Annotated in this window: 44 protein-coding genes and 3 riboswitches (2 of these 47 only partly in view); of the genes, 10 read left to right on the top strand and 34 right to left on the bottom strand. The window is 43.6% G+C overall.

Annotated features, from left to right (window positions below; translation table 11 throughout):
• The 15 genes from AC0YOD_RS15860 to AC0YOD_RS15930 all read right to left on the bottom strand — a co-directional run.
• Positions 1 to 973, bottom strand: the 5' portion of a protein-coding gene (locus AC0YOD_RS15860; protein ID WP_475800296.1) for a nucleobase:cation symporter-2 family protein. It extends 308 nt beyond the left edge of the window; the window shows 973 of its 1281 coding nt (coding positions 1-973); its start codon is at positions 971 to 973; the stop codon falls past the left edge of the window.
• 15 nt (positions 974 to 988) lie between these two features.
• Entirely contained in the window at positions 989 to 1585 is a 597-nt protein-coding gene (locus tag AC0YOD_RS15865) for a xanthine phosphoribosyltransferase (RefSeq protein WP_475800297.1), read from the bottom strand.
• Positions 1586 to 1704: 119 nt separating this feature from the next.
• Positions 1705 to 1808, bottom strand: a riboswitch (purine riboswitch).
• A 224-nt stretch (positions 1809 to 2032) separates the two neighbouring features.
• Entirely contained in the window at positions 2033 to 3088 is a 1056-nt protein-coding gene (rlmN, locus tag AC0YOD_RS15870; RefSeq protein WP_475800298.1) for a dual-specificity RNA methyltransferase RlmN, read from the bottom strand.
• 287 nt (positions 3089 to 3375) lie between these two features.
• Positions 3376 to 4935, bottom strand: coding sequence for a glycine betaine ABC transporter substrate-binding protein (locus AC0YOD_RS15875; RefSeq protein ID WP_475800299.1), 1560 nt, complete (start codon positions 4933 to 4935; stop codon positions 3376 to 3378).
• A gap of 14 nt (positions 4936 to 4949) precedes the next feature.
• Entirely contained in the window at positions 4950 to 6059 is a 1110-nt protein-coding gene (locus AC0YOD_RS15880; RefSeq protein ID WP_475800300.1) for an ABC transporter ATP-binding protein, read from the bottom strand.
• 188 nt (positions 6060 to 6247) lie between these two features.
• Positions 6248 to 7000, bottom strand: coding sequence for an SDR family NAD(P)-dependent oxidoreductase (locus AC0YOD_RS15885; protein ID WP_475800301.1), 753 nt, complete (start codon positions 6998 to 7000; stop codon positions 6248 to 6250).
• A 115-nt stretch (positions 7001 to 7115) separates the two neighbouring features.
• Positions 7116 to 7925 carry an SDR family NAD(P)-dependent oxidoreductase gene (locus AC0YOD_RS15890; RefSeq protein WP_475800302.1) on the bottom strand — a complete coding sequence of 270 codons (810 nt, stop codon included), beginning with the start codon at positions 7923 to 7925 and terminating at the stop codon, positions 7116 to 7118.
• A gap of 440 nt (positions 7926 to 8365) precedes the next feature.
• Positions 8366 to 9226, bottom strand: a complete 861-nt coding sequence (locus AC0YOD_RS15895) for a MurR/RpiR family transcriptional regulator (protein ID WP_475800303.1) — start codon at positions 9224 to 9226, stop codon at positions 8366 to 8368.
• 190 nt (positions 9227 to 9416) lie between these two features.
• Positions 9417 to 9773, bottom strand: coding sequence for a nucleotide excision repair endonuclease (locus AC0YOD_RS15900; RefSeq protein WP_475800545.1), 357 nt, complete (start codon positions 9771 to 9773; stop codon positions 9417 to 9419).
• A 73-nt stretch (positions 9774 to 9846) separates the two neighbouring features.
• Positions 9847 to 12183: a histidine kinase gene (locus AC0YOD_RS15905; RefSeq protein WP_475800304.1), complete on the bottom strand. Its 2337-nt coding sequence runs from the start codon at positions 12181 to 12183 to the stop codon at positions 9847 to 9849.
• 87 nt (positions 12184 to 12270) lie between these two features.
• On the bottom strand, positions 12271 to 12879 hold the full coding sequence (gene kdpC / locus AC0YOD_RS15910) for a potassium-transporting ATPase subunit KdpC (RefSeq protein WP_475800305.1): 609 nt from the start codon (positions 12877 to 12879) through the stop codon (positions 12271 to 12273).
• A gap of 59 nt (positions 12880 to 12938) precedes the next feature.
• Complete coding sequence (kdpB, locus tag AC0YOD_RS15915; protein ID WP_475800306.1) at positions 12939 to 14969, bottom strand: potassium-transporting ATPase subunit KdpB; 2031 nt, start codon at positions 14967 to 14969, stop codon at positions 12939 to 12941.
• 13 nt (positions 14970 to 14982) lie between these two features.
• The gene (gene kdpA, locus AC0YOD_RS15920; protein WP_475800307.1) at positions 14983 to 16665 is read right to left on the bottom strand and encodes a potassium-transporting ATPase subunit KdpA; all 1683 of its coding nucleotides are present in this window, start codon (positions 16663 to 16665) and stop codon (positions 14983 to 14985) included.
• A 73-nt stretch (positions 16666 to 16738) separates the two neighbouring features.
• Positions 16739 to 16816, bottom strand: coding sequence for a K(+)-transporting ATPase subunit F (gene kdpF, locus AC0YOD_RS15925; RefSeq protein WP_475800546.1), 78 nt, complete (start codon positions 16814 to 16816; stop codon positions 16739 to 16741).
• Between the two features lie 141 nt (positions 16817 to 16957).
• Positions 16958 to 17365 carry a hypothetical protein gene (locus AC0YOD_RS15930; protein ID WP_475800308.1) on the bottom strand — a complete coding sequence of 136 codons (408 nt, stop codon included), beginning with the start codon at positions 17363 to 17365 and terminating at the stop codon, positions 16958 to 16960.
• A gap of 112 nt (positions 17366 to 17477) precedes the next feature.
• Positions 17478 to 17646: riboswitch (cyclic di-AMP (ydaO/yuaA leader) on the bottom strand.
• A 99-nt stretch (positions 17647 to 17745) separates the two neighbouring features.
• Positions 17746 to 17937, bottom strand: a riboswitch (cyclic di-AMP (ydaO/yuaA leader).
• A 389-nt stretch (positions 17938 to 18326) separates the two neighbouring features.
• Here AC0YOD_RS15930 and AC0YOD_RS15935 point away from each other — a divergent pair.
• The 3 genes from AC0YOD_RS15935 to AC0YOD_RS15945 all read left to right on the top strand — a co-directional run bounded on the left by AC0YOD_RS15935 (position 18327) and on the right by AC0YOD_RS15945 (position 20568).
• Positions 18327 to 18767, top strand: coding sequence for a hypothetical protein (locus tag AC0YOD_RS15935; RefSeq protein ID WP_475800309.1), 441 nt, complete (start codon positions 18327 to 18329; stop codon positions 18765 to 18767).
• A gap of 90 nt (positions 18768 to 18857) precedes the next feature.
• Positions 18858 to 20252: a stalk domain-containing protein gene (locus AC0YOD_RS15940; RefSeq protein ID WP_475800310.1), complete on the top strand. Its 1395-nt coding sequence runs from the start codon at positions 18858 to 18860 to the stop codon at positions 20250 to 20252.
• Between the two features lie 145 nt (positions 20253 to 20397).
• Positions 20398 to 20568 carry a hypothetical protein gene (locus AC0YOD_RS15945; protein WP_475800311.1) on the top strand — a complete coding sequence of 57 codons (171 nt, stop codon included), beginning with the start codon at positions 20398 to 20400 and terminating at the stop codon, positions 20566 to 20568.
• 85 nt (positions 20569 to 20653) lie between these two features.
• On the opposite strand, the gene AC0YOD_RS15950 is transcribed toward AC0YOD_RS15945, so the two are convergent.
• From AC0YOD_RS15950 to AC0YOD_RS15960, 3 genes are all read right to left on the bottom strand, one after another.
• Entirely contained in the window at positions 20654 to 22159 is a 1506-nt protein-coding gene (locus tag AC0YOD_RS15950; RefSeq protein WP_475800312.1) for an ABC transporter substrate-binding protein, read from the bottom strand.
• Between the two features lie 107 nt (positions 22160 to 22266).
• On the bottom strand, positions 22267 to 23226 hold the full coding sequence (locus AC0YOD_RS15955; protein WP_475800313.1) for a carbohydrate ABC transporter permease: 960 nt from the start codon (positions 23224 to 23226) through the stop codon (positions 22267 to 22269).
• 19 nt (positions 23227 to 23245) lie between these two features.
• Entirely contained in the window at positions 23246 to 24184 is a 939-nt protein-coding gene (locus AC0YOD_RS15960) for an ABC transporter permease (RefSeq protein ID WP_475800314.1), read from the bottom strand.
• Between the two features lie 222 nt (positions 24185 to 24406).
• Here AC0YOD_RS15960 and AC0YOD_RS15965 point away from each other — a divergent pair, with 222 nt between their 5' ends.
• Together AC0YOD_RS15965 and AC0YOD_RS15970 are read left to right on the top strand one after the other, a co-directional pair.
• Positions 24407 to 26170: a sensor histidine kinase gene (locus tag AC0YOD_RS15965; protein WP_475800315.1), complete on the top strand. Its 1764-nt coding sequence runs from the start codon at positions 24407 to 24409 to the stop codon at positions 26168 to 26170.
• The gene (locus tag AC0YOD_RS15970; protein ID WP_475800316.1) at positions 26163 to 27749 is read left to right on the top strand and encodes a response regulator transcription factor; all 1587 of its coding nucleotides are present in this window, start codon (positions 26163 to 26165) and stop codon (positions 27747 to 27749) included. Before AC0YOD_RS15965 ends, AC0YOD_RS15970 begins: the two co-directional genes overlap by 8 nt.
• 45 nt (positions 27750 to 27794) lie before the next feature.
• Here the strand turns inward: AC0YOD_RS15970 and AC0YOD_RS15975 are convergent, their stop codons facing one another.
• The 3 genes from AC0YOD_RS15975 to AC0YOD_RS15985 form a co-directional block, all read right to left on the bottom strand.
• A complete protein-coding gene (locus AC0YOD_RS15975) occupies positions 27795 to 30470 on the bottom strand; it encodes a YhgE/Pip family protein (RefSeq protein WP_475800317.1) in 2676 nt (891 codons plus the stop codon).
• A gap of 223 nt (positions 30471 to 30693) precedes the next feature.
• Positions 30694 to 33876, bottom strand: a complete 3183-nt coding sequence (locus AC0YOD_RS15980) for a bifunctional cytochrome P450/NADPH--P450 reductase (protein WP_475800318.1) — start codon at positions 33874 to 33876, stop codon at positions 30694 to 30696.
• Between the two features lie 164 nt (positions 33877 to 34040).
• Positions 34041 to 35060: an AraC family transcriptional regulator gene (locus tag AC0YOD_RS15985; RefSeq protein WP_475800319.1), complete on the bottom strand. Its 1020-nt coding sequence runs from the start codon at positions 35058 to 35060 to the stop codon at positions 34041 to 34043.
• Between the two features lie 172 nt (positions 35061 to 35232).
• Between AC0YOD_RS15985 and AC0YOD_RS15990 the strand changes: the two genes are divergently transcribed.
• A complete protein-coding gene (locus AC0YOD_RS15990) occupies positions 35233 to 35814 on the top strand; it encodes an NAD(P)H-dependent oxidoreductase (protein ID WP_475800320.1) in 582 nt (193 codons plus the stop codon).
• 225 nt (positions 35815 to 36039) lie between these two features.
• Positions 36040 to 37239 carry an MFS transporter gene (locus tag AC0YOD_RS15995; protein ID WP_475800321.1) on the top strand — a complete coding sequence of 400 codons (1200 nt, stop codon included), beginning with the start codon at positions 36040 to 36042 and terminating at the stop codon, positions 37237 to 37239.
• A gap of 81 nt (positions 37240 to 37320) precedes the next feature.
• Here the strand turns inward: AC0YOD_RS15995 and AC0YOD_RS16000 are convergent, their stop codons facing one another.
• From AC0YOD_RS16000 to AC0YOD_RS16020, 5 genes are all read right to left on the bottom strand, one after another.
• On the bottom strand, positions 37321 to 38157 hold the full coding sequence (locus AC0YOD_RS16000; RefSeq protein WP_475800322.1) for an SDR family NAD(P)-dependent oxidoreductase: 837 nt from the start codon (positions 38155 to 38157) through the stop codon (positions 37321 to 37323).
• A 21-nt stretch (positions 38158 to 38178) separates the two neighbouring features.
• Positions 38179 to 39090: an N-acetylneuraminate lyase gene (locus tag AC0YOD_RS16005; RefSeq protein ID WP_475800323.1), complete on the bottom strand. Its 912-nt coding sequence runs from the start codon at positions 39088 to 39090 to the stop codon at positions 38179 to 38181.
• Positions 39091 to 39124: 34 nt separating this feature from the next.
• Positions 39125 to 39964, bottom strand: a complete 840-nt coding sequence (locus AC0YOD_RS16010; RefSeq protein WP_475800324.1) for a carbohydrate ABC transporter permease — start codon at positions 39962 to 39964, stop codon at positions 39125 to 39127.
• A 12-nt stretch (positions 39965 to 39976) separates the two neighbouring features.
• The gene (locus AC0YOD_RS16015; RefSeq protein ID WP_475800325.1) at positions 39977 to 40864 is read right to left on the bottom strand and encodes a carbohydrate ABC transporter permease; all 888 of its coding nucleotides are present in this window, start codon (positions 40862 to 40864) and stop codon (positions 39977 to 39979) included.
• A gap of 100 nt (positions 40865 to 40964) precedes the next feature.
• On the bottom strand, positions 40965 to 42338 hold the full coding sequence (locus AC0YOD_RS16020) for an ABC transporter substrate-binding protein (RefSeq protein ID WP_475800326.1): 1374 nt from the start codon (positions 42336 to 42338) through the stop codon (positions 40965 to 40967).
• A gap of 213 nt (positions 42339 to 42551) precedes the next feature.
• Here AC0YOD_RS16020 and AC0YOD_RS16025 point away from each other — a divergent pair, with 213 nt between their 5' ends.
• Together AC0YOD_RS16025 and AC0YOD_RS16030 are read left to right on the top strand one after the other, a co-directional pair.
• A complete protein-coding gene (locus AC0YOD_RS16025) occupies positions 42552 to 44354 on the top strand; it encodes a sensor histidine kinase (RefSeq protein WP_475800327.1) in 1803 nt (600 codons plus the stop codon).
• The gene (locus AC0YOD_RS16030) at positions 44332 to 45924 is read left to right on the top strand and encodes a response regulator (RefSeq protein WP_475800328.1); all 1593 of its coding nucleotides are present in this window, start codon (positions 44332 to 44334) and stop codon (positions 45922 to 45924) included. The genes AC0YOD_RS16025 and AC0YOD_RS16030 overlap by 23 nt, the downstream gene beginning before the upstream one ends.
• A 105-nt stretch (positions 45925 to 46029) precedes the next feature.
• On the opposite strand, the gene AC0YOD_RS16035 is transcribed toward AC0YOD_RS16030, so the two are convergent.
• Complete coding sequence (locus AC0YOD_RS16035) at positions 46030 to 46935, bottom strand: LysR family transcriptional regulator (protein WP_475800329.1); 906 nt, start codon at positions 46933 to 46935, stop codon at positions 46030 to 46032.
• A gap of 139 nt (positions 46936 to 47074) precedes the next feature.
• Here AC0YOD_RS16035 and AC0YOD_RS16040 point away from each other — a divergent pair, with 139 nt between their 5' ends.
• Positions 47075 to 47824: an SDR family NAD(P)-dependent oxidoreductase gene (locus AC0YOD_RS16040; RefSeq protein ID WP_475800330.1), complete on the top strand. Its 750-nt coding sequence runs from the start codon at positions 47075 to 47077 to the stop codon at positions 47822 to 47824.
• 168 nt (positions 47825 to 47992) lie between these two features.
• Here AC0YOD_RS16040 and AC0YOD_RS16045 read toward each other — a convergent pair whose 3' ends face one another.
• The 7 genes from AC0YOD_RS16045 to AC0YOD_RS16075 all read right to left on the bottom strand — a co-directional run.
• Positions 47993 to 49066, bottom strand: coding sequence for a protein-glutamate methylesterase/protein-glutamine glutaminase (locus AC0YOD_RS16045; protein ID WP_475800331.1), 1074 nt, complete (start codon positions 49064 to 49066; stop codon positions 47993 to 47995).
• A gap of 13 nt (positions 49067 to 49079) precedes the next feature.
• The gene (locus AC0YOD_RS16050; RefSeq protein WP_475800332.1) at positions 49080 to 51098 is read right to left on the bottom strand and encodes a chemotaxis protein CheA; all 2019 of its coding nucleotides are present in this window, start codon (positions 51096 to 51098) and stop codon (positions 49080 to 49082) included.
• A gap of 8 nt (positions 51099 to 51106) precedes the next feature.
• Entirely contained in the window at positions 51107 to 51541 is a 435-nt protein-coding gene (locus AC0YOD_RS16055; RefSeq protein WP_475800333.1) for a chemotaxis protein CheW, read from the bottom strand.
• 18 nt (positions 51542 to 51559) lie between these two features.
• Complete coding sequence (locus tag AC0YOD_RS16060; RefSeq protein ID WP_475800334.1) at positions 51560 to 53413, bottom strand: methyl-accepting chemotaxis protein; 1854 nt, start codon at positions 53411 to 53413, stop codon at positions 51560 to 51562.
• 20 nt (positions 53414 to 53433) lie between these two features.
• Positions 53434 to 54987: a methyl-accepting chemotaxis protein gene (locus tag AC0YOD_RS16065; protein WP_475800335.1), complete on the bottom strand. Its 1554-nt coding sequence runs from the start codon at positions 54985 to 54987 to the stop codon at positions 53434 to 53436.
• A gap of 306 nt (positions 54988 to 55293) precedes the next feature.
• Positions 55294 to 55953, bottom strand: a complete 660-nt coding sequence (locus AC0YOD_RS16070) for a response regulator transcription factor (protein WP_475800336.1) — start codon at positions 55951 to 55953, stop codon at positions 55294 to 55296.
• Positions 55954 to 55988: 35 nt separating this feature from the next.
• Positions 55989 to 57671, bottom strand: the 3' portion of a protein-coding gene (locus AC0YOD_RS16075) for a PAS domain S-box protein (RefSeq protein WP_475800337.1). It continues 1611 nt past the right edge of the window; only the last 1683 of its 3294 coding nucleotides appear in the window; its start codon lies beyond the right edge, outside the window — the gene reads right to left on this strand; its stop codon occupies positions 55989 to 55991.

The following is a 57671-nucleotide window of genomic DNA, read 5'->3' on the forward strand; positions in this document are numbered from 1 at the left end:
CTAGTTTAGGCAGCAAGCCCAGCACAATCATAATGCCTCCCGCGGCAAAAATAACATTTCGCGCTTTCACTCGCGTGATCGCTATGAGTCCAACATTTTGAGAGAATGCTGTGTAAGGGAATGCATTAAAAATACCACCAAGCATGATAGCAACACCCTCAGACCGCAGCCCATTCACAATTTGCTTCTGTTCAACCTTCTGGTCAATCGCTTTGCCAACTGCTAAATAAACGCCTGTCGACTCCACCATACTCACGATATTCACGATAATCATCGTAGCGATGGCTGTGATGCTTATTTGAGGCGTACCAAAGTAAAAGGGCTGAGCGATACTCACTACGGAAGCATCGGACACAGGTGCGAAATCAACGATCCCCATAAAATATGCCGTTATTGTACCGACAAGAAGTCCGATGAGGACTGAGATAGAACGTAAGAAGCCCGTTGCAAAGCGGTTCACCAATAGAATAACAATTAAGGTTATAAGCGCAAGCAGCAGGTTCCTCGGCTCGCCGAAATCCGCATTTTTCTGTCCGCCACCCACATTATCCATAGCAACCGGAATGAGCGACAAACCGATAATGGTGACAACCGAGCCAGTTACAATCGTGGGGAAAAACTTGAGCATTTTACCATACAACGGCGCTGCTAATACGACGAACAAACCCGATATAATGATAGCCCCGTACGCCGTAGCTAAATTAGAGGTGGAAGCAATAGCGATAATGGGACCTACCGCTGTAAACGTACATCCCAATATAACAGGCAGTCTGCTACCAAAATATTTGGTGCCCATAACCTGCAAAATCGTCGCTAAGCCGCAAGTAAATAAATCTGCTGCAATGAGATATGCCATCTGCGTAGTGGTCAGATCCAATGCAGCTCCAACAATAAGAGGTACAATAACAGCTCCTGCATACATGGCTAATACGTGCTGGAAGCCCAGCATGACGACCTTTTGTTTACTGAACATGATGAGAAAACTCCCTTAGGCCTGTTGAATTAATTGCTCTTCTTCTATGAAGTGAACCTCTCCTGGTGACATCGAAGCAATTCTAGCTAAGGAATGAACACGAACACCTTTATTTTCAAGCAGCCCGCGACCTTCTTGAAAGCTCTTTTCAATCACACAGCCAACGCCAAGTAGCTCAGCGCCCGCTTCCTTAACTATATCGACAAGACCAACCAGTGCTGCGCCAGTAGCCAAAAAGTCATCTACGATAAGCACTTTGTCATTTGCATTCAGGTATTTCTGTGAGACGCTAACTTGATACGTTTCTTGACGAGTAAAGGAATGTACAGGCGCGCTATAAACCTGCTCAGCCAGCGTTACAGCCTTCTTCTTCTTCGCATAGATAAACGGAACCCCAAGAGCAATTGCCGTTGCCATAGCGAACTGAATGCCGCTAGCCTCGATTGTAAGCACCTTTGTAATTGGCTGACCTCCGAATAGACGTCCAAATTCTTTACCAATCTCCAGTGCAAGTGCAGTGTCTACTTGATGGTTAAGAAAGGAATCGACCTTTAATACGGTATCGGAGAGGATAGCCCCCTCTTGGCGTATGCGTTCTTCTAGTATTTTCATCTGGCTTATCGCTCCCTTTATAAGTATGAAGATAAAAAAAGGACAGGCTCCATGAGTCATTTCTCAAGTGAAGCCTGCCCTATTGGTCATCTCTAATTGTACAACAAAAAAAAGAAAGACCTATATGCGCTGTCACTCATAGTCGGTCGATTAAAGTGGTCGTCCGGTAGAAACGATTGGGCCATATCCCCAATGATATACGAGTTGTATGAAGTTTTTACTTTGTTTATACTACACGCTCTAACGTGCCGTTTCAAGAGGTAAATTTAGAGGCTGAAAGGTATTCCAAATTAAGGAATCGACGCATAAACGAGTGTCGCTATCCTTTGGGTTCAAAAGTTCGATTCACGGTAAATGACAAGAAAGCAGATAAGCCAAAAAAAGCGTACCCACCGAGATGGATACGCTTCTCTCATTCGCTCTATGTCTTCAAGCTCAAGCTGGAATCTAAGCCTTAAGCTGCTTGCTTCTTAATTGACCGCATGCGGCATCTATATCCGTACCGTGCTCTAGGCGGACACTGCAGCTGATGCCCTGCTTTTTGAGCGTATCATAAAATGCCCGCACCGTTTCGCGGTCCGTTCTCTGATATTGACTATGCTCATCCACTGGATTGTACGGGATTAAATTAACGTTAGCCAAATGTCGTCTGTCTTTAATTAGCTCAGCAAGCTCAAGCGCATGCTCCTTTTGGTCGTTAACATCCTTCAGCAGTATATATTCAATCGTAATTCTACGATTCGTTTTCTCCAAATAATAATCAATTGCCTGCATTAATTTTTCAATGGGAATGCCGCGGTTAATTTTCATAATACGTGTGCGAAGCTCGTTATTAGGCGCATGCAAGGAAACCGCTAGGTTTACCTTCAGATCGCTGTCTGCGAACTCATATATTTTGTTGGCAAGGCCGCTGGTGGATACGGTAATATGTCTTGCCGCAAGGTCCAGACCCTTTTGATCCTTAACAACAAGAATGAAGTCTACCATGTTCTTGTAGTTATCGAATGGCTCGCCAATTCCCATTACAACAACGTGGCTGACCTTCTCATCCTGCTGCGCACGATCAAGATGATGCTGCACCTTCATAATTTGCTCAACGATTTCACCGCTGGAGAGATCACGGCTTTTGGCTAGTAGACCGCTCGCGCAGAAGCTGCAGCCAATATTACAGCCCACTTGTGTGGTTACACAAACGGACAAGCCAAATTTATGTCTCATTAGTACCGTTTCAATTAAATTGCCATCCTTCAATGTGAACAGAAACTTAATGGTTCCATCCTCGGATTCCTGTCTGAGGTGCTCGTGCATCGTTTCTATAACAAAATGCTCTTCAATTACTGCGATACAATCTTTATTAACATCAATCATTTCTGAGAAATGTAATACCCGTTTCTTATAGAGCCAATCCCAGACCTGCGCTGCGCGAAACTTTCTATGTCCGCGTTCCAGCAGCCAAGCTGTCAGTTGATCAAATGTCAATCCATAAATGGATTCCTTATTCATTCGTTACCCTCTTTTCAAAGCACAATAAGGTGCCTTCCTATTCCGTTTATGCAGCCGTATTTAGCTATATGATTATGATTGTCCCAAATTTTTTTTATTAAAGCAAGGCGAGATTTCATAATGTTATAAAATGAATGGCTATACTAGCTCAGCCGCGTATCCTATGTACAGACAACCTATACAGCAAAAAACAGCCCATACGCCCGTCTATACTGTATTCCCAGCATAAACGGACGCCAGCCGTTTCATGGTCTTTCTATTTTCTATTCACAATGCTTAGCCAATAATTACTTCATCAAGCCTTGCTCCTTCAGCCATCCCTCAGCTACTTCACGTGCTTGTTTGCCTTCCAAATCGACTTGCGCATTCAACGTAGACATCATTTTATCATCGATTTTTCCGGCTAATAGGTTAAGAACTTCCTTAAGCTCTGGATGCTCGTTTAGCGTATCGTTTCGAATGATGGGAGCCGCATAATAAGGAGGGAAGAAATGCTTATCATCCTCTATAACTTGCAGATCAAATGCTTGAATGCGTCCATCCGTCGAAAAGGCATCATTAGCATCCGTTGTTCCTTCTTTGACAGCACTATAGGTTAGACCGGCATCCAGCCCCTTCGCTTCCTTAAAGTTCATGCCATAGGCTTCTTTGAGACCTAAATATCCATCTTGTCGCTCCAAAAACTCATGTGTCGCACCCAGTACCAGTGACTTGGACTTCTGAGCCAAGTCTGAGAAGGTCTTGATGCCCAATTTTTCTGCTGCATCTCTTCTCATTGCAAGGGTATACGTATTATTAAACCCAAGCGGATCCAGCCACGTAACTTGAAATTTCTCATCATACGCTGCCTTCACCTTGTTATAGGTTTCCGACGGATCGCCAGAGATCGGTTCTTGCTTAAGCACTGAAGTCCAGCCTGTTCCGGTATACTCTGGATAAATATCAATATCTCCGCTAAGCAGCGCATTGTGGGTTACCTGCGAGCCGCCCAAAAATGGCTTGCGCACCACTTTTAAATCTGTTTTCTCTTCGATTAGCGAAGCCAGCATGTTGACCAAAATATCCTGCTCAGTATAATTTTTGCCCCCAACGACAATAGAACCGGCACCACCTGAGCCTGTTCTCATCGTAATGCCGACGATAAGCCCAATAATCAACAGAGCGATTATGCCAAGCTCCACTCTTTTGAATAGCTTGGAACGACCTTTACCCTTTTGCTTAATCCCTCTTGGCGTTACGGCCTTCTCCAGCCTCTCCAAAATGTAATCGAATAATAGGGCAAGCAGCGCGGCAGGTATCGTACCAGCCAAGATCAACTCTGTATTAACGGTTGAAATACCTCTAAAAATTAAATCACCGAGACCGCCTGCTCCAACAAGTGAAGCCAAGGTCGCCACACCAATGATCATAACGGTTGCTGTGCGAATACCGGCCATAATGACGTTCAACGCAAGCGGCAGCTCAATTTTGGTCATAACCTGCCAGCTCGTCATCCCCATGCCAACGCCGGCTTCCTTAATCGACTTCTCTACATTCATTATTCCCGTATACGTATTCCTCATAATGGGAAGCAAAGCATAGACGGTCAGCGCTACAATCGCTGGCACCATCCCAATCCCTACGAGAGGAATCATAAATCCTAAAAGCGCTAAGCTTGGGATTGTCTGAAACAAGGATGCAACTCCAATAATAGGAGCAGCCAATCTAGGGTAGCGCGTAAGGATCAGCCCTACCGGGATTGAAATGACTATCGCTATGATTAAAGCGATAAACGAAATTTGAATATGCTCGATCGTTGCTTGAATGATGTCTTCTTGTCTATTTTTAATAACATCCCAAAAATTCATATCTTACCCCCGAATCACATCTGTTTAAGTAATGCGTCAATTAAGCTTGAATTGGTAACAAGTCCCGCCAGTTTTCCGTCCCCATTAACAACCGGCACACCGTTCAAATGATGCTGCTTCATGAAATCAACCGCTTCGGTTACACTCGTTCCTATATGCACGACAGGAATATCCGATTTCATGATATCTTGAAGCGTTAGATCCTCAAATTTATATTGATCCTCAAGCATTTCTTTGGTAACAATCCCTTTCAATACGCGGTCCTTATCGGTAACAAGCAAAGTATTTACGCGATATTGCTTCATCAGCTTCGCACCATGCGCCAAGCCTCTCGTCAAGAATACCGTTACCGGATTAGCAACCATAACATCCTCAACCATTAGGTTTTCCGATTCATTCAATCGGCTCTCACCAATAAAATTACGAACAAAATCATTTTTAGGCCGTCTTAGGATGCGGTCCGGTGTATCAAACTGTACAATCTCACCGCCTTGCATAATCACGATGCGATCCGCTATTTTTAACGCTTCATCCATATCATGAGAGACAAATACGATCGTCTTCTTCACCTCAACCTGCAGACGAACCAATTCATCCTGAAGCTGATCACGGCTGATGGGATCAAGCGCGCTGAATGGCTCGTCCATCAATATAATGGACGGCTCCGCTGCCATTGCACGAATAACACCGATTCTCTGCTGCTGTCCTCCACTTAATTCCGCAGGGTAACGCTCCCCGTATATCTCTGGATCTAATCCCACCATCTCCATTAATTCATTAATCCTATTCTCATAAAGCGATTTATCCATTTTCTTCAGCTTAGGCACAATAGCAATATTATTTTTAATATTCATATGTGGAAATAAGCCGATTTGCTGTATGACATATCCGATATTCCTTCTGAGCTCTACGGGATCAATTTTGGAAATGTCTTTGCCATCAACAAAAATTTGTCCTGATGTAGGTTCAACTAAACGATTGATCATCTTCATTGTCGTCGTTTTACCACAGCCGCTTGGCCCGATAAGCGTGACCAATTCACCAGGCTTGATATCTAGATCAATGCCTTTCAATACCAAGTTTCCGTTCTTATATTTTTTCGTTACATTTTTAAACTGTATCAATCCAACACCTCATTTTTTTCCATTGAGTTCGCTACAGAGCCTAGCTCGTTATATTCTACCCAATTCATGCATTCCTACACTATTACCCAACATGAATCACATTCAAACAACCATTTAAATAAAAAGAGGTCTACCCCCTGCTCCTGCAAGGGGTAGACCTCTTCGATTTATGATGCTGAATCGTTAAATTATTTAGCTACTACGCCGCCATCAACAGGCAATTCTACGCCTGTAATGTAAGAAGATGCATCGGAAGCTAGGAAAAGAACGGCTGCCGCAACTTCTGCTGCTTTACCAACACGCGGAAGCGCTGTTTGTGACAAGAACCATTTTAGCATACGCTCGTTGTTAACCATATCTTGACTCATTGGTGTTTCAATAAAGCCTGGGTGAACAGAGTTTACACGGATATTATCTTTACCGAAATCTACTGCAGCTGCTTTGGAAAGCATACGTACTGCGCCTTTAGAGGCTGTGTATGCACCTGCGCCGCTGCTGCCTTTAAGGCCGGCAATAGAAGAGATATTGATAATCGAACCGCTTTGGCTCTTTTGCATATGAGGAATAACATGCTTCATACCAAGGAATACACTTGCTACGTTAATGTTCATGACTCTGTTCCATTGGTCAACTGTTGTTTCCAGCAAACCAACTGCCAACGAAATACCGGCATTATTGACAAGAATGTCAATTTTACCGTATTTATTAACCGTTTCATCAACTACTTTGATCCAATCTTCTTCAGAAGCTACGTTATGCGAAATAGCTGTTGCTTCGCCGCCTGCAGACACAATTTCCTGTGCAACTGCTTGTACAGCCGCTTCGTTAATGTCAGTCAGAACAACTTGTGCGCCCTCTTTTGCAAGCAAAATTGCTTCTTCACGACCCATACCGCTTCCTGCACCAGTAACAATTGCTACTCTTTGGTCTAACATTGCCATTATAAAATCCCCCTCAAATGCTTATTCATTGTTTAATAACTGTATCAAATAAAAAGATTATTTACAACTCAACAATTTACCATTAAACATTTAGACACAAAACAGTTTTTGAGAACTATTTTGATTGTGCTTGTGCCATCAATTGATTAAAGTCAGGGACAGTCGGGTTGGCAAGATAGTGTCCGCCTTCGACTTGAATCGTTTGTCCTGTGATGAATTTGGATTCATCGGATGCTAGGAAAAGAACGGTATAACCAATATCGTCTGCTTCACCGTGATACGGAAGCGCATTGTATTTAGCGAAAATATCTAGAACAGGTTCCGGCAGATTGTTTTTCGCAGCAGGAGTAAGGATAAGACCAGGAGCAACTCCGTTACAACGAATATTATCTTTGCCGTATTGTGTAGCGATATAACGAGTCAAATGCACAACGCCTGCTTTGGAAGCACCGTATGCAGAACGAACGGAATCACTTGCGAAACCTGCCATGGATGCCGTATTAATAATGGAACCGCCGCCTGCTTTGGTCATATGAGGAATGGCAAAACGCGCGCCCAATAGAACACTCTTCAGATTCAAATTCATCAAGCGGTCCCACTCATCTAGATCCATGTTTACAACGTCAAGGTCTTTTTTCAGGTTAGTCATACCAACATTGTTGAATAGAACATTGATCGTACCATATTGCTCAACCGTAAATTCAACCGCTGCTTTGATGGATTCCTCAACCGATGCATCCAAAAATACACCTACAGCTTCTCCACCTGAGGTTTTGATTGATTCTGCTGCTTCTTTGGCTGCTTCAACATTGTAATCTGCGATTACCACCTTAGCGCCTTCTTTTGCCATCAAAATGGCTGTGGACAAGCCAATACCTGATGCTCCACCTGTAATTAATGCTACTTTCCCGCTAACTCGTCCCATAGTAAGACCTCCAAAGAAATTTTTTAGAACTCTATTATGCCCCTTTCTTTCGCAATATTCAAAGTCCCTCTTTGACACTACATTTTATTTTGGCATATTTAGTGAAAAACGCTGCTGACAAGTAGTGTCAGCAGCGTTCGTCTTGAAATTACAGCCTATTTTATCCAATCCATTGATTCTTATTTTTTCAAAAAATTCACTGGGTTTAGAGAGAAAATTAAACAATGATAGGTTAACAGCATAGCTGCCATCAATAGTAATTATAATTATAATTGTTTTGGCAACTAAACTGTCATTTAATCAGACTGTCATTCTTCAAGATCCTTAATACAAGCTAACATAATCATTTAAATGGGAATTTTATTCAAATTAGTAGGATCGGTATACGAACTAGGACTGATTTTCTTGTAAGTAACCTTGACATAGATATTTTCAATCCATTAGAACATTTTATTAGCAATTGCTTTAGCTGTCATTTCCCGGTATTTGAAAGCATCTTCCTTCATGTAAAGAGACACAGCAAGACTTAAAATGTCAATAACCGTTATTTGCGATAATCGGGATGACATTGAGCTTCCTTGAAATGGATTTTCTCTTGCTACTGTCAATAGAACAATATCAGCTTCTCTGACGATAGGCGACCTTATATTGCTCGTTATCGCAATAACCTTCGCACCCGCTTTTCTAGCCAAGGCTACATTATCAAGAGTATCTTTTGTGCCCCCTGTAATAGATAGCCCTACCGCTACATCGTCCTTGTCCATTAAAGCAGCCTTCATCGCTTGAAAGTGCGTATCTGGATTGGAGTAACTGTTTTTCCCCATACGCATGAAGCTATGAGCTGCTTGCATGGCTGAAATACCGGATGAGCCTACTCCAAAGAAATGAATGTTAGATGCCGCTGCCAACAGCTCCACTGCTTGATTTAATTGCTCTGTTTGAAGAAGCTCCCGCGTTTGCTCCAATACCTTGAAGTGTCCTGAAATCAGCTTCTGACTTATCGTTAGAGGATCATCGCCATCTGTTATTTCCATATGCAAATGCTCTACAGGCTTGACCAAATCCTGCGCCAATGAAAGCTTGAAATCCTGAAACCCATGAAACTTCAGCTTCCGACACAGCCTAAGAACGGTTGTTTCACCGACATCTGCTCGCTCTGCAATTTCTGTGACAGACTGATAAATAACTTCCTGAGCATTCGTTACAATATATTGAGCTACCTTCTGCTCCGCCTTCGTCAAGCCGCTGATGTGGCTGCGAATACTTAGCAATGTTTTGCCTGCTTCTATGTCATTAGCCATGAATGGACCTGTCCCTTTCCTACATTACCCAAATCTGTTTCTTCTATTTTAACATGGATGCCACTCTCTGTATTGAAGCGTTGCATGTGCTTATCGCTCTAGCATGGTTCAAAATCCGATTGCAAAAGAAAAAGGGCTATGCAGTTTTCTAACCCTGCATAACCCTTTTCATGTAGCGTGCTTATTTTTATTAGTAATAAAATACTTTATCGACATTGTATTTGGCTCTGCCTCTATTAATGATATACGTTTCGTAAATATCACGTGCGACAGGATCATCAACGATACAAACCTCGATTTTCGTAACTTCTTCCCGGTGCATCTTGATATCCGATACGTTATCCTCAAAATGTTTTTTGATCCTTGGTCTTAGCTTCCGAGCTTTACCTGCGAACAACAATTCGCCTTGCTCGTTGTAAAACATAAAAATACCGCCCTTATCTCTTGAAATCAGATGAAAATCGGTAAATCCGTAAATATTACTCAGCTGTGGATCAACTTGTTTCGTAATCGTAACATCCGGTGTAGGGATGGTTATGTTTATCACAATCATTCACTTCCTCATTCTATATAGATGTAAATATTATCACAAATCGCAATGTAACACCATTTCTATATCATTATGTCTCTGCCCCTCCTGTTAGTGGATCAAAATCAGCAACGACCAGAACATCCATATGTCGTCCATGCCGCAAAATCATCCGAATGATTGATCCATGCCGTATTTTCTTCCACCACGTCCGGCTCGATTGTCCGATAATCATTTGCGTGCTTTTATTCTCATTGGCCTTATTCAGCAGGATGTACGGAATTTGCTTTCGATCCGTGGCAATGAGCATTTCAAACTTTCCGCCTAGCCGCTCTGTCAATTCTTGCAATACCTTTATCCGCTTTGTCATCTCTTCAGAAACAGTAGGGCAATCATGTACGTACGTTACGATCCAATTCGCTTTGAGTCGATAGGCGATTCGGAACCCCCTTCTAATTAACCGCTCCGCATTAGAGCTGGTTGTTACACCAACGAAGATCGTTTCATGCCTTCTCCAAGGCCCGCGAAGCGAATCATTTCTCTCCCAAGCCTCTAGTCTTTCATCCACATCATCAGCTATTTCCCTTAGAGCTAGTTCACGCAAAGCGATTAAATTACCCATTTTAAAAAAATGCCCCAACGCTTGATCTACTTTATCCAGTGCGTAGATCTTCCCCTCAACCATCCGCTGCTGCAGCGATTTTGGCGCAACATCAATAAGCTCTACTTCATCTGCCATGCGCAGAACGCTGTCAGGAACAGTCTCCCGCACACGAACTCCTGTAATTTGTTCCACTGCATCGTTTAAGCTCTCCAAATGCTGCACATTCATCGTTGAAATGACCGATATACCTGCATTCAAAATCTCGACAATGTCCTCATACCTTTTCTTGTTGCTGCTGCCTGGCACATTGGTATGCGCCAGTTCATCCACGAGCACCACTTCAGGGTTCCGCCCGATAATGGCGTCTACATCCAATTCCTCTAGGTGTGTTCCTCGATATTCGATCTTCGCCCGCGGAGTCGTTTGCAGCAAATCGACCTGCGCCAGCGTATCCCCTCGTCCATGCGTTTCCAGAAGCCCGATGACAACATCGATTTTTTTCTTCAGCAAGTCATTTCCTTCGCGGAGCATCGTATAGGTTTTCCCGACACCAGGCGCAGCGCCAATAAACACCTTAAAGCGCCCTCTGCGGATTTCTCCTATTTTCTTCTCCACTTCCTGATTATTAAGTCTCCGATAAGGACCAGCTGCTACATGCACCGCACTCATCTTGGTAGGCAATATCCGCTCGCCTTCCCTTTCCGCCCTGTCCGCAACGAAATAAATATCCGTATTTTTGGCGTTTTTGAGTATGCCATTTACAATAGATCCCCGCAGCAGCTCCTGTAATCGACTTTGTTTGGAGTGTCCAAGAACGATTCTCGTCACCTTATGCACGGTTGCATAGTGAACCAAAGTGCGAGGAAGCAGTGCGTTTCGGGTCAAGGGAAGCTCTTCAAACCTCGCTCCTATTTTTTCTGTAAGCTTCATAATCGAACGCCTGAAAGCAGCAGACTCTCTCGATAGCGTTTTTTTCGGGTGAACAAAGCTAAGAACGAGCAAATCCCCGCCCAAGCGCTTGGCGATTTGTTGACCTCGCCGAATATAAATAGAACCGTTCCAATGGTATTGCGCCGCAACGAGAATATGCTCAGCTGTACCTGTTGGTCCAATCAGTCCCTGCTCCTCACGGTATTTCTCAAGCGAACCGTTAACGTCCTCTGCTACAAGCCGCAAAGCCAGCTCTCTCAATTTCCCTATATTGCTTCGTTTAAATAAGGCAGGTGTAGAGTCTCCATTTACTTTACCCTCTTCCAAGCGCTTCAAAATGGTTTCTGGAGACACATCAATGAGTCTAACCTCATCCGCCAGCTCCAGTGTATCTGTCGGAACGGTCTCATCCACAGCGACGCCGGTCCATTTTTTCGCCAGCTCGGTTGCTCCCTCCAGCTCATATACATTCACGGTTGCAATGACGCTAATACCTTTGCTGAGCAAGAACTTGATATCCTCTAGACGGGTCGGATAACGGGCATCCTTCCGATTATGATGCGCAAGACCGTCAACCAATACAACTTCCGGGTTGCGTTCAAGCAATGCATCAATATTCAAGTCTTTCCGCTCTGTTCCGTCCTTTGTCCAGTGAATGCTGGTCACTCTCTCTAGATCACCGATCTGCTCGATCGTTTCCGGTCGTCGCCCAGTTGAAACCGCGCAGATAACGACATCAATGCCTTGTTTTTTCAGACTTTGTCCTTCCCGAAGCATATGATAGGTTTTGCCAGAGCCGCTAAGCGCGCCAATATAGATCTTAAGCCGACCGCGATGAAGCTTGGATATAGAAAGCAGAATTTCTTCAGGTGTCTTTCTTCTAAAGCTCTCCATCCATTACTCCCGTCCCTTCATCCTATTACAATTAAAATGCGATAAACCCCGCCTATCTGGGATAGGCAGGGCATTTCGATAAAGGCTTTATTTTTTCATTAATTCACTAAGCTCGATATTCAATTTCAGTACATTAACTCTTGGTTCCCCAAAAATGCCTAAATCACGGCTTTCCGTATGCTTGCTCACTAATTTCTCCAAATCACTAGCCGCAATGCCTGTCAATTTGCTAATACGCGGCACTTGAACGCTAGCTGATTCCGGCGTAATATGCGGATCTAACCCTGAACCTGAGTTTGTTATTAGCGCGATAGGCACTTGGTTGACTGGAACATCAGGATTGCTAGTTTTCCATTCTGTTATTGATGCTTGCGTCCGTTCGATTAATGCAGGATTAGAAGGACCGAAGTTGTTGGAGCCTGAAGCCTCTGCTTTGTAATCGATGCTTGATATTCGACCTTGAAAGAAGGACGGATCAGAAAATTTTTGTCCAATCAATTCGGAGCCAATAACGTCACCGCTGCTGTTTTTAATCAAGCTGCCCCCGGCATTACCAGGCATCACCACTTTTGCGATACCTGTCGTTACTAATGGATAGATAATACCGCATAAGACAATTAACACTACACTTATACGCACGATGCTAAACAGATAAGATATGCCCGATTGCGCCGGAAGTTGCTCCGTTTTATTCATACTGTCCCATCCCTCTCCAAATCTGTTCTTACCATTTCACGATGCAGATTCTATTGCTTCTATATCCACAGGTGGACGATCATATCAATTAATTTGATTCCGACGAAAGGTACAATGACACCGCCTAATCCGTAGATCAGAAGATTTCGGCTTAACAATTGAGCAGAGCCCAACGGCTTGTAAGCCACGCCCTTCATCGCTAGCGGAATCAAAAACGGAATAATAATCGCGTTAAAAATAAGTGCAGACAAAATAGCCGACAATGGCGAGCCTAGACCCATCACATTCAATACATTCATCTCTGGAATGGCCAACATGAACATGGCAGGGATAATGGCGAAATATTTCGCTATATCATTTGCAATACTGAATGTCGTTAGAGCGCCGCGCGTCATGAGCAATTGCTTACCTATCGCTACAACTTCAATGATCTTCGAAGGGTCAGAATCGAGATCAATCATATTCGCCGCTTCCTTCGCTGCATTTGTGCCGGTGTTCATCGCAATCCCTACATCGGCTTGCGCTAGTGCAGGCGCATCATTCGTTCCGTCACCCGTCATCGCAACGAGCTTGCCTTGCGCTTGTTCCCGCTTAATAACGAGAATCTTATCTTCCGGCGTGCTTTCAGCGATAAAATCATCGACTCCCGCTTCACGAGCGATAGTCGCCGCTGTTAACGGATTGTCACCTGTACACATAATCGTTTTGATACCCATGCTGCGAAGCTGATCAAAACGTTCCTTCATGCCAGGCTTCACGGTATCCTTCAAATAAATCAAACCGTAAATTTGATTATCAACGGCAACAGCCAGCGGTGTACCGCCTTCTGATGCAATCGCGTTTCCATTGGTATCCAAATCAGATGGAATGCTGCCGCCTTGCGCGCTAACCCATTTCTTAATCGCGTCTACCGAGCCTTTACGAACCTTTCTTCCATCTCTTAAATCCATGCCGCTCATCCGAGTCTCTGCTTTGAATGGAATAAACTCCGCACCAACAGCGAGCTGATCGTTATAGGCCAATCCATCCTTCTTCATCAATTCAAGCACGGATCGGCCTTCGGGGGTCTCATCCTTAACAGATGAGATAGCTGCCCACTCCCCTAGTCCTTTCCTAGATTGATTGCCTACCACTATAAAATCGCTAGCCATCCGATTACCAAATGTAATGGTCCCGGTCTTATCAAGAATCATTGTATTTACATCGCCCGCTGCTTCGACCGCTTTCCCCGACATCGCTAGCACATTGAACTGAGTAACGCGATCCATGCCCGCAATACCGATCGCAGAAAGCAAACCGCCGATCGTAGTGGGAATGAGACAGACTAATAGCGAAATCAACACCGGAATTTCCAGCTTAATATCCACATACTGAGCGATTGGAGCCAGAGTTACCACAACGATTAGAAAGATAAGCGTTAAAGTAATTAAAAGGGTATTGAGTGCAATTTCGTTTGGCGTCTTCTGACGCTTCGCTCCTTCAACCAAGGAAATCATCCGATCAATAAAGGACTCGCCAGGATCAGTCGTAATCCGTATCGTAATGGTATCGCTTGTCACTCGTGTGCCGCCGGTAACCGAACTGAAATCTCCGCCGGCCTCTTTAATAACAGGCGCCGATTCGCCAGTAATAGCTGATTCGTCAACGGAAGCCAATCCTTCTATGACTTCACCATCACCGGGGATCATCTCTCCTTGTGAGACAACGACGATATCGCCCTTGCGCAGCTCCGCGGAAGATACCACTTTTATTGCATTTCCAACCCGCTTATTCGCTGTCACTTCTCTTTTCGAATTTTTCAGTGTGTCAGCTTGGGCTTTCCCTCTGCCTTCAGCCAATGCTTCAGCAAAGTTTGCAAATAATACAGTGAAGAGAAGGATAAGAAATACGGTAATATTAAAACCAGTACGCCCTTCTGTGCCAAAATATCCTGGCATCAGCGTCATCAACAATACAACGACTGTTCCTACCTCTACGACGAACATGACCGGGTTTTTCATCATCGTTGCCGGATTTAGTTTAATGAAGCTATCTTTAATCGCTTTTTTAATAAGATCCGAAGATATCATGCTTTTTCGGTTTGTATTCATTTCCTCACCTCTTCTATTTAAGGAGTGTCAAGTGTTCTGCGATTGGACCAAGCACAACTGCCGGTAAGAAGGTCAGTGCCCCAATAATCAATACGGTCCCAAGCAAAATGCCCACAAATAATTTATTGTCTGTACGGAATGTACCTATCGTTTCTGGCACCCACTGCTTTGACACTAACGAGCCCGCAACACCAAGCAGAGCAATGATGGAAATATATCGGCCGAACAGCATGACTAAGCCTGTCGTAACATTCCAGAATGACGTATTATCGGCCAAGCCTTCAAATCCGGAACCATTGTTTGCAGCCGAAGATGTGTATTCATACAGCACCTGCGAGATACCATGGAATCCGCTATTCGTAATGGCTCCACTTCCGAGGTCTGTGAGGAATGCGATGGCTGTTGGCACTAAGATAATAAGCGGATGCGCCAAGATGGCGATGGCAATGAGCTTCATTTCGCGCGCCTCAATCTTTTTCCCCAAAAATTCAGGCGTACGACCGACCATCAAGCCGCATAGGAATACGCCGAGTATCGCGTACATGAGCATATTGACGAGCCCGACCCCATCACCGCCGAATACGACGTTCAGCATCATCAATGCTAACGGTACAAGTCCGCCAAGCGGCGTCAATGTATCATGCATGTTGTTAACCGATCCTGTAGTGGCTGAAGTCGTTACGGTTGTAAACAAGCTGGATTGCGCTATCCCAAACCGAACTTCCTTCCCTTCCATACTGCCCTGCGAAGCATCCATGCCAAGCGCATTCATGGCTGGATTACCTCTCATTTCCGAGGTGTATATAATGGATAGAAAGGCGATAAACAAGATCATCATCGTGCTGAAAATAACCCAGCCTTGTTTACGGTTTTTGGCGAATCTACCGAACGTATAGGTCAGAGCGGCTGGAATACACCACATCGATAATATTTCAATGACATTCGTCAGCGGAGACGGATTTTCAAAAGGATGCGCGGAGTTAACGCCGAAAAATCCCCCACCGTTCGTTCCCAAATGTTTTATCGATACAAGTGAAGCAACGGGACCAATCGCAATTTGCTGCGTCTCTCCTTCAAGCGTCGTAGCCTGAATCGTTGAATCCAGCGTTTGCGGTACTTTTAAACCAACCAATAATAAGGTAACGATGATAGCTAAAGGAATGAGCAAACGAGTGTGTGCTTTAACGAAATCACTGAAAAAGTTGCCAAGCGTCTTGCCTTTGCTAGTCAAACCTCGTATGAATGCGATAGCGACAACAATGCCGGTCGCAGCTGATGTGAACATCATCATCATAATAACGGCCATCTGCGCAAAATAAGACAAACCTGTTTCACCGCTATAATGCTGTAAATTCGTATTCGTCATAAAGCTGATCACCGTATTAAAAGAAAGCGTGGACTCCATATTGTCGATTCCATTTGGGTTGATCGGCAATACCTTCTGGCTTCTTAAAATGAGATAACTAACGGCAACCAGAACGATGTTGGTCAATATTAAGCTAAGCGTATACTTTTTCCAGTTCATTTCTGGACGGTTCTTTAAGCCGGTCAAAAAGTAAAATGCTTTCTCTATAGGTCCAAAAATTTTGTCCGTCCAATTGGCCTCATTCGAAAAAATATGATAAATATAGGTTCCCAAGGGCTTAACGATCAAACATAAGATCAGAATGACCGCTGCCATTTGAAAAATTGCCATTTTATTTCCTCCCTAGGGTTTCCAATGGAAAACCGACATCGAAATCATTTTTATCTATTTGGGTAACTCTTCATTAAAATTTCTCTGGATTAATGAGCGCGTAGACCAGATACAAAAAGATAAGACATGTAAACCCGATTACGATAATCATTGGCTTTCTCCTCCTGTGTCACCTACGACACGTCCGCACCAAGTCAGAAAACCGTAAAATAATAGAAAGGCTCCTGCCAATGCCCAAATCATAAACAGATCCATCATATTTATTCCTCCTCGACCTTCTCCTCAGCGGATTTTATTCCTTGTCATGAAGCAGATAGGAAACATCGCTGCTATTGGAATGAATGACATAACTGGCTCCTAATCCTTTATAGATGAGCCTGGAATTCATGCTGCCTGTAATGACGTAAATGGGCTTTCCCGTCCAAGACCGACATATTTGAATGTATCTGCAGCAAAGCGGCAAACTGACTTCAAATATAAAGACTTTTCCAACCGGCATTTTAGGAAGATGCCAATTGCTGCGATCGGCAGTATCCAGCGGTACAACATGTTCTACCCCAAGGTCCTTTAGCCGCGATTTTTCCGTTTCATTATTTGTAAGGGCTGCAAATGGCAAGCCCTTCATCTTAAGTGTTTTGATAAATTGCTCTCCAGCTTTATTTGGCGCTGATACTAAAATAAATTCATCATGGGATACCATGACCGCACTCCTCCATATCGTTTCAGGCAACAAAAAAGAAGCTGTAGGAAGAGAAAGCTCTCCTTCAGCTTCTTAGACGCGGGTAAATAAACCCACAGCTAATCACGGAATTGTTGCCTCTCTTGAGACGCTTACGAGGTTAGCTGACGGATTCGGGCGTAAGAGTCGCCCTACTTGACGGAAATCTACAACTTCCGTAAAGATTCACCCCTGAACTGAAAACACATTGGTCATCAATTCGTTTGGTTCCCCCGTTCACTGAAAGGATTCTATTTCTAGATCCTCTCATGTGATTCAGCGGCTATTCGCCATAACATGATTTTAGGACATAAAACACAGAGGCCGTGTCCCCTGTGGTCAATTGATCACAAGCTTCATCATCCTCTCATCTGCGACGCTTACGAGGTTAGCTGCCGGATTCGGACGGTGAGAGTCGCCCTACATGAAGGAAAATAACCATGGATTTCTCCTTCACGATTCACCCCAAATGACTTGTATTCGACTCTCACATCGAAAACTTATCATCGTTTGGTTCCCCCGCTTTCCTTGCGGAAATTAAGCGATATGAATTAACAATCATTGTAAGCAATGAATGATCTGAGTCGTATCATATGCCGATCGAAATATTTTGTAAAGAAGGACGCCGCCTCAAATTACACGCCGTTTGACACTCTGCATCTCCAAACCCATATCATTCTTCTATTTACTCCATCATACTCTCGTTTTCTCACTATTTCTAAAACAAAAAGCAAATGAAAGCATTCGGAATTATAATCATGGATTGCTTAAGCTTTGCAGGGTTGTATCCGTTTACAATGACCGAATTTGGCTAAATATGATCGAATCATCACTTAAACTACGTTTTACTTCTATAAGGCAAGGACGTATGATTGCTTGCGACAGCTAAGCTGCTTTTATGGCCTCATTATTATTAACCATAAACAAGGAGTGTGTGATCGCTATGAGCTATCCCGCTGTAACCAAATCCAACAACGATAGATTGACCCATCGGATTGGATCTATGGAGATCATTCGATATGACGATCATCAAATCGCTCTCCCTTCGGATAGCGATCATTGCTATTGCGGTCTGCTTAAAATTTCAAGTGATGGCGTACATGGATGGGGAGAGTACTCGTTACCAAGCTTGCCATGCCATTTTGACATGATTAGCTGGGCATCCGTGTTTTTACATCTAAAAGGTCTTACTTTGGAAGAGGCTATACATTATGTAGAAGAAAGTGATGAAGCGTGGGGACATACAAGGAGAGAGCTTGCGCTCTGTACATTATTAGATTTAAACCAAAGACTGCAGGACTACACGAATCATCAAGAAAGAAATGAAATGCTCTTTGCCAGCTCTATTCTTATGGATTACTCACAATCCTATTATTCTTTCTAAATCTAAGAAAGTTCTGATTCAGCAACCTTTTAACAGGGGTAACGTCTATACATAAAGTAATCCAATATCTGTTAAATGAGGTGCTTCAGAATGAAAAAGACCATTTCTTTACTGGTCATCTTAGTGTCTTTACTTGCATTAGGAAATCCTGCCTTGGTGTATGGCGCGAAAACTCAAACGATCTTGTCACTCCCACTCACGGGTATTATTGACATCGACGATAGAAGCTATAAGGATTATTTCACTGCACTGCAAAAGGACGGAACGATTTGGATCGGGAACGGTGACGAGCCCGCCATTAGAGGACCGCGAATTGCAGGAGCGGTAAGGGTAGCAGGCAATCTTGCTCTGACCTCATCCGGTGAGGTATGGAGCTGGAGTACGGACTCCCGCGAGGAGCCGAAACAACTGGTTGAATTATCAAATATACGAGATATTGCCGTTGGACCTGCAAATATGGCTCTAAATGATAAGGGACAAGTGTATGCATGGGGCAACGCTTGTTTGATTTCACTTATGAGACCTGACTTTCAGGAACGAAAAGAGGGGCAGTTATGCTTCTTAGAGAGTGAAGCAGCAGAAGAGGATATTGTTCAAGCGAACATACCTAAGCTAGCTGTAGAAAATGTAAAAGCCATTAAGGCTTCGCATCAAAGCCTTATCGTACTAAAGAAAGACGGAAAGACGCTAAATCGTTATGGCCATACCTATGTCTTTGAATTAGGAATGGTTCCCTTTAATTCGACCACACCTGTAATCGATTTCGTCGGTTATGACAGCGATGCTGTGACACACTGGGATGTTCTTCTGCTTTCAGATAAAGGATTGGTATCTGGGCTGCCTAAGGAAACCTTTGAGCAGTTCAGTGTAAGTTATGAAGGATACTATTCCTTGTACTTAAATAAAGACGGGTCGGTGTGGGGAGCAGCAGCCGGAACAGAAGGAGCCCCGCAGCGAATTCCCGCCTTGAAAAATATCGTTGAGGTCCATGCTGTCGCTTTAAACAGCGGCACGGCATTAGATAAAAATGGAATCGTATGGACTTGGGGCAATCGCCACAATATGCCATATAACGGTAAACCTGATAAATTAGCAACCAAAATTAGTGCTAAGCCTGTAAGTCGACAATTGTCCTTGAAGGTGGACGGAACCTACATCGCATCAAATCCCGGTCCCATCCAAATAAATGGAGTCACCTTCGTTCCGATCCGCGCTCTCATGGAATCCATTGGAGCAAAGGTAGCATACGCTAACGATCAGATTAAAGTTACTTATGGAGATCAAGTGCTCCAAATGAAAGTATATGACAAGTCAGCCGTATTAAACGGAAAGACGATACAAATGCCCGCAGCAGCCACCTCTCATGGAGGCCGAACCTTCATACCGGTACGATTTATTGCAGAAGCCTTTGGCGCGGAGGTTAAATGGGATGCGGTAGATGCCTGTGTCCTCGTTCAGTTTCCGAATAAGGGTGCCAACAAATAAACCTAACGCCTAAAAAGCATTAAAACACGCCAATCCTTAAGCTGGATTGGCGTGTTTTTCCTTTAAATCTGTAAATCCATACATGAAAACCAGCTGCGCGTGGAAGGCTATGATCGTTGTCATTTTAAGAGAAGGAGGTGCCAAAGTGTCCCAAGAACAAAACGAACCAACAAAAGCAGAAGTACAAACGACTAAACTAAATAAATTACCTCTCGCAGGTAAATTTGATACCGAGTTTTCTGCTGAAGAAGCGGCTGAGGTATTTGAGCAAAATCAAAATCAATCCTCTAACGAGGCTTCTAATCATCAGGAATAACATATAAACAAAAAACAAAGCTTGGTCTCATTATGAGCCAAGCTTTGTTTTTTTGTTTGTCTGGCGGTGCTTTGTTTCTTATTTCTTATTTCTTATTGCTTGCAAGCCATTCATCCAGCTGTGTCTGGGCTTCTGCAATAATTTTATCAAGACCCTGCGCATTCAGCTTCTCAATCGCTTTTGGCAAAATTTTAGCCGGATCAACAGAGCCTGTATTAAGCGCAGGACCAAACTCATCAACCGCATTTTTTACATTTGCGATCTCCGTCATCACCTTAGATGGATCGAACTGGAACCCAAGCAGCGGTGCATTCGTCGATTTATCATTAAATATTTTGTACTGCTCCCATTTATCCGCAGGATCAGACTGCAGCTTGTCAAGAAGGAACATGTTCCCAAGCGTAAACGCAGCCATTCCATAGCCTGAATCAGGAATCGGCTCATACGTATCCGCAGTCAGCCTCTTATAGTGTACCCCCTCGACTCCATTGTTTATCAAGTTGCGAAGATAAGTATCCGTATTAAGAAGATTCAAAAATTCCATCGCTTGCTTTGGATATTTTGTCTTTGCTGAGATCGCTTGCAGAGAGCCCGTTACAGACCAGTTGAAAACCATTGGCTCGTGAATTGGCGTAGAAATAATCGGATATTGCATATTATCTGACCAAAGATTATCTGCGAAAGGAACCGTATGCTGCTTATCTACCAACCATTTCCCAGTCGCTTCATGATCATTTCCTTGTTTCGTAGAAACGTCTGGAGGCAAATAGCCGGCTTCATAGTATTTGTGCATCGTTTCGAACGTTTGTTTTGCTTCAGGTGTATCCCATACATTCACCATTTTGAAATCTGTCGCATTCAAAGATACCCCGACCGGAATGCCTTCCAGCGCAAAATCATAGGGAAGGAATGGACCGATATTCGTTTGAATCGGATATACATCCGGTTCGTTTTCTTTTATTTTTTTCAGCATCGGCTCTAAACTCTCAAGCGTCGTTGCTTCCGAAACATTTAAATTATATTTATCGACAAGCACTTTGTTAAAACGCCAAACGGCTTGCGCTGGCAGCTCTTTATTCGTTGGAATTCCATAGTTATGACCATTAATTTTGGAGCCTTCGAGGAAGGCTGGATTCAATACCTCTTTGATTCCTTGACCATATTGCTCAATTAAATCATCCAGTTCTAAGAAATATCCTTTTCTTGCTCCTTCCACATAGTTGAAGGCCCAAGAAGAAGTAAAGGCTATGTCGAACGGCTCCCCTGATGCGGCAATCACCTGCATTTTTTGGTTATAATCGCCCCAGTCAATCAGCTTTAGATCAATTTTTGTATTGATTTTTTCGATAAGATATTTATTTGCTTCTGCTACTACTTTGTCTAAATCCTTTTGGGGTCCCGCGATGGTATACCATACTAATGTAGCTGGCTTCTCTTTTTCTTTCTCTTTCTCTACCTTGGCGTTCCCCTCCCCGGTTTCAGCAGCTTTGTTAGTCCCAGTATTGTTCTTGTTAGTCGAACAACCGGCAAGAACGAGAACCATGGACAGCATAAAGGATAGAACGATAAGTAAGCTTTTTCTTTTTATCATTTCTGTATTCCTCCTTTTTCTGGTACCTATATGTTAAAGTGTTGCATCCGCCATTTGGATACCACACCCTAATCATAGAAACTTTACAGCTCATACAGCATGATATCCTACTCCTTGACGGCTCCAATCGTAAGCCCTTGCACGAAATAACGCTGAAAGAAAGGATAAGCCAGCACGATCGGTATGGTCGCAAGGACAACCATTGCCATCCTTGTCGTTTCAGCTGGCAGTGATTTTGAAACCGCTGATCGATCCAACCCACCAGCAACATTGGAATTTTGCAAAATGAATTGAATATTCGTCTCCACCTTCATCAATAAAGATTGCAGCGGAAGCAGCTTTGCACTATCGATATAGAGCAGCGCATTAAACCAATCATTCCAATAGCCTAGAACACTGAATAAACCGATTGTGGCAAGACCCGGAAGTGATATCGGAAGCACAAGGTAGAAGAAAACGCGAAATTCACTGGCTCCATCCATTTTACCGGATTCGATAATCGCATCTGGCACCATCGTTTTAAAAAATGTGCGCATGATCAAAATTGAGAAAGCACTCATCGCCATAGGAAGAATCAAGGCTCCTAATGTGTCCTTTAGATGCAGCACTTGTGACACAACGATGTAGGAAGGTACTAGTCCGCCGCCGAAAAGCATAGTGAAGAAAGCGATGAAGGAAAAGAATCCTCGAAAATGAAAATAGCTTCGTGAGATCGCATACGCATAAAGCGATACGAGAGCTACCGTAAGCAACGCTCCAACTACGGTAATAAATATGGTAACGCCATAGGAGCGGAAAAGCTGATCTCCCGTTTTAAAAAGGTAGGTGTATGCATCAACAGACCATTTATCCGGAAAGATGCTGTAACCGTTCACAGCAAGCGTCTTCTCATCCGTAAAGGATAGGACGATTACAAACAGAAAAGGATAGACACAAGAAAGGGAGAATAATCCCATAGCCAGATTGGCTAAAGCATTCCAAAGGGGCGGTAATTGATGAATGTTGCGCAACTTATTCCGCTTCGTTGGTCTTCCTCTTTGCTGCTCCATAACTGTACCGTTTTCCATCGAGTTCCCCCCTTTTCCCCTAGAACAAGGCTTGTTCTTTATTTATTTTTCTTACGATATAATTGGTTACAAGAACAAGCACAAATCCAACTACGGCTTGATACAAGCCAGCCGCTGTACTCATCCCAATATTCCCGGTCACCTTAAGTCCCCGGTATACAAAGGTATCAATAACGTTCGTTACAGGATAGAGTGATCCTGTATCTCGCGGAACCTGATAGAATAGCCCGAAATCTGCTCTGAATATGCCGCCGATTGCAAGGATGAACATGATAATGATAATAGGTTTTATCATCGGAAGCGTTATTTTCCAAATTTGCTGCCATTTGTTTGCTCCGTCAATCATCGCCGCTTCAAAATAAGATTTATCTATCCCGACAACTGCCGCTAAATAGATGACGCTGCCATATCCAACGCCCTTCCACAAATGAACGAAGGTTAGAATATAAGGCCAATTCTTTATTTCGGAATACCAGTACACCGGATCCGCGCCAAAGGAAGTCAGCACCTGATTCATAACCCCTTTATCGACGCTTAGAAAGCTGAACACAAAGTAGCTAACGATAACCCAGGAAAGGAAATGCGGTAGAAACATGCCTGTCTGGTACAATTTAGCCAGCTTCTTATTCGATATCTCATGAATGACAATTGCCACAAATACAGATAGAGTCGTACCCAGAATAATGAAGACCGAGTTATATAGGAGTGTGTTGCGGACAATGATATACGCATCCTCCGTCTTAAATAGAAACTCAAAGTTTTTAAAACCAACCCAATCGCTCTGTAGAATACTGGCCAAAAAACCTTCACCGCTGAACCTGTAATCTTTGAAGGCGATAATCGCTCCCGGCATCGGTAAATAACTAAAGAGAAAAAACCATATAGTCCCTGGAAGAACCATCAACAATAAAGCCTTATTGCGCCCTACAAGTTTAAGCCAGCGTACCAGACCCACCATGTTGTCCCCCTTAGCACTTATATATTGGATGTACATTAAATCTAATGGATTTTAAGCGCTTACAAAAGCGGAATAATCAAATATTTAATGGATAAAACAAAGAATCGTACTTTATACAGGCTCTTAATTTGTGCCTTTATGGTAGTCTTAACTTGAACAAAATTGGTTTTTTTATGAAGCTGTCCTATTTCAGAGATCATATAACATAGGAGAATTATCGACATGAAAAAACTAGTCAATTTCTACAGAGAGCATTTCAGAAGGAAGTTGTTTAATAAAATATTGATGATCTATTCCATTATCACGATTCTATCGTTGGCGACCTTATCCGGCTTTGTTTATACGTATCTTTTGAATGCGCAGGTAGAGAAGGAATCTAATTTAAACAAGCAGATTTTAACGAGCATTAATAATGATCTGGATGTGAAATACGCCATTTCACAGGAAATTGTCCAACAAATTTACGAATCAAATGCCATGCATGTAGAAGTTAATTCCTTCTTGCATAACAACTTCTCGCAATATTTGGATGACCGCCTCGTTCAGTACAGCAATACCAGCGTCCGGACGCGGGATATCACATCCTTTATGAGAATGCAGCAAAAAAACAATCCAGATATCCGCTCAATCTCACTTTATAGCGCGAAGAAGAACTTTCTTTACGTGCTGACGAAAACGGATCAACACTACTATCAGGTCGATACCGACTTTCAGGCTGCTCTAAGTCAATATATCCTCACAGACAGAAGCATTACGACGATAAGCAACATCACGAGCTTAAACTCACTCGAAAATGTCGGAAGCCTCATTATCGATTACAACTCTGATGGCATATACCAATCATTCGAGAATAACGCGATTAAAATGAAGGGTTATGTAGTCGTACTAACGCCTGAAGGCAAGGTCATTTTCGATTCCTCCGGGCGTCATTATGGTAAAAATTATCCCTATACTGCACAGCTCAGCTCCGTATCCTCTATTGCGCAGTTTGAAGAAGAGTCTTATGTTAATTTACAAACGACAAATCGGTTCGGATTTTGGATCGCTGGTGTCATTCCCAAATCGGAAATAAAAGATGATCTGACCGGACTACGAAATATTTTGCTCTTAATGACTAGTATTTGTATCATTGGGGCCATGTCCTTAACCTATTTCACCATCATTCACTTCTCAAGACGGACGAGAGTCATTGTAAAGGCAATGAAAAGACTGCAAGATGGTGATTTGTCCATTCGAATACCTATGGAAAAGGAAGATGAATTGTCCCAAATATCCAAACGCTTCAATCAAATGTGTGCGGATCTGACGCTCTATATTGATCAGGTATACAAGTCCGAAATCAGACAAAAGCATGCCGAGCTGGTCGCTTTGCAGGCGCAAATCAATCCTCATTTTTTGTATAACACACTTGAGGCCATTAGAATGAGAGCGCTCTCAAAAAAAGCGGATGATGTCGGTGAAATGATCTACCTTCTAGCGACGATGTTCAGGTATTCGGTCAAAAGCCATACTCTCGTCATGCTGTCTGAAGAAATGGAATACTGCACCCTTTATCTTGAATTATTTAAAATTCGATATATGAAAAACTTCACTTACGAGGTTGATATCGAGCCTCACCTTCTCAATATTCCAACCCTAAAGCTCTCGATTCAACCGATTATAGAAAACTATATTGTGCATGGCTTAGTCATGTCCCGCACCGATAATTACATTTGGATTCATGCTGATTTAGAAGGCGATGACCTGCTCATTACCATTCGCGACAATGGAAGCGGTATCCATCCAGAAAAGCTGGAGAAGTTGAAGCTTCGTTTAACGGAGCCTCCTTTGCAGCCTTCTCCATCCATTGGTCTTATTAATGTTAATGAACGAATCAAATTAACCTTTGGCAGAAAATATGGGTTGAGTATTGAGAGTGAACCAAGCGAAGGGGCTAGCATTACGATCAGAGTTCCTGCGAATAAAGGAGGTAAATCGCATGCGTAAATTATTTATTGTGGACGATGAACCATTTATTCTAGAAGGTCTATCACATGTTATTGACTGGGAGGAGCTCGGCATTACGTTAGCGGGCAAAGCCTCCTCTGGTCTTGAAGCCTTCAAAGCATTGGAGGATTCCGGAGCAGATATACTCATAACAGACATTATGATGCCTGATATCAACGGTCTTGAATTAATTAGAAGACTTAAGCCCCTGCACCCTGATATGAAGTTTATTGTGTTGAGCGGCTATAATGATTTCGATTATGTACGCGAGGGCATGCGCTTAGGCATAGAAAATTACTTATTGAAGCCTATCAATATGAAGGAATTAAAAGAAACCGCTACAACCACCGTTGAGAAAATGAGTCATGCTGACCGGCATGCCTACCTCAACCAGAATCAACTCGATATTTTACGAGACAATGTCCTGAACCGCTGGGTTTCTGGAAGAATGGATCATGAGGAGTTAAGAAGCAGGCTTCAGCTATTAGATATCCCGTTAAATAATCCGTTCTACACCGTAGGTGCAATAAAGATGGTGACGGACATTAATGGCAAGCGCAGCAGTGATTTTAAGCTGTGGGAGCAAGAGAATGGGGAAGTATATCCGCTTTGCAGAAAGCAGGCAGAGAGGATGGAGAACTGTATCTGCTTCTGTGACCATGATGGTGATGTTGTTGTCATCTTTACTGGACTTGATCATCTATACGGGCAGACGACGGCTCTATCTCTGCTTACTCGCATGAGAACTGAAATAAAAAATACACTCGGTATTCAAGTTCTCATCACACTAGGCAGCCAAGAATCCAGTTATTTGGGTGTATCCGAAAGCTATGACCATTCCAAAAGAATGCAGGAGTATTTTCTAACGAATGCAGAGGATGGCATTATTCGCTACGATCAAATGGCAGCGGCGGATACCAGTATGAATGGCATCCCCACTGTCGATACGATGGAATACGAGCAGCTGCTGCTTAGCAAAAACAAACCTGCTCTTTTTAATTATATTGATGAGCTGCTCATGAAGCTGCAATCTTTAGAATCAATTTCGCCAACCCAAATGCATAATTGTGTCATTGATATTATCCTGCATACCAAACAAGTAGTAAGGGATAACAAACTCAATCATGAGCTGGCTACCAATGGCTACAAAGAACTGTTTACGACCCTATTCAAGGCTCAGACAATCACCCAACTAGCAGCGCACGTCAAATTTATTGCCGGCACTGCCGTTGATTATCTAACCACCTATGATGATGAATTCAATCCCGTTGTGAAGCAGGTCCTTCACCATATTCAGACGAGGTACGCGGAGGAGTTATCATTAAAGACGTTGAGCCAGACGCTGAATATCCATCCGTTTTACTTAGGTCAACTATTTCAGAAGGAAACAGGCGAGAACTTCTCCGATTACTTGAATAAGTACCGTATCAAAAAAGCGCAAAGGCTGCTGAAAACAACCACTTTGAGAACAAATGATATTTCGAAGCAAATTGGCTATTTAGATCCCGGTTATTTTTATAAGCAGTTTAAGAAATATACCGGTGTTTCCCCTACTGATTATCGAGGAAATCGGGTGTAATACGGTCGCAACGTTAGCCCAATATGGAGAGCAATGTTACTTCGATTACGCAATGATCTTCGTTTTCTTCGCATTCTCAGCCGATTTTTTGATGATGCCGCTGAGCGGTCGCTTCAGGAACAGAGCTATACATAGGCTTAAGCCGATGAATCCAATCAGCCATATGATATCTCGAAGCGCCGTTTCCCATAGAACGCCGCCGACCCCTTCTCTCAACAAGCTGATCGCATAGGTGAATGGCATAAATGGATTCAACGCTTGGAAGAAGGGCGACGTCATGCTAATGGGAAACGTGCCTCCAGAGCTGGAAAACTGGAATACCATGAATAAAATCGCAATACCCTTTCCTACATTGCCGAAGACGGACAAAAGGGTAAACGTAATCGTGACGAAAACAGCGCTGACCAGCATCGCAAACAATACAAACTCTAATTTATCCGCCACATAGGCTTTCAAAATAAAGAAGTCGCCTAGTGTAATGCTTAGGGCTTGAAACATGCCTATCGTTAGAAAGGTTGCCAATCGCCCTAAATACAGCTGATACGGGCGATACCGCCCTTCCAGATTATTTGCTTCTGACTTCAATAATGAAATCAATAACGTAGCGCCAACCCATAGGGATAATACACAGTAGAATGGCGACATCGCTGAGCCGTAATTCGGAATCGGGTATGTTCGGTTTTCCTTAATCTGTACCGGACTGGCCAAGAACTCGCTTTCCTTCTCGATGTCCCCGCGCAGCAGCTTCGCAAGCTCGGCGAAATGGTTGTTTCCCTCCACTTCTCTAAGCTTATCTGCCGCTTGGCCGATGGCTTTCTCTAACTGAGGCAGATCGGTGCGTACAAGCCCAGCCACTTTGCTAACGCCAGATTCCACCTCAGGGAGCTTGTTGCGAACAAAATCCGCTAGACTGGCAAGCCCTTTCTCCGCTGCTGGCAAATCTTCTTTGACGAATAAGGCTGCTTCATCCAGCTTCTTGCCGATTGCCGGGAGGTTATTCGCAACGAAAGGCGCTGCTTTATTAATGACCGATGCAAAAGTGTTTACCTTGGATTCAAGACCTTGCGCAAGTTCGTGAACCTTGGCCCGAATTTGCGGCATTTGCTTCCCCATTGCAATCAATTCCGCTTGACCAAATTCCAGTCCAGCCTTGGCTTCCTGCAATATAACTTTAATAGCCGGCAGCCTATTCTTGGCCGCCTGAAGCTTCTCAGAAGATGAGCCTGCAACCGTCTTCAGTTCCTCTATTCCTTTGGTCAGCTGTGGAATAATCTCACTGTCATACACGGACAAAATATCCCCCAATGCATCGCTCGTCTTCTTCGTTAGCTTATTTAGTTCTTCAACTAAATCTTTAGCAGGTGCATGTCCGCTTGCTAGAGCGGTCGCTATTTTGTCTAAAATTTCTGTTTGTCTCTTTATTTGTTCGTCAATGGTTTGAAGGCGTTCTAATTGAGCGTTAAGCGGTTGACCCGGTATATAGCTATTCAATTGGTTTAGCAGTGCATACGTGTGTCCCACTACCTGCTCAACCGTGTTCAATCTATTTTTGACTGCATTTACCTCATCGGCAGTAGGCAGATTTTCAGGATTGATGTTGAGCAGCCGCTCTGTAAGCAAAGCAACGGCATCCACGCCTTGCTGTATCAGCGTTAGGTTTTGTTTAATAATCGGTGCAAGGGTATCCAATGTACCGCTGTTTGCAGTTAGAAACTCGCTGATTTGATTGCTGAACGCTGTCCCTTTATCCGCAATTTCGGCGATCTTGTCGAGTGAATTTTGCGCTGCTGTCACTACTTCTATTGCCTTGCCTGTTTTTTCGGTCGCAGTAGCAACCGTGTCGGCTACTTTGTCAAAGTTGGCATCCAGCTCTTGCACGCGAGCAACGGCTTTCTGAAGCTCTGGCAGCTTCTGTTGAATAACGAGAATACCGGAGACAGCCTCGCTAATTTTCGGCCAATTCTGCTGGATTTCAACGATATATTGTGCAGCCTTATTGATCTCGGGCAGCTTCTTCTCAACCTCAATAATAATTTGTGCTTTATCATGAATCTCAGGCAGCTTCTTCTCCAGCTCCAGCACCTTCTGCCCGGCAGCCGTGATTTCAGGAAGCTTGCTCTCCAGTGTAAAAATACTATTCTCAATCTTACGAATGGTCGGCAGCTGTTCTTCTATTTGAACCCCAGCTTCCGTAAGCTTTGTTAGCAAAGCTTCGCTAACCGCTTTCGTGAAATTCTCATTGATCTCCTTCACAACGGATGTGACGCCCGAGGAGGTGATTTTTGGTGCGATAGCATTCACTTTTTCATTAACGGTGTAAATCACTTCCGGCTTATCTAATTTCCCTTGAATAATGCCAGTGATCTCAGAGGAGAAGTTGGAAGGGATTAAAATACTTGCATAATAGCTCCCTCTATTTACACCATCATCTGCTTTTCCTCGACTTACGAACCGCCAACCCAGCTTCTTGTTATTTTTCAAGTTGCTAATCAGTTCGTTTCCGATATTGATTTCTTTGCCGTTAATGCTTGTCCCCTGATCCTCGCTTGTAACGGCGATTAGAACACCTTGTGTATTGCTATAGGGGTCCCAGACTGATTTAATATTTACCCAGTCATAGACGCTTGGAAGGAGAATGATGGCAATGATAAGAAAAATGCCGGTCGGTACTTTGAAAATGTTAAGCCAATCTGTTTTGTAAATCTGCCATATTGAACGCATACATCTACCACCTGTGCTCTAGGAATGAATTGCCATGATGATTGGAATTTCTTTACTCAAATGACATCTTAACATGAAAATATTTATTCGGGAAAGAAAGGAGGGAAGAGCTCTTATCTCTAAGAGTTCTTCCCTCCTTCATTCTTATGCTTGCTCAATAGGATAATTGTTCCCCTGTTGGAAAACAATTATGTACATAAACCAGAAAGCCCACTCGTTTTTATCATACGCCCGCCCAAACATCTTTGGCATAACGTCCCTCGTTTTGAAGCCGCTCCAACCACTTGATTGCTTCTTCCTCACTTACTTGATGACTATGTTGATAAGCCTCTTGCAGAGTATGCTCTACCTCTGGCGCCATTTTACTGCCGTCTCCGCATATATAAAGCATACCGCCTTGATCCAGCAGCCCAATAATTTCCGATGCGTTCTTCATCATAAGATGCTGAACATAGGTTTTAGCCACCCCATCCTTTCGAGAAAAAGCCGTATGCAAGCGTACGACGCCCTCCTGCTGGAATTGCTCCATTTCATCATGGTACAACTGATCCGCTCCATTGCGGCAACCAAAATATAAATGAGCTTCTCCAAGCTTTTTGCCCTCGTTCTTCAACGCTTGGCGTGCCTGCAAGAACCCTCTAAACGGTGCAATCCCCGTTCCCGGACCCACCATGATGATCGGTGTCTCCAGATTTTCCGGCAGTTGAAAACCCGAATCCGGATCATTCACAAACATGAAGATGGCATCTCCAGGCTGACGTTTTGCCAAATAGTTGGAGGCCACGCCGTAGTATTCGCCATGCCCGCTTCTGGCCGGTCCGCGAACAACGCTGACGGTAATACTGACCCGCTCCTTCTCTACCTTAGGTGAACTGGAGATGGAGTAGTATCGTACTTTAAGCGGTGGAAGCAGCTCCACGAATCGATCGAATGGCAGCTCGCAAGCCGGATATTTCTCGAGCAAATGCAGCATCGTCAACCGTTTACTGAGCACCTTTTCCGCATATGCATCCTCCTCGAGAAGTTCCTCCAGCTCTTTTTTATGCGGTGGACATACGGTGAATGCAGCCAACTCACGAAGCTGGGCACGTGTAGCTGCCTCTTGCAGTTCTACATTATGAGTAAGCAAGTCATGGACACTAATAGGACGATCAAGCGGTAGATGCGCAACACTTCGACCACTGGCACTAATGATAATATGATCACTGCCGTGCAGCTCGTAACGCCGCAGGACAGACTCCGCCAATGCTGGATCATTCTCAGGAATAACGCCTAGATGGTCTCCTTCCCGGTACGATGCTCCCTCTGGCAGCGTAATTTCAATATGACGGGTGCTTCTTTCACTGCCTTCGCCTTGCAGCTCGCGATTTTCCACTACATAAGCATGATGGGCATCATAGCTATAAGCAATCGGGCTTCCGACCAAGCCGCTAACAAACTGCACACTCAGCGTACTGCGCTGCTGCTGCGGTATGCCGTTGCTTTTCAGACCTAGAGCACGGAGAACGTCTGGCCATAGCTTATCGCCCCATTCCTCAACCTGCTTCTCGAAATCGCCGCTCGCATCGGCTTCACCCCTAATCGTAAGCCGCGTCGCCCCTTTTGCCTCAAGCTCCTCATCAATCAACCGAGGAATGTATTGGTATGTACTAGCCCAGTTATGATCACCGCAGCCAAATACCGCATACCGTACACCCTCCAGCTCATTCTGCTCTGCACCTTCTAGCCATTGCACAAATTCTCGTGCATTGCTTGGCGGCTTCCCGTTATAAGACGCGGAAATGATAAAGACAGCCCCCTCTTTGGGCAGCTTGCCTACTCGGCTGTTCAGCGGCGCAACCTCGCTGCAAAATCCTTGAAAACGCGCCGTTTCCGCTAGTTCTCTAGCTATCCCCTCAGCCGTGCCCATATTAGATCCATATAAGACAAGCAGCGGTGTGTTATGAGCTTCAACGGTTGATTCCGTTCCCTGTCCCTCTGGCCTTCCCTTTGCAAGGGGTTTTTCTGATGCATTCCCTCCTGCGCTGATCGTATAAACAGCACTTTCACCCCGCGGACGAACACGCATCTTGAACCCATCTGGTTTGAGCGTTAACGATTCCTTCACTTTAAGCTGATAATTGGTATGGTCTATAATTTCGAACTGCTTGAGTACCATTCCCATCACCAGTGTTGCTTCTTGAAGAGCAAACTGCTGACCAATACAAGCTCGTTGGCCATTTCCGAAGGGCTTATAGGCATCATATGGAATACCGCTAGGATCCTCGAATCGTTCTGGAACGAACGCATCAACATCCTCTCCCCATACCTCGGTATCACGATGGAGCTTAGGAATTAATACCGTGACGCTTTCTCCTTTTTTTAATGGGTACTTCCCTGCCAGAAGCGTGTCTTCCCTCGCATACAAAGAAAACGCTGGAGCAGTTGGCCATAGCCGAAGCGTTTCGTTTAAAATCATTCGAATATATTTAAGCTCGCGAACCTGCGTATAACTAGGAATAGGATCTGTAAGCACTTCATCCACTTCTTCATAAGCTTTCTTTAGCTTATCTGGATTTTTCAGAAGATAATACAGCGCAAAAGACAGCAAGCCGCTTGTTGTTTCATGTCCTGCGATAAGGAAAGTGATAATTTGATATCTTATGTTCTCATCGTCCAGCGCTGCCCCTGTCTCCGGATCTTTCCCGCTTAACATATGTGCGAGCAGATCGTCAGTGCTCCCCTCATTGCTATGCGCTTTGCGTTCAGCAATAATGTTATCCACCAATGAGAACATTAATTGAATGTCATGCTTGAACTGGCGCTTCGTAATAACCATCAGCTTATCTTGAATGCCAAGTCGCTGCAGCTGGTTCATTGCTTCCCCCAGAGCCCTCGTCATACTTGTAATGAAAGGATGCGGCTGTTCCCGATAAAAGCTGTTGAAGCGGTAGTTGAAGCCGCATAAGCCGATTGTATCCAGTGTCAGACGAGTCATATCCTCAGGTACGTCCACACTCTCATCCGGGTTTAAACGCGCCCATTTCTGAATGAGCTGAACGGCGAGATCTACCATCATGTTATGATAACCGCGCATCGCCGTTTGGCTGAAGCTTGGCAGCAAAATATTATGGGCTTTCTGCCAGTTCGGTTCCTTCGTCTCACTTGTAAATAGACCGTCGCCTCCGAAAGCGCGAACCTTCTCCAGCGGCATCCATATTTTTTTATCGAAACGAGATTCATCACAGGCATCGGCTACCAGCTCATGACCTGAAATAAGCAATTCGGTCCTTCCCGGCATATCCAGTCGAAAAATAGGTCCATACTGATCCGCCAGCTTTACCATCGATTGAAGCGGTTCTTCTAAATCGATTAATGGTAGATTGCCAAGCGGCCCAAATGTTTTGGGTTGTGGAATGTTTGTCATTGTATTTCCCCTCCAGATAAAGGGTAGTATGAGATTGATTTCAAAGTAATATTCACTTCCAGCGTTCAAGCATATGCACAAAAAAGACCGCCACATTCAGTGACGGCCTACCTCTATTCTTGCAAGTATGACTCCTTCAAAAAAGAAAATGATATGGGCTGCGTTTATCCTAAACGGTCTGCTCGATATCGGTACTCGCCCGGTGCTGCATCTGTCCACTTTTTAAAAGCAGTCCCGAATGAACTGGGCTCAGAGAAATGCAGCAGATACGCAATTTCCGATATGGTATACTCCGGTTTTGCCAAATAAATGATCGCAAGCTGCTTGCGTACTTCGTTTGCCAAACGGTTATACGATGTGTTTTCCTGTTTTAGCTTCGCTTGCAGCGTCCTTACGCTCATTTTCATTTCCATAGCCGCCTCCTTCAAAGTCGGAAAACGGGACGGCATGCATTCGATTATCCATTTGCTAATCTGAGCTGTTAATAAAGAGCCCTGAGTTAGCTTGCTTCTGGCTTCCTCCGCCATAACTTCAAATACACCCAGCAGCCGTGTGTCTGCACTCAATATGGGATAGTCCAAAACCTCTTTGCTCATTCTCATCGTATTGGCTTGATGCTGGAACTGCGGTACAGCTCCAAATGCCAATTGATACTCTTCCTCGTTACCCATTGGCTGGCTATGCATGAATTGAATCTCTTTAATGGCGATCATTCTGCAGCTTAATTCTCTCATCGTATGGTATAAGGAAGCCGCCATGTCCTCCAAACAATGCCTGCTTGGAGGCCCTGGGGAATGAGTCAGAAACATATGAAGAATGATATCCTCTCCCTGCGGTTCAATATCTACGTTGAACTGGTTGCAAACGATAATATTGTATTTTTGATAAGCCTCCAGCGCCTTGCCTATCGTCTTCGAATGCAGCATCACGTAACCTAATACGCCAAAGTCAGAGATGCTCATCGCCTGCCCTTGATGCAAACCAAAGACCTCATCACCTGTATATATAGAAGCAGCCTGAACAATACGATCAAAATCATCCTCTGGGATACGAGCTTCCGCTTGGCCCAAGAGATCAGTGTCGATAGAGGCATATGTACAAAAAGCGTCCCAATCATATCCCTTGAATACGATTGTTTTTCTGATGGGGAACAGAAGTGATACGGAAACGCCTTTCTTCATCATAAAAGCATCTCTCCTCCCTTGCACAAATGAACATAACATTAGCGCTTATCATCATGTTTTGCAGGGATGCCGCGACATTATAATAAGCTCATACCATTTTATCATGGACCTTTCAAAGCGTGGAGAACAATTGTTGCTCCTATGATACGTATGGAAATGAGGAGGAATTACTGTGGGAAAAAATATTGCCATTATTGTTGGTCATCCCTATTCAAAAAGCTTCTCTAACGCATTGGGGGAGGCCTATAAGAAAGGCGCAGTCAGCAGCGGTGCGAATGTTCGATGGATAGCGCTTGGCGACCTGAAGTTCGACCCTGTCTTGAAATATGGATACCAGAAGAGAACGGACCTGGAGGAGGATCTTCTCGCCGCCCAAGAATCGATTCGCTGGGCTGATCATCTAGTATTCGTTTACCCGACTTGGTGGGGTACGATGCCTGCTATTATGAAGGGATTCTTTGATCGCATTTTTCTTCCGGGCTTTGCTTTTCAATCGATTCCTAATTCCCTGCTCACAAAGAAATTGTTAAAAGGAAAAACTGCTCGGCTTATTGTAACGATGGATTCCCCGCCTTGGTATTATCGTATATTCCTTAGACAAGCTGGTCATCACATCATGAAGCGCGGTATTCTACAATTTTGCGGAATAAACCCTGTCCGAATTACGGAAATTGGGCAGGTTAAGATGAGCACAGCGAAGATTCGTGAGAACTGGCTTCATAAAATCGAGAGGCTCGGGGCAAAGCAGGGATAGCTGAAGTCAGCTAAAGTGAGCTAAACTGAGCGGCATATTTGCCGCTTTTTTTGGCTATGCCATTATTCCGATCCGCTAATAGGAAAAATATTTTCCTTGAAAATATTTTCATAAAACTAAATAATATAGAACAGGTCTTATCTTGTCAGTCTTGTCAGCTTTGCTCTGCAACCTAACGAAATGGAGCCTAATAATAGTATTACTAGAAAGGTCGCAATTTGCAGCATGAATCCAACAAAAAGCTTAAAGCAAACAAAAGGTGTCAAAGAATCATTTCCGATCTCTATCATCTCTCTTACTGTAGGCGCATTTGCTATTGGCATGACTGAATTTGTCATCATGGGTCTTCTGCCCAATGTCGCTGATGATCTTCATGTCAGTATTTCAACTGCTGGACAGCTCATTACGATGTACGCTCTAGGGGTTGCTGTAGGCGCTCCTATACTGACCGTTCTCACTCACCGCATTCCGCAAAAGAAGCTTCTGCTTCTGCTTATGGTGCTATTCATTGTAGGCAACGGCATATCCGTATTCGCTCCAAGCTATGGAGTTCTAATGGCCGCCCGCATGATTACAGCTTTGACTCATGGTACCTTCTTTGGCGTAGGAGCCGTTATCGCCTCTAATCTTGTCGCCCCAAATAGGCGAGCAGGTGCGGTATCCATTATGATGGCTGGTTTAACGATAGCGAATATTATCGGCGTTCCACTGGGTACATTTATCGGGCAAAACATGGGATGGCGTGCTTCATTCGGAGCTATTGCGATTATGGGAATCATAGCATTGATTGGGATATTCATCTTCATCCCTAAACTTAAACCGGAAAAACCGGCAAGTATCACGAAGCAAATTCATTCGCTCATGAAGCCCAAGCTCATGCTTTTTCTCCTCATAGGCGCACTTGGAAACGCAGGCTTATTCACTGTATTTACTTATATTACGCCACTTCTTACAGGTGTAACTGGTTTTGTAGAGCACAGTGTAACCTGGATTCTCGTCATCTTCGGTATCGGCGTAACGATTGGGAATATCGTCGGCGGCAAGCTTGCGGACTGGAAGCTGATGCCTTCGCTGCTTGGCATTTATTTTGCAACCTGCATCATTCTTACTCTATTCACCCTCACAGTGCATAATCCGATAGCCTCTGTAATCACTATTTTTCTGTGGGGCACTGCCTCCTTCGCTGTGATGCCAGGTCTGCAAGTGCGGATTATGAGCTTAGCAAAAGCTGCTCCAGCGTTAGCCTCTACCTCCAGCCATTCCGCCGGTAATCTCGGTAATGCTGCTGGTGCTTTCATTGGCGGCTGGGTCATTACTCATCTCTCCCTTCAAGCACTCCCTTGGGTCGGTGCTACTCTAGTTGGTCTTGGTCTGATCATCGGATTAGCCAGCTATGTATGGGAACGCAAGCACTCGGTTTTGTAGTAAAACAATAAGAGGCATCCCTTTTGAGGGGATGCCTCTTTTTTTGTTAGCTTTTTATGGCGTATTTCTCTAAAGATATCACTACCAGGACGTCAAGCCACCGTCAATTACAAGGTTATGACCCACTGTATAATCAGATGCTGAGGATGCTAAATAAGCTACAGAGCCCTTCAGATCAATTCGATCGCGCCCCATTCTCCCTAACGGAACAAGCTTAGTGTAATTCTCTACAAATGCATCCGGTTGAGAGCGATAGAAGCCGCCCGGTGAGATTGAATTGACGTAGATGCCGAAAGGTGCCAAAGAAACGCCGATTCCCTTCGTCAGATTAATAACGCCTGCCTTGCTTGCCAAATAATCTGGAACTGTTGGCGACAGCCCCGATCCCGGATAAATTCTGAGATCGCGACCTACTATTCCATCGATAGAAGCCATATTAATAATTTTACCGGATCTTGCCTTCTTCATATGCGGAGCTACCGTGCGGCAGCCTAGAAAAACACTCGTTAAATTTGCGTCCATCGTATATTTCCAGTCTTCCAACAGACGTGTCTCGAGAAATTCATAGGAGGGATCGCCTTCAATCGTATCCGGCACAACCGACACTTTGCGCCCACCGGCATTATTGATAAGAATATCAATTCGTCCGTACTGAGCCATGATCCCATCCACTGCCTTCTTCCAGCTCTCTTCGTCTGTCACCTCCAGCTCCGTACCTGTAACTTCTGCTCCTGTATCCGCTGCCAGCTGCGCCGCCGTCTTATCGGCTTCGTCTTGCTGGCGACGTGTAATCACAACCGTCGCACCCAGCTCAGCGAGCGCCTCCGCTGCATCATAACCCAGATTGTTCCCGCCTGTAACCAATGCGACTTTGCCCTTTAAATCAAACAGCTGCAGTACGTTAACTCTTTTCGTCATTTGTATTCAGCTCCTCTGACGTTATTGCACATTCAAGAAAGGGAATCGTTTAACCGTTTCGTAAATATCAGCACGCTGCCCGTCGGTTAATTGCTGAATCGGTTTACGCGGAATACCGACATCAATACCTTGAAGCCGCAAGACTTCACGCTCGAAAGCGATAAAATCATATTTTAGCAGCTCATGAATAACGCGATTGACCTCGTATTGAATTGCTCTTGCTTCCGCAATTTTACCCGCCTTAAACAGTTTGTACAGCTCAGCAAACTTCGCCGGCATAATGTTGTAGGTAGATCCGATCGCTCCGCATGCGCCCATCGTTAGACCAGCCAAACAAATCTCGTCTGGACCGTTAAAAACAAGGAAATCCTCGCCGCAAATGTCCATAATCTGCTGCATTTCGTACACGTTCGTATTTGTAAATTTCAAGCCGATAATGCCATCCACCTGTGAAAGCTCCTTGTAAAATTCCGCAGACTGCTTCGATCCGGTCATATCTGGAAAATGATATGCAATTAATGGGATGTCAGCCGCTTCAGCGATATCTATATAATGACGCTTAATTTGTTCTGAACCATGTTTATAGTAGAACGGAGTAACAGCCGATACTGCCGTAGCACCGACCTCATAAGCATGACGAGTTAGTCGTACGGCAGTTTCTGTATCCATGGCGCCGACATGCGCGATAATAGGCAGTTCTTTTTTGACCTCGTCCATGACGATTTCCAATAAATATTGGCGTTCCTCAATCGTTTGCAGAAAACCTTCACCGGTGCTGCCGCTCAAATAAAATCCGGAAACACCTTGTCCCATCAAATGTCTGACCAATTGACGAGTTATTGGATCACTAATTTTCCCATTCTTATCGTAAGGTGTAATAAGGGCTGGAATAATACCTTGAAGTTGCGCGTACTTTGTTTGGTTTGAACTCATCGTTATCATTCTCCTATCATCATCTAGTTTCGATTTATCCTTTAATGCCGCCTGCGGTTAACCCTTCAATCAATAGCTTTTGTATAAGGGAGAAAATAAGTATAATAGGCAAAATAACGATAACACCGCTGGCAAGAATACCGCCCCAGTTCGCTGCCCCCATGCTTTCCATTACTTCGGCAATTCCGACTTGAACGGTCTTGGCTGCCAATGAGCTGGTCAAAATGAGAGAGTACTGGTAATCATTCCACCCGAGAATGAATGAATACAAGCTGACGGACACGAGTCCTGGCAGCGCCATCGGAACCATGATATTAAACAAGGTTTTGATCTTAGTGGAGCCGTCCATGTAGGCAGCTTCCTCCAGCTCCTTAGGTACGCTTTTGAAAAACCCGCTCATTATCCATACGGCAACAGGAATAGTCATCGTATTATAGATAAGAACAAGAACCGTCTTCGTATTCAATAGAGAGAAGGCAGAAGCAAGCTTGTACCACGGAATCATAATCAACGGACCTTGTATCATTTGAGCCAGAACGAATAATACAATAACTAAGCTAATGCCCGGAACTTTAAATCTAGCTAAGCCATATCCGCTGACACATGCAATTAATCCCGTACATATGGCAGTGAACAAGCATACGATAATAGAGTTGGATAGCAATTTGCCGATATTCATTCCTTGCTCACCGATTGCCCATGCGTAATGTTCAAAAGTAAAGTGGGATATCCACCACGAAGGAGTCGAAGCGAACATTTCCTCCGTGCTCTTGAACGTTGTATCTACAAGCCATAGGAAAGGGAGAAGGGTGAATACCATCAGAATCGTTAGCCCTGAGTATTTAATTGTGCGTAGCGATAGCGTCTCTTTCATAATCTCACCCTTCTAATCGTTTTCCTTGCCGAATAATTTCGCATAGATGCCTACCAGTAGAAGGACAACTACCATCGACAGCGCCGCAATTGCGGACCCTCTGCCCAAATCATAATAAACGAATGCATTTGTATATACATAAGTAGGCAAAATGCTTGTCTCAAAACCTGGACCCCCATTAGTCAGTGCCCAGATCATTTCGAATTTCGTCCATGAGGATACAATAGACACCATACCTGTGACGTACATAATCGGTTTAAGCAGCGGAAGCACGATGCGGATTAAACGTTGCCAAGCGGTAGCTCCATCCATCTCCGCAGCTTCCATCATCTCCTTCGAGATGCCCGTTAAGCCCGATAAGAGCATTAGCGCAATGTAAGGGAACCCTTTCCATACGGAGGTCAACAGGAGCGCGGGCCATACCCAGAACTCATCTCCCAGCCATACGATGTTCTCCTGAATAACATGCCAAGCGGTCAAATAATGGTTCGCCAAGCCGTTATGTCCGTCGTAAATCCATTTCCACACGATTCCGATAATGACGACTGGCGATACCCATGGAACCATCATCAAACCGCGCCATAGCCCGCGGGAGCGAAGCTTGGTATTTAGTATCAAAGCAGCCGGAATCGCGACCGCAAATTGAAATACCGTCGATCCAATAACCCAAACGAGGCTGTTCCACATTATTTTCCAAAATTTATCATCTTCCGTTAGCAAGTAAATATAGTTATCCAAACCGATGAATGACATGCCTTTGCTGGAAATTAAGGAATAATCGAATAAGCTGAGACGGATGGTCTCAAACAACGGATAAAACTGAAAAGCGATCAAATAGAGTACAGCAGGCGCCAGAAGCATATAGCCAAAGCCGTGTAATCTAAAAAACTTGCGGGTCATCATGCCACTCTCCTCACCCAGTCCATTCTTTTGCGTATAGCAAAGGGGACTCCGGTAAACCGAATCAAGGAGTCCCCTCTACTATTAAGCGATAAGCTTCTTATTTCGCATATTTGGTTGTAATCGGATCAATGCCTTTCTTAATGGCATCGTATGCTTCTTCTGGGCTCAGCTTGTTCGTCAAAAGCTTGACCATAATTTCTTGTACAACGGTTTCCATCTCCGGTTGTCCGACAATTTTGTCCATGGGTACGCCTGACTTCTCAACAATGCTTAAGAAATCCTCAATGACGCGTTTATGCCCATCAATAGCCTTTGGATATACATTCTCTGCTTTCTTAATGACCTCTTCCAGACTTGTTGCTTTCTCTGCCGAAATATTAAGAATCGCTGCTTGCGTGCTGTTGAATTCTGGTGATAGCAGCTCTTCAATTAAACGCCAAGCCACTTCCTTGTTCTTGCTTCCCTTATAAATACCAAAGCCTGAGTTAGCAACAGGCGTATTTGCCTCGGTACCGGAAGGACCTTTAGGGTACGGGATAGCACGGGATACGTTGATAATATCCGGATTGATACTGTATACGTTTGCAGAGAAGAAGGTACCTGCAGGAATCATACCGACTTCACCGTTACTGTATGCTCTAAACATTTCAGGATAACCCCATGTCAGATGCGCTTTCGGCTGATAGGCTTCTAGATTTTTGAAATGATTAAGCAGCTCGACATATTTCTGCTTGCTCTCCTCTGATGTATCGGAGATGAGAATATCATTGCTATAGCCGGCAGTGAACGGTACGCGGAAGGCGAAACGAGCAACACCAAGCGGATAACCGAATCCGTATTTCCCGTCCTTCGTCATAAGCTCGGCTGCTTTCTCCATATCTGCCCATGTTTGAAGATCTTCGATCTTCATACCAACATCATTAAGCATCTTTTCATTGACCATTAGGTTGAAAGCATTGGCTGTTGCAGGTGCAGCATAGATCTTGCCGTCTACGGATGAATAATCAAGTGTGCCGGGAAGGAAGTTATCCGCAAGTACAGTTGAGTTCTCTCGCTGCATGTACGGTGCTAGATCCTCTAGACCATCCATCTGCACAAAGTTGGTGACATCCTGCGTTGTTGCGATATCCGGAACATCGCCGGTGCTGATCATGACAGAGATTTTTTTCTCCATATCCGCCCATGACAGGTACATAAACTCAATATTAACGTTCGGGTATTTCTCCTTCATTGCATCCTTGAATGTCTCAGCGAACAATTTCTCTGATTCTGATGTCCCTGGATATACAAATCGAATGTCTGCTTTTACCGTCTTCCAGTCTATTTCCTCACTGGCCCCATTTCCCTGGTTGTTTGATGGCTTGTCCTCTGAAGATGGTTTATTATTTCCTGTGGAGCACCCTGTGAAAATTAAGCTGAATGCCAAGATTAAGCCTATCCAACTGGCCTTTCTCTTCTGGTGTATCTTCATGCTTATCGCCTCCCTTGAAAAGTGTTTTGCGCTGCTTGTACGTCTATCTTATAGCTAAGCGTAAATACCCCGCAATGAGACAACTTCAAGATTTGGTGGACAGATTCTAGCAGTCTCTCCTAGCCTGCTCATAGATGATTGCAAGCCTTTTCATTTTTTGATAAGCTTGCCACCATAAGCATCCGCGTCGTTTCTTAAGAGGAGGTCTCCATCATGAGGCTGTTCCAGAAGCTTCAAAATAAAATATTTTTTTACTTTATTATTGTCGTACTCATTCCCTTGTTAAGCCTAGGAATATTCTCGTATTTCACTTCAGCCGATCTGCTGGAGGAACAGGTTCTCGTACAGCAAAACCAAACAATTGGACTAATAGAAAGCAATATTAAGCTAATGCTTAACGATGTTCAGGACATATCCTTTTATATTATGAACAATGAAACATTTCAAAATATGTTAAACAATCCGAAACCTGATGAGTACAATCTTGCACAACAAACGATGGTATCATATTTATCTAATTTGAAGGTTGCGAAGCAATACATCTCATTTATTATTGTATATGGTGAAAATGGCTTCCTTTATCGTGACTTCAACGAGTTTTATAGAGAAGTCATTCCTTATGAGCAGTTAATGGAGACACCCACTTATATCGTAACGGCTGCCAAGGCGGGAGAAGCAAATTGGATGTTCTCCAGTGATCCGCTATTCCCTTATCTGCAGCAATACAATGAGATTATGATCGGTCGGCGCATTACAAATATTTACGATGCCGATCAGAAGCTGGGGATGCTTTTTATCGGTATCCGCCGTGAAGCGCTGCTTGATTCCATTAAAGATATTGATATTAGCGAATCCACACAGCTGCTATTGATTGACGATAATTACAATTTGGTTGCCAGCAATCAGAGAAGCCGTGAAATCGAATATTACCGCCAAGGAGATCTCGCCTTTAAGAAGACCTTGACAAATCCCGGCAGCAACCCCATCGTCCATGTAAATGGCAAAGATTATTATGTAACAACCTCACAGGTTGAGCCCTACGAGTGGAGTGTAGTCAGTCTGACTCCCTTGCAGGAAATACGCAGCCAGCACCAGGTTTTGCTGCGGTTTACACTTATCGCTTCGGTTTCTCTGTTATTGATTGTCGGACTTTTATCTATGTTTCTTTCTCGAAACATCACTTCACCTATTCAGAAACTGCTTCGTTCAATGAGTGATTTCAAGCGAGGTGATTTTAATCAGAAGGTGCCTGTACAATCAAATGATGAGATCGGCCTGCTCACTCAACGATATAATCAGATGGTTGTCGATTTGAACGAGCTCATTCAGAAAGTATATATAAGCCAAACCAATCAAAAAATGATTGAGCTAAAGACGCTTCAGGCTCAAATCGAGCCGCATTTTCTATATAACACATTGGATTATATTTTTCTAAATTCTAAAATTAACGGCGATAACGATACGGCAGAGGTTGTTCGATCGCTTAGCCAGCTATTTCGAATATCACTCAACCGCGGTAACGATTATTACAAGCTGGAAAATGAGATAAACCAAATACGCGCTTATGTACACATTCAGCATGCACGCTTCCCAAATCGATTCCGGGTAGAGTATGATATCGATCCTATAGTTGAGCCCTACTTAACATCCAAATTACTGCTGCAGCCGATCGTCGAGAATGCAATCATTCATTCCTTCACTGCCAAAACCGATGGAGAGGGCATTCTTCGGATTACAGGACATATGGCCGCCGAAGGTATCGTATTCACTGTTGAGGATAACGGCAGAGGAATGACGGAGCTGCAGGTAGCGGAACTGCTGGAAGTATCCCCTCGCAGCAGCGGCGGGTACGGCATCAAAAATGTGAACGAACGTCTCACCATGCTGTTTGGCGAGGAATATCGATTACGAATTTCTAGTACAGAGGGCAAAGGAACGATTGTAACCATCTATTTGCCTGTTATTCATAATGAAGAAGAATGGGTGAGCCTGTATGAAAGTCATAGTCATCGATGATGAACCCATCGTAACGATCGCGTTGCGTAAGTTAATTCCGTGGGAGGAATATGGTTTTGAGTGGATGGGAACAGCAAATAACGGAGCAGAAGCGTTGGCGCTTATTGAGGCTAAACATCCCCATCTCATTATCGTGGATTGCCAAATGCCTATAATGGATGGGTTGTTATTGCTCCGAGAATTGGACGCTCGCGGCATCCGGCTTAAGTCCATTATATTAAGCGGTCATGATGAATTTATGTACGCACAGCAGGCGCTTCAGCTTGGCGCTTCCGATTATTTACTTAAACCGCCCGATATGGAGCGTTTGGTGAGCGTTATTTTACGCGTGAAGCAGGAATGGGAAGCAGAAAATATTTTAAAACAACAGATAAAAGAAAATTTCCCTGTTATGGTTGAACGCTTTCTTCATAGCTTAATCGATGGAATGAATCAAAAGCCAGACATTTTCCTAGATAAAACAGCCTATTTAGGCATCCCTCTACAAGCCGGCGCTTTCCGAATTTGCTTGTTGGAAATGGAGGATGAGACGGGCAAGCTTGAGCAATATACGGTGGAGGATCAACAGCTTATTCACTTTGCTATCGCAAATATCGTGGAAGAAACGATGGAAGCATGGCGGTTTAAAGTACACTTTCAAGAGCAGAATCAAAGGTTCATCATGATTTTCAACATGGATGATGAGAGATCATTCAATCAGCTGCAAGAGCTTCTGCGGCAGTTGATGATCAACCTTCGAGAAACACTGAATTTAGGCGCTACAATAGGCGTTTCCAGACTTTTCTCCAACCTGTTAAGCGACTGTAAGATCGCATATGAGAATGCCAAACTCGCACTGCAATACAAGTATTATACTGGCGGGAACCAGATTATTTTCATTGATGATTTGGAGGAGCAAGCAGGCGTGGCATCCACCGGCAAGGATATTTATTCGGTGCAGGATGAGGATCTCATTATGTCGATCCGAGTGGGTAACGAAAGCGGCCTTGCGGCATGGCTGGCATCCTTTATTTTATTTTTGAAGGAGCAAGCCTTCAATCAGCATGAATCAAAAACGATAAGCTTGCAGCAGATGGTTGCGGCAACCCATACGATGCTGGAGATGCATCCCCAGCTTCAATTAGATGAGCTGCTCGCGACCACAGATATTGAACAGATCTTCAAGGCGAGCACAATCGACGAATTAGCTCAATTTATGAAACAGTTTCTATACAAGCTTCTCGCCTTAACGCAAAACTTACGCAAATCGGGTAAAAACGTAGTCATAGATAAAACGAAGGAATATATCCTTGAGAATTTCCGTCACAATATTACACTGGAGATGATTGCATCGGAAGTGTTTCTGTCACCTGTATATTTAAGCTTCTTATTTAAACAAGTAGAGTCCATAAATATTACGGACTATATTACCAGCGTTCGCATCGATCATGCCAAAGATCTGCTGCGGAAAACGAATGGGAAAACCTATGAAATTGCCAATCTAGTCGGCTATCAGGACGATAAATATTTTAGCCGTATTTTCAAAAAGAGAGTCGGAATCACACCTTCTGAATATCGTGCGCAAGTATAGCGTGCAAATATAAATAAGCCTTCATTGGTTGGATTGCCTTAACACAATCATACAATGAGGGCTTCGATACACGATTAAGGTAATACTAGGTCATACTCCACATTACTACGCATACTGCTCCAACCGATGCTTCAACTTCTGTATAAACAGCTCCGAGGCTTTAGGCAGTACTCTGCCCTCGGCACGAATCCATCCCAAATTTACCGAAAACATGTCATCAAAATCTATATTCACAAGGACAATCTCTCCAGCCTGAACCGAAGGATCATTTATAAAAGAAAAATCGAGACCTATTGTAGAAGCCATTCCATCCTTAACCGCTTTGTTAATCGCCGATATGTTATTCGTATAGAACAGGATATTAGAAGGATCAATTACTGACTTATGCCGATCCATAAACCATTTGAGATAATCCTCTTTATACAAGACAAGGGGTTCTTGCTTCAAGTCCTCCAATGTGAGTGTCTTACTAAGGGCAAGAGGAGAATTTCGATTAACGGCAAGCACTAATTTGCATTCCAAAAGACGCCCCACCGATAACCCGCTGTACGTTTGCTGAAACTCTTCCGATAAGAGAACAAGACCAATATCAATCTCTCCCTTGCGTACATCCTCAATAATCTGATCCACGCTCTGCTCACTTATATCGAGCTGTATGTTCGGATAATCCCGCTTAAAATCAACAATAGCATCCATAGCTAGCAGCAATGGGCCAGGAAATGCTGCAAGCCGCAGCTCGCCTATTTGCGTATTGGTATAGCTTGCAGCTTCTTGACGCAGCTCATTCGCTTTATTTACAACCTCGAGAGCCTTCTTAATTAAGACTTGCCCTTCTGCCGTCGGAGTTGCGCCCAGACGCGACCGAACAAATAAGCTCACTCCAAGCTCTGCCTCCAAATTAGAGATCGATTGACTGACAGCTGACAGCGTGACATGCAGATGCTGTGCAGCAGCCGTTAATGACCCTCTCTTAGCTACTTCAATGACAAATGTTAATTGCTCTAGTTGCATGCAGTGACCGCCTTTACCTTTAGTAAAACTTAATGATCAGTAATTATGTTTAAATTTATCTAATCATAGGATAGGCGTACAATAAAAACAAGCAATGAAACAAACAACTAATCCATAATCAAAAATTGGAGGTTTTATCATGAATACATCTAGAGTAGCAATCATTACAGGCGGAGCCAGCGGTATTGGCCGGGAAGCATGCTTGAAATTTGCCAAAGAGGGCGACCGCGTTGTCGTAGCCGATTATAACGAGGCAGCTGGTCAAGAAACGGTTCAACTTATCAAGGATGCTGGCGGTGAAGCCACTTTCATTCAAGTGGATGTTTCTAAACAAGAAGACGTTGAAGCACTTGTAAATAAAGCAGTAGAAGTTTACGGCCGACTTGATGTTATGTTCAACAATGCTGGTATCGGCGGAGCAGGACCTGTACTTTCTCAAAACATGGATCTCTATCACCGTGTAATCAGCGTCAATCAACATGGTGTAGCTTACGGCATCATGGCTGCAGGCAACAAAATGAAAGAACTCGGAATCAATGGCGTAATTATTAATACAGCTTCTGTATTCGGATTCCTAGCTTCGCCTGGCACATTCGCATACCATGCGACAAAAGGTGCTGTCATCATGATGAGTAAATCAGCTGCGCTTGATCTATCACCATACGGTATCCGCGTTGTCGCGGTAGCGCCTGGTGCTGTGGATACACCTATCATCCAAGGCTTTAAAGATAATGGATTACTGGACAAAATGCGTGCCAGCGTAATGGGCGGAGAATTGACTAAGCCTGAGACAGTTGCCAACACCGTTTACCTTATTTCTCTTAAAGATGCTGAAGGCATTAATGGCAGTGTCGTGATGGCAGATCAAGGTTACGCTTCATTTAAGTAATTTTTAAAAGGGCTAACGATTCATTCGTTAGCCCTTTTTTTTCTATTTAGAATGAACCAAAAAAATGCTGCCTATTCATCAATACATACTCTTAGCGGCCAGCGAAATGAAGAAAGAAAGTGGCTTCAATATTGAAAAACAGTTAGACTGACCCTCCAAAGGACGTAACTATTTTTTCGGAGCGCCTGTAACTGCCATTATTTTCGATGTAATCAAATGCAAAGGTACTGTATAATCTACACAGTTCAAATCAATTGCTGACTTTGGCATCCCAAAAACAATGCAGGTCTCTTTCGATTCAGCAATGGTTGAAGCCGCTCCCGCTTCTTTGGCGGACAGCATTCCTCTCGCTCCATCGCTCCCCATGCCAGTCATTATAATATAATGCTGCTTCAGTTGCTTTAATTTGGATACGGAATCAAAAAGCACATCCACCGAAGGCCTAAAACCATTCCTAGGCAGCTGCTGATTAAGCTGAATTCTATATTCCTTGTTGGACTGAACAGCAGTCATATGGTAATCACCAGGAGCAATATATACCGTCCCTCCCTGAATGCGTTCATTATCCTCAGCCTCAACCACCCGAACACGGGATATACGATTTAATCGCTCAGCCAATGACTTTGTAAATTTAGGGGGCATATGCTGCACCAGCAGCAGTGGATAAGGGAAGCTGGCAGGAAGCGCCGTAATAACCGTTTCCAGCGCCTTTGGCCCTCCCGTTGATGTCCCTAAAGCTACTATCTGATCAAACTCTGTCATACGCTCGACCAGGCTATTGTCCATTTGCGCCAGCTCTATTCTTGGTGCTACCTTGTGATTGAGAATAAGGCTTTTCATCGGTATTTGCGCCGCTTGTTTAATCTTGTCCCCCAGCTCTTTTTTTACCTTGTACAGATCAAAGGAAATCGATCCTGACGGTTTCGATATAAAATCTACTGCACCGTTCTGCAAGGCTGTAATGGTAGCGGACGTTCCTTCTTGTGTTAGCGAGCTCAGCATAAGAATAGGCGTAGGTCGTTGTTTCATTATTGCTTTCAAAGCTTCCAAGCCGTTCATTACGGGCATTTCAATATCCATGGTCACGACATGCGGCCGAAGCTCCTTAACCATATTGACTGCTTCCAAACCATTGCGAGCCATTCCGACTACCTGCATCGCCGCATCATCTTCAATTAATCGTGAAATCAATTTACGCATAAACAAGGAATCATCTACTACAAGTACTTTTATTTTCGACATGCCATCTCTTCCTCTATCGTTGATTGATAATGCCCGACACCTCTAAAATTAAGGCCACTTTGCCGTCGCCTAAAATCGTAGAACCTGCGATGCCGTCTACCTTGCCAACATAAGAGCCCAGCGACTTAATAACAATCTCCTGATTTCCGATCAACTCATCCACGGCGAGCGCCAATCTCTTCTCCGCAGACCCTACAATGACTAGCTGAATATGACTTTTTTGCTGTTCCCGTCTGGGTATATGAAAATGGTCATGGAGCCAAACGATCGGAATGACTTGATTGCGCAATAAAATAACCGACTGTCCGCGGACCGTCTCTATATCGTTATTCGCTATTCTTACAATTTCTGCGATATTGCTCATCGGGATTATGAAGGTTTGATCATTTAATTTAATAAGTAAGCCTACAATAATAGCTAATGTCAGCGGAAGCTTAATTTTGAAGCTGGTCCCTTGACCCAATTCAGTCGTGATATCAATAAGTCCGTTTAGCTGCTCAATATGGCTTCTAACGATATCCATACCTACACCTCGGCCAGATACATCACTTATCCGGCTAGCAGTCGAGAAACCTGGTCGAAAGATGAGGTTGATGGCCTCTTTGTCGCTTAAGAGCATCGCTTCCTCCGTAGAAATAATCCCTTTCTCTAAGGCGGATTTCCTCATCTTCTCCGGATCGATGCCTGCTCCGTCATCTTCAACATAAATGACGACCTGATTATCTTCATGCGCCGCTCTTATTTGCAGCGTACCCTTCGGATCTTTACCGGATAATGCTCTTTTCTCAGGTAACTCAATCCCGTGATCCACTGCATTACGAATTAAGTGAATGAGAGGATCAGCAATATCTTCAATCAAGGTTCGGTCCAGCTCCGTGTCTTTCCCACCGATAACAAGCTCTATTTCTTTGCCTAGATCACGAGTAAGATCGCGCACCATCCGTGGAAAGCGATTAAACAGCTGTTCAATCGGAAGCATTCTCGCTTTCATAACGCTTTCTTGTAAATCACCAATAATACGAGAAAGATGGTCGGAGATTTGTCCCAACTCATCTACAGAGTCATCTGAAAATCGCCTTCTTTGCGTACGCTCCACTTGGTGAATACGAGTGTGGTCGATTACGAGCTCGCCGACTAGGTTCATTAGATGATCTAGGCGCTCTACGCTGACACGAATAGTCCCTGATTTGGACTTTGTCGTACTGACAGGCTCATCGTTTGTCATTCTTTCCACTATTTCATTTGAGAAATTTGCTTTAGTTGTGCTTGTCACTGCTGATTCTATGACTTCAGAAGGCAATAATTCTACCTTTACACCAACGACATCTGTCAGCTCAGATACAAGAGCCTCCAAATCACTGCTGTTCTGTTTTCCGGCATAAAGGAATTGAATGCCTTCCGGCATTTCTCCCAATTCCTCAATGGTATCTATGTCTGGCACAGCATGAAGAACCTCTCCGAAGCTGCTCAAATTGGAATGGATGACATAGATTCTCGCACCTTTAATTAAGCAATCCGTGGAGAGCTGAACGCTAATCCAATACGCCTTATGCCCGTAATCTTGAGCGTCTTGCAATTTCAGAGTCGTATCCAGACTCAATTGAGGCTTCGGCAAAGCCTCTATTTCTACAATTGTTGAAGGAACTGGCTTGTGTATGAAATTTTTAAGGTCGCTGATACAGCCAGATATATCCGTTATGGCGTCATCATTACGCATAATATCGATTCGTAGCTCTTTCAGACAATCCAGTGATTGAAACAGCAGATTAATAAGTGACGCTGTCACTTCAAGCCTCTTGCCTCTTACGAGATCCAGCAGATGCTCCATCTCATGGGTTAACTGCTTCATTTCCTCATAACCCATAGCTGCCGATGATCCCTTGAGTGTATGCGCTGCTCGGAATAAGCTTTGAATAACCTCCTCTGATTCCCCTTCCATCTCCAATTGTAAAATAACATCATCCATGAGATGCAGCTGTTCCTCAAGCTCCTCTAAGAAAACTTCTCTATATTCAGATAGATCAGATATCATTCCATTATTCACTCCTGTTCGCGAAGCAGTACTTCATTCAGCTTTAAAATGGCAACCAGTCCGCTGCTCGTAAGGCCAATTCCTACAAAATAGTTTCCGTCCACTCCGCCTACACGCTCAGGTGGTGATTGGATATCCGTAAAGGTAGCCACTTTATTGACTCGGTCAACAATAATGCCTACCGTATCCTCCTCATGATGAACGACAATAATACGGGTAGTTTTGGAGTATTCCTTCTCCTCCAGATTGAATAAATGACGAAGGCTAATAACCGGCACAATTTTGCCCCTGAGGTTAATAACGCCCTTCACATAAGACCTGACATTTGGAATTTCAGTAATATCCTGAATTTTGATAATCTCGTGAATATCTTGAATTTCAATGGCGTATTGCTCTTGTTCTATAGCAAACTCAATATACTGCTGCTGTCCAATTGACCCCATAATTTGAACCCTCCCTTCTTATTTATAAACCTTAAAGATAGAGACAGACTCATTCAGGCCTTCAGCAAGAATGGCAAGTGATTGCGATGTCGCTGCCGTTTCCTCTGCTGCAGCTGCAGCTTCTTGACTAGCGGCAGAAATACTTTCAATGGAGCCCATCACTTCATTTGCTTGTGATGATTGCTGCTCGCTTGCAGCAGCAATTTCATTGACCTTATTTTCCGTTTCATTGATCATCGTAATAATTTTCTTAAAGGCTTGTCCGGTCTCTTGCGATTGCTTAACACCGCTTGATACCGCGACTACACTCTTATGCGTATTGGCTTGCATGCCTTTAATGATGGTGGAGATCTGCGTTGTTGCTTCCCCGCTTCGTTCAGCTAGCTTCCGAACCTCATCTGCAACGACCGCGAAGCCTCTGCCTTGATCGCCTGCTCTTGCTGCTTCTATAGCTGCATTCAAAGCTAGAAGATTGGTCTGCTCTGCAATATCATCAATCACTTCAATAATTTCGCCAATTTTAACAGAGTCTTCCTCCAAACGCTCCATTTGGGCGCTTACCTGAGTCATGCTCTCAACGGATTTACTAACCGTATCTCCACCAGCGTGAGCAATGGAAGTTGTTTGCGATGCCAGCTTCGCTGCTTCCTCTGCACTCTCTGCTACTGCATTGATTGCAATAGAAAGACCATTGAATTGCTCATGTATGGTCTGAGCTGCCTCAGCCTGTACCGTACTTCCGCTTGCAACCTGTTCCGTTGTAGCTGATATTTGCTGGGAGGCTGCAGCTACATTTTGCGAGGTGCTTAATACGCCGCCGATTAGATCCCGCAGCTTCTGAATCATATGATTGACGGACATCGATAAATGTCCTAATTCATCTTGAGAGCGAATAGTAAGCTCCTCTGTCAAATCGCCGTCTGCTATTTTCTTAGTTGCATGCATTAATTGCTGCAGGGGCATCGTAATCGAGCGAATAATAGCAAAAATGATTGCGCCGCCTATCAGTATGGCACTGAGAATAACGAAAATGGTCGTATACAAAATGCCTCTTGTCGCGTTTTTGATTTCTGCCATTTCAATACCGCCGACTATTTTCCATCCCGTAAGCTGATTGGTTGTAAATATAGCTTTTTTGCTCTTTCCTTTAAATTTATAATTTTGAACGCCAGAATTGGACTCATAAAAATAATGAACAAAATCTTCAGTAGCGTCTGTACCAGGCTCGATGGACGGATGAATCAAATATTTACGATCCTTATCCAAAATGGTTACATAACCGCGCTCGCCAATCTGTATTTTATTCACAATTTCTGCTAGCTTCGACAAATCAATGTTGCCGCCAACAACACCTGATCCATCGTCTGTCGCCTTGGATGGGACGACGACGACTTGACCGGTTGATGCTGATATAGAAGGTTTATTTATTTTAGCTGATCCTTTGTTAGTCATGGAATTGATATACCATTCCGCTTTTCTTGGATCATATCCATCTACTGCAATATGGGGAGAGCTTATCATTTGTCCCTCTTCCGTTCCAAAGTATGCACTTAGAAACTGGGGACGTAGACTCATATATTGGTCTAGTATGGAACGAACTTTAGGATGATTTGCTCCTTGATCAATCATTCCTGCTTTTATATGAGAAGCAAGGTAATCCATATCGGATGTCGCTGATGTTATGAGATCTGTAATTTGATTGTCCGAGAATTGAACACCTTGTCTTGCATTTTCTATAATTTGATTGGTAATTTCAGTTGCTGCCTTCTGATAAGATATGTATCCAATCAATACACAAGGAACAATAAGAATGAATAGAAAAGCAACAATCAATCGAGCTTTAATGGTTAAAAAGGTTTTCTTTCCGAACATGTTGAATCCTCCTAGTTGCGTTAGCTAATTTTGAAAGTCGCTACTGAGCTATTTAATTCCTCCGCTAACTGTGCCAGAGAGTGAGCTGTCGATGCCGTTTCCTCGCTGCTTGCCGCCGCCTCTTCCGTTGCGGCAGATATGCTCTCGATCGTAACCAATACCTCTGTGGATTGAGCTGCCTGTTCCTCACTCGCAGCTGCTATTTCGGTTACCTTATGAGCTGTTTCATTTACCATCGATAAAATATGATTGAACGCTTGACCTGTTTGATGTGAAGCAGCTACACCTTCATTCACTGCGAGGAAGCTTTGCTCTGTGTTCGCTTGCATGCCTCTAATGATTTTCGTAATTTGCTTGGTCGCCTCACTGCTGCGTTCCGCCAGCTTCCTCACCTCATCAGCAACGACTGCAAAGCCTCTGCCTTGATCGCCAGCACGAGCAGCTTCAATTGCTGCGTTTAGTGCAAGAAGATTAGTCTGATCCGCAATGTCATCAATCACTTCAATGATCTCGCCAATTTTATTGGAATCCTCCTGAAGCTTCGTCATTTGATTATTTACATGATTCATTCCGTCAATAGAAGACTGAACAACACTGCTGCCTTCCTGAGCGATGCTCATCGTCTTGTTCGATAGATCCGATGCTTCCTCCGCGCTTATCGCCACAGAATTAATAGCTTGAGATAATTCTCTAAACAACTCGTTCATCGTCTGCGCTGCGCTGGCTTGGCTCATATTCCCGCTAGCCACTTCTTGTGTACTGGCTGATATTTGCTGTGAGGCAGCAGAAACACTTTCTGCAGAGATTAGAATGCCGCCTACCGTATGTCTAAGGCTTAGTACCATATTGTTAATGGAGCCTGCTAACTGACCAATCTCATCCTTCGAGTCTATATCTGAGGTCTCGCTTAAATCGCCTGTTGCTACTTTGCCAAGTAAAACGACCATTTTTTTTAATGGTCTCTCTATGATTAAGGAAATCAGATAGCCAAAAGCAATGCTAATTAAGAACGCTGCCATAATGATTACAAAAGTAATTAATCGTGCTGATGAATAGAGATCATCCGCGCTTTGATTCGCCGCTTCCGATTGCTTAATATTCGTTGCGATCAAACCATCTAAAATTTCGGTTATATCATTAGTCGATTCAAGTAAACCTCCTGAACTTGATATGCTGCTATTCGTTTCAATTAATTCATTTAAGCTCGTCTTATAACGCTGCCATACTGCCGGGAATAGCTTGATTTGCTCCTGTTCCTCAGCAGTCAAAAATCCATTGCTGTATTTACTAATGGCTGCTTCTATTTTTTCAATATTGTCACTTATATTTTCCTTAATGGTGCCTTTCTCGACTTCCGTCTTACCTGCTGTAGTCAAATCGCGAATATCTATTCTTATTTCTAGAAATAATTGCTTCACTTCATTTAGATCCGATATCGGAATGAGTTGATTATCATACATATCTTCAATAGAATGATTTAGCTTACTTAGGTTGGTTATTCCATTGAGACCTGCAAACCCTAAAATGACTGAGACGATAACAAACGAAAGAATTAATTTCATTCCCGTTTTCAAGTTATAAAACCATTTCAATTTCCAACACCTCTTCTTTTATTTGTGCTAATCTAACCACGCCAATCATATTTCTTTCCGGTGCAGCAATAAGATGTTTCATGGCATGGAGCTGCTTTGTAATGATTCTAAAGATACATGTCTTTAGGACTAGAAATATCATAAACGATGGGAATATTTTGGTAACCGAAAATGTTTTGCAGGTTCTCGCAAAATATTGCGGTATCGCGCAAAAAGAGAAACAAAAAAATCCCGAATCAGTATAACCTGATCGGGACTTCGTATTATTTTATAAAATTCCACTTGTTCTTACTCCAAATTAAAATCCAAATCACTCAGAATTCCTAAGCTTTTCGCCTTAATTGCAGCTTCAATTCTTGATTTAACACCCAGCTTCTGAAAAAGATTAGTTAGCATATATTCGAGCGAGCGCTGGCTCATGAGCACCGTATCCGCAATCTCCTTATTGCTCTTCCCTTTGGATATTTCCTTCAAAATACCGTATTCTTTATCGTTAATAATAGAAACTGCCTGTTCGCCATTTTCAGTTGATTTGATATAAGTCGTCTTTCTCAATTGCTTAACTAAAGAGATAGGAAGAACAACCTCACCTCTTAAAGCACAACGAATGGCTGTAACTAGCTGCTCCTTATTTGAGGTTTTAAGAATAAACCCTACGACACCCGACTCTATCATCAAATTAAAATGGTTATTAAACTCAAAGCCTGTATAAATTAATATAATCGCATCCGGATTGATCTCCAGCGCTTCTTTCGCAAGATCAATCCCATTAACATCGCCAATGTGAAGATCAAATAAAATCAAATCGAATTGCTGAGAGCTGATCGTTTCCAGACCCTTCTTAGCTGAACTCTCAAGGTATACCTTCATATCCCCTTCTTGTTCCAGAATCATCTTTGTTCCCTCCATAACGGAAGGATGATCATCAACCAATAATATGTGAATCATGCTGCCCACTCCCCTAAAGTAATCCTTATCCGCTCCTAATCATGTGCAGGTATAGTGATAAGAACAGCAAGTCCCTTATCCTGCTCCGAGCAGAAATCAATGGTTCCAGCCATACTGCGAACCCGCTCTTTTATTCCGTATATACCCATGCTCTTGTAAGAATCCTCTATTTTCGCAAGATCCATGCCTACTCCATTATCCTCATACTCCAGCACAATACGTTTATCCTGGCTGGCTAAATGAATACGAACCTCAGTGGCACCGGAATGTTTCGTAGCATTGGATAAGAATTCTTGTACAATGCGGTACATCCCTATGAGTACTTCATCACTCAACATATAATTGAAATTTATGGCATTGAACCGAATCATATAATTGCAGCGTAACTGTGTGAATTCAAACAATGCTTCCAGTGAGGCGACCAAACCTTCCTTCAATAACAAAGGCGGTCTTAATTCATTGCACGTAATACGAATTTGATAAATAACATCCAGCAGACCCTGCGTGATTTGGGCTAATTGCACCCGTACATCACCTGTAATGGAGCGATCTGATGCAAGAGAATAAAGCCTATGATACCAAATAATCTGTTCCTGAAGTGCCACATCATGCAGATCCTGAGCGAGATGCTTTCTCTCATTCTCTGATAATTTAAACATAAACCGAAGAAGCCACTGTGGAGCCACTTGCTTGGAGCTGGTCATTTGCAGCTCCTTCGTTAAGCCTTCGATTAATATGAAATTATCAAATAAAACACTGGCATAGCGGCAAATCGTCTCCAGCCATACTCTTTTGGATGTGATCTTTAATGTTATCGGCTTCTCTTTTATATAAAGTAAATAGCTCGTCCCATTAACCTCACCAATCTTAAGGGAGTAGCCTCTTTTCGTTTCCATTATTTTGCACAATGAATCATAGTTATTTCTCACTTCAATTACGTTAACCTTCGTTACATCTAGTACATCTCTTACTTCCTTTAATAGCCGCTGTTCCAATTGGCTAATCTTCATTACGCCGAAGAGATCATGCGAGAATCGATCTAGACTCGTCTGCAGTCGGTAATACCGTTCCTCGCTTTCGCGAATAATTTCTTCTGTTTCTTTTCTTTCCTGTTCCGCTTTTTTGCGATCCCTAATATCACGAATAAGAGATATGCGAGCATTTTCGCCCTTATATGTAATCGTATTTGCCACTACTTCAACGTCAACTATCTCTCCATTCGCTCGTATAATTTTTTCTTCAAATGGCGGGGAAACCTCATATTGATTGTACATGATAGCTAACTGCTCAATAACCTTCTCTCTATATTCAAGACTTACGCTTACCCATTCTAATAAAGGCTTACCAACTATCTCTTTCGCACACGACACACCGAATAATCGAAGAGCAGCACCGTTCAAATGAATGAATTTATAATTGCTATGAAGAACGATCGCTTCTGGAGACAATTCAATGATTTGTCGATTGAGCTCCTCGCTTTCCAGCAACTTTCTTTCTATTTTCTTTTTAACAGTAATGTCTTCAAACATAAGCTGAATATATGAGGAGTGGGGGTTGTTAATAGAGAGCATGGACACGTCAATTACTCGCCCATTTGAACTAATCAATTTGTTTTCAGAAGGGGAGGAAGTGCCGGTCACTTGGGTATGCTCGATTTGCTTCGCAACATATTCATGATAATCGGGATGAATCCAATCTGCGAATTTTCTGGAAATGAG

This window comes from Paenibacillus sp. J31P13, from assembly GCF_056269295.1.

What these genes read in the sequence shown, in the direction of transcription:
- AC0YOD_RS15865 (WP_475800297.1), bottom strand. Translation starts at nt 1,585, where the DNA reads ATGAAAATACTAGAAGAACGCATACGCCAAGAGGGGGCTATCCTCTCC.
- rlmN (WP_475800298.1), bottom strand. Translation starts at nt 3,088, where the DNA reads ATGAATAAGGAATCCATTTATGGATTGACATTTGATCAACTGACAGCT.
- AC0YOD_RS15875 (WP_475800299.1), bottom strand. Translation starts at nt 4,935, where the DNA reads ATGAATTTTTGGGATGTTATTAAAAATAGACAAGAAGACATCATTCAA.
- AC0YOD_RS15885 (WP_475800301.1), bottom strand. Translation starts at nt 7,000, where the DNA reads ATGGCAATGTTAGACCAAAGAGTAGCAATTGTTACTGGTGCAGGAAGC.
- AC0YOD_RS15890 (WP_475800302.1), bottom strand. Translation starts at nt 7,925, where the DNA reads ATGGGACGAGTTAGCGGGAAAGTAGCATTAATTACAGGTGGAGCATCA.
- AC0YOD_RS15895 (WP_475800303.1), bottom strand. Translation starts at nt 9,226, where the DNA reads ATGGCTAATGACATAGAAGCAGGCAAAACATTGCTAAGTATTCGCAGC.
- AC0YOD_RS15905 (WP_475800304.1), bottom strand. Translation starts at nt 12,183, where the DNA reads ATGGAGAGCTTTAGAAGAAAGACACCTGAAGAAATTCTGCTTTCTATA.
- kdpC (WP_475800305.1), bottom strand. Translation starts at nt 12,879, where the DNA reads ATGAATAAAACGGAGCAACTTCCGGCGCAATCGGGCATATCTTATCTG.
- kdpB (WP_475800306.1), bottom strand. Translation starts at nt 14,969, where the DNA reads ATGAATACAAACCGAAAAAGCATGATATCTTCGGATCTTATTAAAAAA.
- kdpA (WP_475800307.1), bottom strand. Translation starts at nt 16,665, where the DNA reads ATGGCAATTTTTCAAATGGCAGCGGTCATTCTGATCTTATGTTTGATC.
- kdpF (WP_475800546.1), bottom strand. Translation starts at nt 16,816, where the DNA reads ATGATTATCGTAATCGGGTTTACATGTCTTATCTTTTTGTATCTGGTC.
- AC0YOD_RS15930 (WP_475800308.1), bottom strand. Translation starts at nt 17,365, where the DNA reads ATGGTATCCCATGATGAATTTATTTTAGTATCAGCGCCAAATAAAGCT.
- AC0YOD_RS15935 (WP_475800309.1), top strand. Translation starts at nt 18,327, where the DNA reads ATGAGCTATCCCGCTGTAACCAAATCCAACAACGATAGATTGACCCAT.
- AC0YOD_RS15940 (WP_475800310.1), top strand. Translation starts at nt 18,858, where the DNA reads ATGAAAAAGACCATTTCTTTACTGGTCATCTTAGTGTCTTTACTTGCA.
- AC0YOD_RS15950 (WP_475800312.1), bottom strand. Translation starts at nt 22,159, where the DNA reads ATGATAAAAAGAAAAAGCTTACTTATCGTTCTATCCTTTATGCTGTCC.
- AC0YOD_RS15955 (WP_475800313.1), bottom strand. Translation starts at nt 23,226, where the DNA reads ATGGAAAACGGTACAGTTATGGAGCAGCAAAGAGGAAGACCAACGAAG.
- AC0YOD_RS15960 (WP_475800314.1), bottom strand. Translation starts at nt 24,184, where the DNA reads ATGGTGGGTCTGGTACGCTGGCTTAAACTTGTAGGGCGCAATAAGGCT.
- AC0YOD_RS15965 (WP_475800315.1), top strand. Translation starts at nt 24,407, where the DNA reads ATGAAAAAACTAGTCAATTTCTACAGAGAGCATTTCAGAAGGAAGTTG.
- AC0YOD_RS15970 (WP_475800316.1), top strand. Translation starts at nt 26,163, where the DNA reads ATGCGTAAATTATTTATTGTGGACGATGAACCATTTATTCTAGAAGGT.
- AC0YOD_RS15975 (WP_475800317.1), bottom strand. Translation starts at nt 30,470, where the DNA reads ATGCGTTCAATATGGCAGATTTACAAAACAGATTGGCTTAACATTTTC.
- AC0YOD_RS15980 (WP_475800318.1), bottom strand. Translation starts at nt 33,876, where the DNA reads ATGACAAACATTCCACAACCCAAAACATTTGGGCCGCTTGGCAATCTA.
- AC0YOD_RS15985 (WP_475800319.1), bottom strand. Translation starts at nt 35,060, where the DNA reads ATGATGAAGAAAGGCGTTTCCGTATCACTTCTGTTCCCCATCAGAAAA.
- AC0YOD_RS15995 (WP_475800321.1), top strand. Translation starts at nt 36,040, where the DNA reads ATGAATCCAACAAAAAGCTTAAAGCAAACAAAAGGTGTCAAAGAATCA.
- AC0YOD_RS16000 (WP_475800322.1), bottom strand. Translation starts at nt 38,157, where the DNA reads ATGACGAAAAGAGTTAACGTACTGCAGCTGTTTGATTTAAAGGGCAAA.
- AC0YOD_RS16005 (WP_475800323.1), bottom strand. Translation starts at nt 39,090, where the DNA reads ATGAGTTCAAACCAAACAAAGTACGCGCAACTTCAAGGTATTATTCCA.
- AC0YOD_RS16010 (WP_475800324.1), bottom strand. Translation starts at nt 39,964, where the DNA reads ATGAAAGAGACGCTATCGCTACGCACAATTAAATACTCAGGGCTAACG.
- AC0YOD_RS16015 (WP_475800325.1), bottom strand. Translation starts at nt 40,864, where the DNA reads ATGACCCGCAAGTTTTTTAGATTACACGGCTTTGGCTATATGCTTCTG.
- AC0YOD_RS16020 (WP_475800326.1), bottom strand. Translation starts at nt 42,338, where the DNA reads ATGAAGATACACCAGAAGAGAAAGGCCAGTTGGATAGGCTTAATCTTG.
- AC0YOD_RS16025 (WP_475800327.1), top strand. Translation starts at nt 42,552, where the DNA reads ATGAGGCTGTTCCAGAAGCTTCAAAATAAAATATTTTTTTACTTTATT.
- AC0YOD_RS16030 (WP_475800328.1), top strand. Translation starts at nt 44,332, where the DNA reads ATGAAAGTCATAGTCATCGATGATGAACCCATCGTAACGATCGCGTTG.
- AC0YOD_RS16035 (WP_475800329.1), bottom strand. Translation starts at nt 46,935, where the DNA reads ATGCAACTAGAGCAATTAACATTTGTCATTGAAGTAGCTAAGAGAGGG.
- AC0YOD_RS16040 (WP_475800330.1), top strand. Translation starts at nt 47,075, where the DNA reads ATGAATACATCTAGAGTAGCAATCATTACAGGCGGAGCCAGCGGTATT.
- AC0YOD_RS16045 (WP_475800331.1), bottom strand. Translation starts at nt 49,066, where the DNA reads ATGTCGAAAATAAAAGTACTTGTAGTAGATGATTCCTTGTTTATGCGT.
- AC0YOD_RS16050 (WP_475800332.1), bottom strand. Translation starts at nt 51,098, where the DNA reads ATGATATCTGATCTATCTGAATATAGAGAAGTTTTCTTAGAGGAGCTT.
- AC0YOD_RS16055 (WP_475800333.1), bottom strand. Translation starts at nt 51,541, where the DNA reads ATGGGGTCAATTGGACAGCAGCAGTATATTGAGTTTGCTATAGAACAA.
- AC0YOD_RS16060 (WP_475800334.1), bottom strand. Translation starts at nt 53,413, where the DNA reads ATGTTCGGAAAGAAAACCTTTTTAACCATTAAAGCTCGATTGATTGTT.
- AC0YOD_RS16070 (WP_475800336.1), bottom strand. Translation starts at nt 55,953, where the DNA reads ATGATTCACATATTATTGGTTGATGATCATCCTTCCGTTATGGAGGGA.